The sequence below is a fragment of the Streptomyces sp. NPDC002574 genome (assembly GCF_042889545.1).
Lineage (GTDB): Bacteria > Actinomycetota > Actinomycetes > Streptomycetales > Streptomycetaceae > Actinacidiphila.
Genome location: NZ_JBIARB010000012.1, coordinates 1 through 56,814 on the forward strand (window position 1 = coordinate 1; position 56,814 = coordinate 56,814).

Annotated in this window: 52 protein-coding genes, 1 pseudogene and 1 riboswitch; of the genes and pseudogenes, 23 read left to right on the forward strand and 30 right to left on the reverse strand. The window is 70.6% G+C overall.

Annotation, left to right across the window (positions count from 1 at the left end; translation table 11 throughout):
* From ACFYXS_RS27705 to dnaA, 3 genes and pseudogenes are all read right to left on the reverse strand, one after another.
* A pseudogene (locus ACFYXS_RS27705) lies at positions 1–543 on the reverse strand (NAD(P)-binding domain-containing protein); the annotation flags it as partial.
* Between the two features lie 79 nt (positions 544–622).
* Positions 623–1,753, reverse strand: coding sequence for a DNA polymerase III subunit beta (gene dnaN / locus ACFYXS_RS27710; protein ID WP_389252938.1), 1,131 nt, complete (start codon positions 1,751–1,753; stop codon positions 623–625).
* Positions 1,754–2,603: 850 nt separating this feature from the next.
* Positions 2,604–4,397 (reverse strand): chromosomal replication initiator protein DnaA, encoded by a 1,794-nt coding sequence (dnaA, locus tag ACFYXS_RS27715; RefSeq protein ID WP_389252940.1) that lies wholly within the window; start codon positions 4,395–4,397, stop codon positions 2,604–2,606.
* 388 nt (positions 4,398–4,785) lie between these two features.
* On the opposite strand from dnaA, the gene rpmH reads away from it, so the two are divergent.
* The 9 genes from rpmH (at position 4,786) to ACFYXS_RS27760 (ending at position 11,429) form a co-directional block, all read left to right on the forward strand.
* Positions 4,786–4,923: a 50S ribosomal protein L34 gene (rpmH, locus tag ACFYXS_RS27720; RefSeq protein WP_003975051.1), complete on the forward strand. Its 138-nt coding sequence runs from the start codon at positions 4,786–4,788 to the stop codon at positions 4,921–4,923.
* Positions 4,924–4,950: 27 nt separating this feature from the next.
* Positions 4,951–5,325, forward strand: a complete 375-nt coding sequence (gene rnpA / locus ACFYXS_RS27725) for a ribonuclease P protein component (RefSeq protein ID WP_389252943.1) — start codon at positions 4,951–4,953, stop codon at positions 5,323–5,325.
* Positions 5,322–5,642 (forward strand): membrane protein insertion efficiency factor YidD, encoded by a 321-nt coding sequence (yidD, locus tag ACFYXS_RS27730; protein WP_389252945.1) that lies wholly within the window; start codon positions 5,322–5,324, stop codon positions 5,640–5,642. Before rnpA ends, yidD begins: the two co-directional genes overlap by 4 nt.
* Positions 5,643–5,644: 2 nt before the next feature.
* On the forward strand, positions 5,645–6,718 hold the full coding sequence (gene yidC / locus ACFYXS_RS27735) for a membrane protein insertase YidC (RefSeq protein WP_389252947.1): 1,074 nt from the start codon (positions 5,645–5,647) through the stop codon (positions 6,716–6,718).
* A gap of 15 nt (positions 6,719–6,733) precedes the next feature.
* On the forward strand, positions 6,734–7,228 hold the full coding sequence (locus ACFYXS_RS27740) for a protein jag (RefSeq protein WP_389252949.1): 495 nt from the start codon (positions 6,734–6,736) through the stop codon (positions 7,226–7,228).
* A 130-nt stretch (positions 7,229–7,358) separates the two neighbouring features.
* Positions 7,359–8,075: a 16S rRNA (guanine(527)-N(7))-methyltransferase RsmG gene (gene rsmG / locus ACFYXS_RS27745; protein WP_389252951.1), complete on the forward strand. Its 717-nt coding sequence runs from the start codon at positions 7,359–7,361 to the stop codon at positions 8,073–8,075.
* A 264-nt stretch (positions 8,076–8,339) separates the two neighbouring features.
* Positions 8,340–9,389, forward strand: a complete 1,050-nt coding sequence (locus ACFYXS_RS27750) for a ParA family protein (protein WP_389252953.1) — start codon at positions 8,340–8,342, stop codon at positions 9,387–9,389.
* Entirely contained in the window at positions 9,386–10,501 is a 1,116-nt protein-coding gene (locus ACFYXS_RS27755) for a ParB/RepB/Spo0J family partition protein (protein WP_389252955.1), read from the forward strand. The genes ACFYXS_RS27750 and ACFYXS_RS27755 overlap by 4 nt, the downstream gene beginning before the upstream one ends.
* Positions 10,502–10,811: 310 nt before the next feature.
* Entirely contained in the window at positions 10,812–11,429 is a 618-nt protein-coding gene (locus ACFYXS_RS27760) for a GNAT family N-acetyltransferase (protein WP_360904497.1), read from the forward strand.
* A 73-nt stretch (positions 11,430–11,502) separates the two neighbouring features.
* Here the strand turns inward: ACFYXS_RS27760 and trxA are convergent, their stop codons facing one another.
* From trxA to ACFYXS_RS27795, 7 genes are all read right to left on the reverse strand, one after another.
* Positions 11,503–11,832, reverse strand: a complete 330-nt coding sequence (trxA, locus tag ACFYXS_RS27765; protein ID WP_319663357.1) for a thioredoxin — start codon at positions 11,830–11,832, stop codon at positions 11,503–11,505.
* A gap of 48 nt (positions 11,833–11,880) precedes the next feature.
* Positions 11,881–12,864 carry a thioredoxin-disulfide reductase gene (trxB, locus tag ACFYXS_RS27770; protein ID WP_389252959.1) on the reverse strand — a complete coding sequence of 328 codons (984 nt, stop codon included), beginning with the start codon at positions 12,862–12,864 and terminating at the stop codon, positions 11,881–11,883.
* A gap of 104 nt (positions 12,865–12,968) precedes the next feature.
* Positions 12,969–13,874 carry an anti-sigma factor family protein gene (locus ACFYXS_RS27775; protein ID WP_389252961.1) on the reverse strand — a complete coding sequence of 302 codons (906 nt, stop codon included), beginning with the start codon at positions 13,872–13,874 and terminating at the stop codon, positions 12,969–12,971.
* The gene (sigM, locus tag ACFYXS_RS27780; RefSeq protein ID WP_389252963.1) at positions 13,871–14,563 is read right to left on the reverse strand and encodes an RNA polymerase sigma factor SigM; all 693 of its coding nucleotides are present in this window, start codon (positions 14,561–14,563) and stop codon (positions 13,871–13,873) included. Before sigM ends, ACFYXS_RS27775 begins: the two co-directional genes overlap by 4 nt.
* 19 nt (positions 14,564–14,582) lie before the next feature.
* Positions 14,583–16,289, reverse strand: coding sequence for a serine/threonine protein kinase (locus tag ACFYXS_RS27785; protein WP_389252965.1), 1,707 nt, complete (start codon positions 16,287–16,289; stop codon positions 14,583–14,585).
* A gap of 121 nt (positions 16,290–16,410) precedes the next feature.
* Positions 16,411–18,465, reverse strand: coding sequence for a murein biosynthesis integral membrane protein MurJ (murJ, locus tag ACFYXS_RS27790; RefSeq protein WP_389252967.1), 2,055 nt, complete (start codon positions 18,463–18,465; stop codon positions 16,411–16,413).
* A 34-nt stretch (positions 18,466–18,499) separates the two neighbouring features.
* Positions 18,500–20,920, reverse strand: a complete 2,421-nt coding sequence (locus ACFYXS_RS27795; protein ID WP_389252969.1) for a DUF6049 family protein — start codon at positions 20,918–20,920, stop codon at positions 18,500–18,502.
* A gap of 161 nt (positions 20,921–21,081) precedes the next feature.
* Here ACFYXS_RS27795 and ACFYXS_RS27800 point away from each other — a divergent pair, with 161 nt between their 5' ends.
* Entirely contained in the window at positions 21,082–22,500 is a 1,419-nt protein-coding gene (locus tag ACFYXS_RS27800) for a CCA tRNA nucleotidyltransferase (protein ID WP_389252971.1), read from the forward strand.
* A gap of 120 nt (positions 22,501–22,620) precedes the next feature.
* Here the strand turns inward: ACFYXS_RS27800 and ACFYXS_RS27805 are convergent, their stop codons facing one another.
* From ACFYXS_RS27805 to ACFYXS_RS27815, 3 genes are all read right to left on the reverse strand, one after another.
* The gene (locus ACFYXS_RS27805) at positions 22,621–23,910 is read right to left on the reverse strand and encodes an MFS transporter (protein WP_389252974.1); all 1,290 of its coding nucleotides are present in this window, start codon (positions 23,908–23,910) and stop codon (positions 22,621–22,623) included.
* Positions 23,911–24,010: 100 nt separating this feature from the next.
* Positions 24,011–25,093 (reverse strand): inositol-3-phosphate synthase, encoded by a 1,083-nt coding sequence (locus tag ACFYXS_RS27810; RefSeq protein WP_389252976.1) that lies wholly within the window; start codon positions 25,091–25,093, stop codon positions 24,011–24,013.
* Positions 25,094–25,116: 23 nt separating this feature from the next.
* Positions 25,117–25,770 (reverse strand): helix-turn-helix transcriptional regulator, encoded by a 654-nt coding sequence (locus tag ACFYXS_RS27815; RefSeq protein ID WP_319663368.1) that lies wholly within the window; start codon positions 25,768–25,770, stop codon positions 25,117–25,119.
* A 347-nt stretch (positions 25,771–26,117) separates the two neighbouring features.
* Between ACFYXS_RS27815 and ACFYXS_RS27820 the strand changes: the two genes are divergently transcribed.
* Entirely contained in the window at positions 26,118–28,919 is a 2,802-nt protein-coding gene (locus tag ACFYXS_RS27820; protein ID WP_389252978.1) for a transglycosylase domain-containing protein, read from the forward strand.
* Positions 28,920–29,061: 142 nt separating this feature from the next.
* Positions 29,062–30,627 (forward strand): glycosyltransferase family 87 protein, encoded by a 1,566-nt coding sequence (locus ACFYXS_RS27825; RefSeq protein ID WP_389252980.1) that lies wholly within the window; start codon positions 29,062–29,064, stop codon positions 30,625–30,627.
* 69 nt (positions 30,628–30,696) lie between these two features.
* Here the strand turns inward: ACFYXS_RS27825 and ACFYXS_RS27830 are convergent, their stop codons facing one another.
* From ACFYXS_RS27830 to ACFYXS_RS27840, 3 genes are all read right to left on the reverse strand, one after another.
* The gene (locus tag ACFYXS_RS27830) at positions 30,697–31,728 is read right to left on the reverse strand and encodes an alanine racemase (protein WP_389252982.1); all 1,032 of its coding nucleotides are present in this window, start codon (positions 31,726–31,728) and stop codon (positions 30,697–30,699) included.
* Positions 31,729–31,774: 46 nt separating this feature from the next.
* Entirely contained in the window at positions 31,775–32,896 is a 1,122-nt protein-coding gene (locus ACFYXS_RS27835; RefSeq protein WP_389252984.1) for a lipid II:glycine glycyltransferase FemX, read from the reverse strand.
* A 173-nt stretch (positions 32,897–33,069) separates the two neighbouring features.
* Complete coding sequence (locus tag ACFYXS_RS27840; protein WP_389252986.1) at positions 33,070–33,408, reverse strand: hypothetical protein; 339 nt, start codon at positions 33,406–33,408, stop codon at positions 33,070–33,072.
* A gap of 290 nt (positions 33,409–33,698) precedes the next feature.
* Here ACFYXS_RS27840 and rpsF point away from each other — a divergent pair, with 290 nt between their 5' ends.
* From rpsF to rplI, 4 genes are all read left to right on the forward strand, one after another.
* Complete coding sequence (rpsF, locus tag ACFYXS_RS27845; RefSeq protein WP_319663375.1) at positions 33,699–33,989, forward strand: 30S ribosomal protein S6; 291 nt, start codon at positions 33,699–33,701, stop codon at positions 33,987–33,989.
* A 63-nt stretch (positions 33,990–34,052) separates the two neighbouring features.
* Complete coding sequence (locus tag ACFYXS_RS27850) at positions 34,053–34,649, forward strand: single-stranded DNA-binding protein (protein ID WP_389252988.1); 597 nt, start codon at positions 34,053–34,055, stop codon at positions 34,647–34,649.
* A gap of 41 nt (positions 34,650–34,690) precedes the next feature.
* On the forward strand, positions 34,691–34,927 hold the full coding sequence (gene rpsR, locus ACFYXS_RS27855) for a 30S ribosomal protein S18 (RefSeq protein ID WP_026250812.1): 237 nt from the start codon (positions 34,691–34,693) through the stop codon (positions 34,925–34,927).
* Positions 34,928–34,944: 17 nt separating this feature from the next.
* Positions 34,945–35,394, forward strand: coding sequence for a 50S ribosomal protein L9 (gene rplI, locus ACFYXS_RS27860; protein WP_389252990.1), 450 nt, complete (start codon positions 34,945–34,947; stop codon positions 35,392–35,394).
* Between the two features lie 84 nt (positions 35,395–35,478).
* Here the strand turns inward: rplI and ACFYXS_RS27865 are convergent, their stop codons facing one another.
* Positions 35,479–36,822, reverse strand: coding sequence for an MATE family efflux transporter (locus ACFYXS_RS27865; protein ID WP_389252992.1), 1,344 nt, complete (start codon positions 36,820–36,822; stop codon positions 35,479–35,481).
* Between the two features lie 452 nt (positions 36,823–37,274).
* Between ACFYXS_RS27865 and dnaB the strand changes: the two genes are divergently transcribed.
* A complete protein-coding gene (gene dnaB / locus ACFYXS_RS27870; RefSeq protein ID WP_389252994.1) occupies positions 37,275–38,744 on the forward strand; it encodes a replicative DNA helicase in 1,470 nt (489 codons plus the stop codon).
* A gap of 30 nt (positions 38,745–38,774) precedes the next feature.
* Here dnaB and ACFYXS_RS27875 read toward each other — a convergent pair whose 3' ends face one another.
* Entirely contained in the window at positions 38,775–39,656 is an 882-nt protein-coding gene (locus ACFYXS_RS27875; RefSeq protein ID WP_389252996.1) for a GNAT family N-acetyltransferase, read from the reverse strand.
* A gap of 83 nt (positions 39,657–39,739) precedes the next feature.
* Here ACFYXS_RS27875 and ACFYXS_RS27880 point away from each other — a divergent pair, with 83 nt between their 5' ends.
* From ACFYXS_RS27880 to ACFYXS_RS27890, 3 genes are all read left to right on the forward strand, one after another.
* A complete protein-coding gene (locus tag ACFYXS_RS27880) occupies positions 39,740–40,135 on the forward strand; it encodes a hypothetical protein (protein WP_389252998.1) in 396 nt (131 codons plus the stop codon).
* Positions 40,136–40,206: 71 nt separating this feature from the next.
* Positions 40,207–40,839 (forward strand): HAD family hydrolase, encoded by a 633-nt coding sequence (locus tag ACFYXS_RS27885; RefSeq protein ID WP_389253000.1) that lies wholly within the window; start codon positions 40,207–40,209, stop codon positions 40,837–40,839.
* 247 nt (positions 40,840–41,086) lie between these two features.
* Positions 41,087–42,562: a globin domain-containing protein gene (locus ACFYXS_RS27890; protein ID WP_389253404.1), complete on the forward strand. Its 1,476-nt coding sequence runs from the start codon at positions 41,087–41,089 to the stop codon at positions 42,560–42,562.
* A gap of 84 nt (positions 42,563–42,646) precedes the next feature.
* Here ACFYXS_RS27890 and ACFYXS_RS27895 read toward each other — a convergent pair whose 3' ends face one another.
* The 6 genes from ACFYXS_RS27895 to ACFYXS_RS27920 form a co-directional block, all read right to left on the reverse strand.
* The gene (locus ACFYXS_RS27895) at positions 42,647–43,174 is read right to left on the reverse strand and encodes an NUDIX domain-containing protein (protein ID WP_389253002.1); all 528 of its coding nucleotides are present in this window, start codon (positions 43,172–43,174) and stop codon (positions 42,647–42,649) included.
* 103 nt (positions 43,175–43,277) lie between these two features.
* Positions 43,278–44,174, reverse strand: coding sequence for a LysR family transcriptional regulator (locus ACFYXS_RS27900; protein ID WP_389253004.1), 897 nt, complete (start codon positions 44,172–44,174; stop codon positions 43,278–43,280).
* A 225-nt stretch (positions 44,175–44,399) separates the two neighbouring features.
* Entirely contained in the window at positions 44,400–45,533 is a 1,134-nt protein-coding gene (locus tag ACFYXS_RS27905; protein ID WP_389253006.1) for a cystathionine gamma-lyase, read from the reverse strand.
* Between the two features lie 81 nt (positions 45,534–45,614).
* The gene (locus ACFYXS_RS27910) at positions 45,615–46,508 is read right to left on the reverse strand and encodes a fructosamine kinase family protein (protein ID WP_389253008.1); all 894 of its coding nucleotides are present in this window, start codon (positions 46,506–46,508) and stop codon (positions 45,615–45,617) included.
* The gene (locus ACFYXS_RS27915) at positions 46,505–47,041 is read right to left on the reverse strand and encodes a low molecular weight protein-tyrosine-phosphatase (RefSeq protein WP_389253011.1); all 537 of its coding nucleotides are present in this window, start codon (positions 47,039–47,041) and stop codon (positions 46,505–46,507) included. Before ACFYXS_RS27915 ends, ACFYXS_RS27910 begins: the two co-directional genes overlap by 4 nt.
* Positions 47,042–47,066: 25 nt before the next feature.
* Entirely contained in the window at positions 47,067–47,444 is a 378-nt protein-coding gene (locus tag ACFYXS_RS27920) for a phage holin family protein (protein WP_389253014.1), read from the reverse strand.
* Between the two features lie 57 nt (positions 47,445–47,501).
* Here ACFYXS_RS27920 and ACFYXS_RS27925 point away from each other — a divergent pair, with 57 nt between their 5' ends.
* Positions 47,502–47,819, forward strand: coding sequence for a cupin domain-containing protein (locus ACFYXS_RS27925; protein WP_389253016.1), 318 nt, complete (start codon positions 47,502–47,504; stop codon positions 47,817–47,819).
* Between the two features lie 120 nt (positions 47,820–47,939).
* Positions 47,940–48,158, forward strand: a complete 219-nt coding sequence (locus ACFYXS_RS27930; RefSeq protein WP_319663393.1) for a DUF5326 family protein — start codon at positions 47,940–47,942, stop codon at positions 48,156–48,158.
* 45 nt (positions 48,159–48,203) lie between these two features.
* Here the strand turns inward: ACFYXS_RS27930 and ACFYXS_RS27935 are convergent, their stop codons facing one another.
* The 3 genes from ACFYXS_RS27935 to ACFYXS_RS27945 all read right to left on the reverse strand — a co-directional run bounded on the left by ACFYXS_RS27935 (position 48,204) and on the right by ACFYXS_RS27945 (position 51,338).
* Positions 48,204–49,667, reverse strand: coding sequence for an SPFH domain-containing protein (locus ACFYXS_RS27935; protein ID WP_389253019.1), 1,464 nt, complete (start codon positions 49,665–49,667; stop codon positions 48,204–48,206).
* Positions 49,668–49,788: 121 nt separating this feature from the next.
* Entirely contained in the window at positions 49,789–49,989 is a 201-nt protein-coding gene (locus ACFYXS_RS27940) for a hypothetical protein (RefSeq protein WP_389253021.1), read from the reverse strand.
* Positions 49,990–50,015: 26 nt separating this feature from the next.
* On the reverse strand, positions 50,016–51,338 hold the full coding sequence (locus tag ACFYXS_RS27945) for a YibE/F family protein (protein ID WP_389253023.1): 1,323 nt from the start codon (positions 51,336–51,338) through the stop codon (positions 50,016–50,018).
* A gap of 62 nt (positions 51,339–51,400) precedes the next feature.
* Positions 51,401–51,528, forward strand: a riboswitch (TPP riboswitch).
* On the opposite strand from ACFYXS_RS27945, the gene thiC reads away from it, so the two are divergent.
* Positions 51,520–53,265 carry a phosphomethylpyrimidine synthase ThiC gene (thiC, locus tag ACFYXS_RS27950; RefSeq protein WP_389253025.1) on the forward strand — a complete coding sequence of 582 codons (1,746 nt, stop codon included), beginning with the start codon at positions 51,520–51,522 and terminating at the stop codon, positions 53,263–53,265. Its footprint overlaps the riboswitch before it by 9 nt.
* A 99-nt stretch (positions 53,266–53,364) precedes the next feature.
* Here the strand turns inward: thiC and ACFYXS_RS27955 are convergent, their stop codons facing one another.
* The 3 genes from ACFYXS_RS27955 to ACFYXS_RS27965 all read right to left on the reverse strand — a co-directional run bounded on the left by ACFYXS_RS27955 (position 53,365) and on the right by ACFYXS_RS27965 (position 56,711).
* Positions 53,365–54,225, reverse strand: coding sequence for a hypothetical protein (locus tag ACFYXS_RS27955; protein WP_389253027.1), 861 nt, complete (start codon positions 54,223–54,225; stop codon positions 53,365–53,367).
* Between the two features lie 158 nt (positions 54,226–54,383).
* Positions 54,384–55,388 carry a metallophosphoesterase gene (locus tag ACFYXS_RS27960; RefSeq protein WP_389253029.1) on the reverse strand — a complete coding sequence of 335 codons (1,005 nt, stop codon included), beginning with the start codon at positions 55,386–55,388 and terminating at the stop codon, positions 54,384–54,386.
* 222 nt (positions 55,389–55,610) lie between these two features.
* Positions 55,611–56,711, reverse strand: coding sequence for a LacI family DNA-binding transcriptional regulator (locus ACFYXS_RS27965; RefSeq protein WP_389253031.1), 1,101 nt, complete (start codon positions 56,709–56,711; stop codon positions 55,611–55,613).
* Positions 56,712–56,814: the final 103 nt, after the last annotated feature.

Below are 56,814 nucleotides of genomic sequence, written 5' to 3' on the forward strand. Positions count from 1 at the left end.
GGCGTAGGCCTGCATCATCGCGTACTCGATGCCGTTGTGGACCATCTTCGCGAAGTGGCCCGCACCGACCTTGCCCGCGTGCACCGACCCGAAGTTGCCCACCGGCTTGAGGGCGTTGAAGACCGGCTGGACCTTCTCGACGTCCTCGGCCCGGCCGCCGTACATCAGCGCGTAGCCGTTCTGCAGGCCCCAGACGCCGCCGGAGACACCGCAGTCGACGAAACCGATGCCCTTGGCCGCGAGCTCCTCGGCGTGCTTCTCGTCGTCCGTCCAGCGGGAGTTGCCGCCGTCGACCACCACGTCACCCGGCGACAGCAGCTCACCCAGCTCGTCGATGGTGGACTGCGTCGCGGCGCCGGCCGGCACCATCACCCACACCACCCGGGGCGCCTCCAGCTTGTCCACAAGTTCCTGCAGGCTGTGGACGTCGGCGAGGTCCGGGTTGCGGTCGTAGCCGATAACGGTGTGTCCGGCCTGGCGGATGCGGGTGCGCATGTTCCCGCCCATCTTGCCGAGACCGATGAGACCGAGCTCCATCGTTGATCCTTCGTTCGAAGCCTGCCTGACCTAGGTCGAGCCTACGTCGGCCCCTGGGGGCCGACGTGACCGGACAGGCCTCGCATCAGCCGGACAGCCGGACCGGCATGATGAGGTACTTGTACGCATCGTCCGCCTCGGCGTCGACCGCCGGACGGCCGCTCAGCAGCGCGGGCTTGGTGGACGTCGTGAACGACAACTGCGCCACGGGGGAGTCGATCGCGCTCAGACCGTCCAGCAGGAAGGTCGGGTTGAAGGCGATCGAGATGTCGTCGCCGTCCAGCTTGGCGTCCACCCGCTCCACAGCCTGTGCATCGTCGCTGGACCCGGCCTCCAGGGTCAGCACGCCCTGCTCGAAGCTCAGCCGCACCGGCGTGTTGCGCTCGGCCACGAGGGCGACGCGCTTGACGGCCTCGACGAACGGGGCGGTCTCGATGACGGCGACGGAGTTGAACTCGGTCGGGAAGAGCGTGCGGTACTTCGGCAGGTCGCCCTCGAGCAGCCGGGTCGTCGTACGGCGGCCCGCGCCCTCGAAACCGATCAGGCCCTCGCCCGCGCCGGAGCCGGCCAGGGCGATGGAGACGGAGTCCCCGTTGGTGAGCGACTTGGCGGTGTCCAGCAGCGTCTTGGCGGGCACCAGGGCGACCGCGGAGATGTCCGGGGTCTCCGGCTTCCACAGGAACTCGCGGACCGCGAAGCGGTAGCGGTCGGTGGCGGCCAGGGTGACCGTGTCGCCCTCGATCTCGATGCGCACACCGGTGAGCACCGGGAGGGTGTCGTCACGGCCGGCGGCGATGGCGACCTGCGCGGCGGCCGCGGCGAAGACCTCGCCGGGGACGGTGCCGGAAGCGACGGGCATCGCGGGCAGCGCCGGGTACTCGTCCACAGGCAGGGTGTGGAGTGTGAATCGCGAGCTGCCGCAGACGACGGTCACGCGCACACCGTCGGTGGAGATCTCCACAGGCCTGTTGGGAAGTGCCCGCGAGATGTCGGCGAGCAGCCGGCCGGAGACCAGGACGGTGCCGTCCTCCTCGACGTCGGCCTCGACGGAGACCCGGGCCGAGACCTCGTAGTCGAAGCCGGACAGGCTCAGCTGGCCTTCCTCGGCCTTCAGCAGCAGCCCTGCAAGGACCGGCACCGGGGGACGGGCCGGGAGACTGCGGGCCGCCCAGGCCACTGCCTCCGCGAGTACATCGCGCTCCACCCGGATCTTCACCGGAACCGCCTCCTGCTGTTGCTGGCTGTCTGTGGCCGAACTGTCTCTTGGCCCTGCTGGCCCTCTTGCCGGGGAACAGTCTGACAGCCGCCACCGACATGCGGTGCGCGTTGGGGTCAAGCCGGAGCGGGAGGGGTCGGGCCGTCGACGGCTCGTTTGTGCACAGGCCCCACTTCGAAGCAGGTCTCCCGGTATCTCACCCTGGTCGTAGTAATAGGGGGTGTGGATACCGTGGATAAGTGGTTCCTGCCCAGGTCAGGCAGCGTTTTTTATCCACCGCGCCTGTGGGCGGGGCCCGTGGACAAACAGGCCCCTCTGTGGACAGCCCGACGTTGTGCACACGCGATGCACAGGACAGGGCCGGTTCTCCCCAGCACTGTCCCCAGGAATACCCAGGTTCTCCCCAGCCCAACCCACCACGTTGGTGTGACGCGGTTCACTCCGACCGGTGAGAGGTCGTGTCGGGTTGCCGAACAGTGGACAGAACTGTGGAGAAGCCGCCCTTGGGTGGGGACAACCGCCCCGATCCTGTGGGCGGCCGGTGGACAACTTCGTGGACGTCCCTGTGGGCGGTCGGCACGTCCACAGTCTGTGGATCCGGGTTGCCCACAAATCCACACGCCTCCCAGCAGGTGCGATGAGTCTCCCACAGCACCGCCTGTGGACGAGTTCTGGACAACTTGGGCATCCCCAGGCTGTGGACGGGGAAAACCGGGCCGTTGCTGTGGAGAGACGTTCCTGTGCACGGCGGGCGGCCGGCGCGTTCGAACAAAGCGAAGCGCCCCGGGAGTTGGACCCGGGGCGCTGGGGACGCGTGGAGGCCGCCGAAGCGGTCGAGAGGAGGCCGCGATCAGCTCTTGATGCGGTTGGTGAGTTCGGTGACCTGGTTGTAGATGGACCGCCGCTCCGCCATGAGGGAGCGGATCTTCCGGTCGGCGTGCATCACCGTCGTGTGGTCGCGGCCGCCGAACAGCGCGCCGATCTTCGGCAGCGACAGGTCGGTGAGCTCACGGCACAGGTACATCGCGATCTGGCGCGCGGTGACCAGCACCCGACTGCGGGAGGAGCCGGAGAGGTCCTCCACGTCCAGTCCGAAGTAGGAGGCCGTCTCGGCCATGATCGCCTGGCCGCTGATCTCCGGCACGGAGTCCTCGCCGCCCGGGATCAGGTCCTTCAGCACGATCTCGGTCAGCTGGAGGTCGACCGGCTGCCGGTTCAGGCTCGCGAAGGCGGTCACCCGGATCAGCGCGCCCTCCAGCTCGCGGATGTTGCGCGAGATCCGGGAGGCGATGAACTCCAGTACCTCCGGCGGGGCGTTGAGCTGCTCCTGTACGGCCTTCTTGCGCAGGATCGCGATCCGGGTCTCCAGCTCCGGCGGCTGGACGTCGGTGATCAGACCCCACTCGAAGCGGTTGCGCAGCCGGTCCTCCAGGGTGACCAGCTGCTTGGGCGGCCGGTCGGAGGACAGCACGATCTGCTTGTTCGCGTTGTGCAGGGTGTTGAAGGTGTGGAAGAACTCCTCCTGCGTCGACTCCTTGCTCGCCAGGAACTGGATGTCGTCGACGAGCAGGATGTCCATGTCTCGGTACCGCTTGCGGAACGCGTCCGCCTTGCCGTCGCGGATGGAGTTGATGAACTCGTTGGTGAACTCCTCCGAGCTCACGTACCGCACCCGGGTGCCCGGGTAGAGGCTCCGCGCGTAGTGCCCGATGGCGTGCAGCAGGTGCGTCTTGCCGAGGCCGGACTCCCCGTAGATGAACAGCGGGTTGTACGCCTTGGCCGGCGCCTCGGCGACCGCCACCGCCGCGGCGTGCGCGAAGCGGTTGGACGAGCCGATGACGAAGGTGTCGAAGAGGTACTTGGGGTTCAGCCGGGCGGTCGGCTCGGCCGGGCCGCCGGAACTGCCGGAGCCCGTGCCCGTACCGCCTCCGTGCCCCGACGGGCTGTGGCTGTTGTGGCCGCCGTGCCCGTTGTGGCTGTTATGACTGTTGTGGCCGCCCCCGTGTCCGACGGGACCGCCGCCGTTGTGGCCGCCCGGCGTTCGGGGGGCCGGCATCGGGGGCAGTTGGGTCGTGGGGGGCTCGCGGCGGGGCGGGACCTGGTGCGCCGGCGGCATGTCGTAGCGCGACGGGGGCGACGGGTAGGGCTCGCGCTCCTGGAAGTCGCCGAGCCGCTGCTGCTGCCAGTGGTCCTCGGGGTCGCGGGGCGGCCAGCCGCCGGGGGAGCCGGCCTGGTGCTCGGGGTACGCGCGGCGCATCCGCGGGCCTTCCCCGTAGCCGTGCTGGGGCTCGTCGTAGGGGGAGGGCTCGGGCTCGTACGCGCTCTGCTGCGATTCGTGGAACGGCGGGGGCGGCTCGGGGGCCGACTCCTGCTCGCTGCCCGAGGCGACGGCGATGGCGATACCCACGGGATGACCGAACTCACGGCTGAGCACCTCGGTGATCAGCGGGAGGAGCCGTCCTTCCAGCACGCTCTTGGCGAACTCGTTCGGGGCCGAGAGCACGGCGGTGCCCGCGACCAGGGCGAGCGGCTGGGTGCGCTGCAGCCAGTCCGCGTCCTTCGGCTTCAGGTCGTCGCCGTCGACGAGAAGTTTCTGCAGGACCCTTGGCCAGACTGAGGCAAGATCGGCAGTTACGTCAGCCACAGGGCACGCTCTCTCGGTCGCTGGTCGGTGCCGATGGGTCCCACGAAGGTGTGGTTCTTGGGACGGACGGGAATGTTTTGGGGTTCTGCCACGGTAGTCAGCCGGGCCTGCCTGGTTCAAGTCGTTGTCCACAGGGTGTGCAAAACCACGTCCGGATGGCGGCTCCGGCCGGGCTCCGGACCCGCTGGTTTGACCTGATGCCTCAGCCGCGCGTACCGTAACCAGGTCGAGTTGTCGATGGCTGCTGCCGCCTGCCTACCGATGGGCGAGGATCACCGAGGTGATCGTTAAGCGGTGCACACCTGGGATGTTCCGCGAGTTTCTCGTGGGCGCACGGTGACAGCCAGGCGACGCCCCGCCAACACCCGATTCATCCTGGAGCCCCCGAGTGAGCAAGCGCACCTTCCAGCCGAACAACCGTCGTCGCGCCAAGACCCACGGCTTCCGGCTGCGCATGCGTACGCGTGCCGGCCGCGCCATCCTCGCGACCCGCCGTAGCAAGGGCCGCGCCCGTCTGTCCGCCTGATCGCACCGAAGCGCGAGGTGTGATGTCGTGCTGCCCACCGAGAATCGGCTGAGGCGGCGGCAGGACTTCGCGAGCGCGGTACGTCGAGGACGCCGGGCCGGACGACCCCTCCTGGTCGTTCACCTGCGCACCGACAGTGAGACAAGGGACCCGCACGCGGCGGGGGGAAGTGCCCCCCCGGCGCGTGCGGGTTTCGTTGTCAGCAAGGCCGTCGGAGGCGCTGTCACCCGGAACCTGGTCAAGCGTCGCCTTCGTCACCTTGTTCGCGAACGTCTGTCCGTGCTGCCCCCCGGTAGCCTGGTAGTCGTACGAGCGCTGCCCGGTGCGGGTGACGCAGACCATTCACAGCTGGCCCGAGACCTGGATGCCGCCCTCGGGAGGCTCCTGGGGGTGGCGCGATGAAGTACCCGCTACTGGCGTTGATCAAGATTTACCAGTGGACCATCAGCCCGTTGCTCGGTCCGGTCTGCAAGTACTACCCCTCGTGTTCTCACTACGGGTATACGGCGATCGATCGGCACGGCGCGATCAAGGGCACCGCCCTGACCGCGTGGCGGATCCTGCGTTGCAACCCGTGGTCGCTCGGTGGCGTGGACCATGTCCCGCCGCGCAAGCGGCCGCCGTGGCACGCTCGCCTGCGTGAGGCCCTCCGGGGCGACACAGCCGGCGGGTCCGTTACTCCCGAGCCCGTCGAGACCCCTAACGCCCAAGGAGCCTGACCGTGGGGATCTTGAACCCCCTCTACGACGCAGTTTCGTGGATCATCGTCCAGTTCCACTCGCTGTACAGCCTTGTCTTCGACAAGGACAGCGGCCTGGCCTGGGGTCTGTCGATCGTCTCGCTGGTGGTCCTGATCCGGATCTGCCTGATTCCGCTCTTCGTGAAGCAGATCAAGGCGACCCGGAACATGCAGGCGCTCCAGCCGAAGATGAAGGCGATCCAGGAGCGCTACAAGAACGACAAGCAGCGCCAGTCCGAAGAAATGATGAAGCTGTACAAGGAGACGGGTACCAACCCGCTCTCCTCGTGCCTTCCCATCCTGGCGCAGTCGCCCTTCTTCTTCTCGCTCTACCACGTCCTCAGCAACATCGCCAAGGGCAACCAGGTGGGCGTGCTGAACGCCGACCAGGTCGCCAGCGCGCAGAAGGCGCACATTTTCGGTGCCCCGCTCGCCGCGACGTTCAGGGACGGCGCCGACAAGGTCGCCTCGCTCGGTGCCTCGGTCACCGACGTGCGGATCGTCACGATCATCATGATCGTCCTGATGTCGGCCTCGCAGTTCTACACGCAGCGCCAGCTGATGACCAAGAACGTCGACATGACGGTGAAGACCCCGTTCATGCAGCAGCAGAAGATGCTGATGTACGTCTTCCCGATCATGTTCGCCGTCTTCGGTATCAACTTCCCGGTCGGTGTCCTCATCTACTGGCTGACCACCAACGTGTGGACCATGGGCCAGCAGATGTTCGTGATCCGCCGCAACCCGACGCCGGGCAGCCTCGCCTACCAGCAGCGCCAGGAGCGCCTGAAGGCCAAGGGCCTGCTCAAGGAGGAGTCCGCTCCCGTCAAGGAGCCGCAGGACGCCACCCCGGTCAAGCGCGCGCAGCCCAAGCGGCAGTCCAAGTCCCAGCGCCAGACGGGCGGCACCGGTCAGCCGGCCGCGACCAGCGCCGGCAGCAAGCCCAAGCCGGCCGCGGTGAGCAGCAAGCCCAAGCCGGCCGGTGGTGGCGCCGCGGGTAACAAGCCCAAGCCCAGCAGCGGCGCGGACAAGCCGAACCTGTCGAAGAAGAAGTAGTAGAGGAGTCCCGCCGTGACGGACGGCAACACCACCGACGCGCTGACCCGCCTCGAGCAGGAGGGTGAGATCGCGGCTGACTACCTCGAGGGCCTGCTGGACATCGCCGACCTCGACGGTGACATCGACATGGACGTCGAGGGCGACCGCGCGTCGGTCTCCATCGTCGGCGAGTCGTCGAGCCGTGACCTCAACAAGCTGGTGGGTCGTGAGGGCGAGGTCCTGGAGGCGCTCCAGGAACTCACCCGGCTCGCGGTGCACCGGGAGACCGGTGACCGCAGCCGGTTGATGCTGGACATCGCCGGCTTCCGGGCGCACAAGCGCACCGAGCTGACGGACCTGGGCGTCAAGGCCGTCGAGGAGGTCAAGGAGAGCGGCCGGCCGGTGAAGCTGAAGGCCATGACCCCCTTCGAGCGGAAGGTCGTGCACGACGCTGTCGCGGCCGCGGGGCTCCGCAGCGAGTCCGAGGGCGAGGAGCCCGAGCGCCGAGTGGTCGTCCTTCCGGCCTGACCGCCTTCCGGCTCCCCGCTGTGTGTACGTGGCCCCGTCTGCTCGCAGGCGGGGCCGAATCTTGTCACCCTGATGACGGTTCTCATGGTTCTCACGGTTCTGAGGGCCGAACTACGGAAGGACGGTTCTCGTGACGGAAGCAGCGGCGGAGCTTCCCCCGGCGCCGGAAGCGGCGCGGGAGGTCTTCGGAGAGCGCTTCGCGGACGCGGTGCGCTACGCGGAGCTGCTGGCCGAGGCGGGCGTGGGGCGTGGGCTCATCGGACCCCGGGAGGTGCCGCGCCTGTGGGAGCGGCATCTGCTGAACTGCGCGGTGCTCTCCGAGGTGATCCCGCACGGTGCCTCGGTCTGTGACGTCGGCTCCGGAGCGGGGCTGCCCGGTATCCCTCTGGCGCTGACCCGGCCGGACCTCACGATCACCCTCCTGGAACCGCTGCTGCGCCGGACCACCTTCCTGGAGGAGGCCGTCCGCCTGCTCGGCCTCGACAACGTCGGGGTGGTGCGCGGCCGCGCCGAGGAGATGATCGGCAAGCTGCCTCCGGTGGATGTCGTGACCGCCCGCGCCGTGGCGCCGCTGGAGCGGCTGGCCGGCTGGGGGATGCCATTGCTCCGTCCGCACGGAGAGATGGCCGTGCTGAAGGGCGACACCGCCGAGGAGGAGCTGAAGGCCGCCCGGGCGGCGCTGAGCCGGCTCGGTGCCGCGGAGACCTCCGTGGTGCAGGTCGGTGAAGGCGTGGTGGACCCGCAGTCCACGGTGGTCCGGGTGCTCGCGGGGGAGAGCCCCGGCGGTGTCCGTGCCGCGACCCGGCGAGCCAAGGCCGCACGGGCGAACCGCCGGCGTCAGCGCTGAATGTGACGTTCGCGACATTCATCGGGTGTGCTCCATACAACCGGTCAAACCCGGACAACCCGGAGTGTCGGATAGGAAACGGATGCCCGCCTGCGCATCGTGTTTCACGTGAAACGGCGCTCTCTGCTTCCAGGAATCCTCGGTCGGGCCCGCGCGGCGGCCGAAACGCTGACCCAACGGGCCTCGGAATCGCTCGCTCCGGCGATCCGACCGGAGGATTCATCCACAGGAGAACGGGCCTCACTGGTTCGCGACCCCGAAAGCATGGCAGGCTCTGTTCATTGCGAGCTTGTAGTCGAGGAGAGTGAATCCTTGCGGTCCGACGCCAACATCGCGGGACCGATGGCCGATCCGGTCCCCGGTCCCCGTACCGAGCTGTTCGGGGAGGATGTTTCACGTGAAACACCGCCCCCGATGGATGACACCCCCATCGGCCGAGCCGCCCAACTGGCCGTCGAGGCTCTGGGGCGGGCCGGTGAAGGACTCCCCCGCCCAGCCGAGACCAGAGTGATCGTCGTCGCCAACCAGAAGGGCGGCGTCGGCAAGACCACCACGACGGTCAACATGGCGGCTTCCCTGGCCCTCCACGGGGCCCGGGTGCTCGTCGTGGACCTCGACCCCCAGGGCAACGCCTCCACGGCGCTGGGGATCGACCACCACGCCGAGGTGCCGTCCATCTACGACGTGCTGGTCGAGAGCAAGCCGCTCTCCGACGTCGTGCAGCCGGTCCCGGACGTGGAAGGGCTGTTCTGCGCCCCCGCCACGATCGACCTCGCCGGCGCGGAGATCGAACTCGTGTCACTGGTGGCACGGGAGAGCCGGCTGCAGCGGGCCATCGAGTCCTATGAGCAGCCGCTCGATTACATCCTCATCGACTGTCCGCCCTCGCTCGGTCTGCTGACCGTCAACGCCCTCGTGGCGGGTGCCGAGGTGCTCATCCCGATCCAGTGCGAGTACTACGCCCTGGAGGGTCTGGGTCAGCTGCTGAGGAACGTGGAGCTGGTGCGCGGACACCTCAATCCCAAGCTGCACGTCTCCACCATCCTCCTCACCATGTACGACGGCCGTACTCGGCTCGCCTCACAGGTCGCGGAGGAGGTCCGCACCCACTTCGGCAAGGAAGTGCTGAGCACGAGCATCCCGCGCTCGGTCCGCATCTCGGAGGCTCCCAGCTACGGTCAGACCGTGCTGACCTACGACCCCGGCTCCAGTGGCGCGTTGTCCTACCTGGAGGCGGCGCGGGAGATGGCGATGCGTGGTCTCGGAAGCGGCAGTGAGTTCAATGAACAGAGCAGGTCGGAGGGGATCCAGTGAGTGAGCGTCGCAGAGGGCTCGGCCGTGGTCTTGGCGCGCTGATTCCTGCCGCACCGAGTGGTGCGGATCAGGCAGCCGCGACCGCGGTGGCGACGGCGGCGGCTGCGGCCGCCCCCGCCGTGGCGGTCCTGGCGCCGGAGCGGGGGATCGCGGCGGCGAAGGTGACCGCCCTCGCGGAGCACAACGGGACCGTGGAGATCCCTGTTTCACGTGAAACGCAGGAGGGGTTCGGCGACCAGGGGCCGGTCCCGGTGGCAGGGGCCTACTTCGCGGAGGTGCCGCTCGATGCGATCACCCCGAACCCCCGGCAGCCGCGTGAGGTCTTCGACGAGGACGCCCTGGCCGAACTTGTCGCCTCCATCAAGGAGGTCGGCCTCCTCCAGCCGGTCGTGATCCGCCAGGTCGCTCCGGAGCGCTACGAGCTCATCATGGGTGAGCGGCGCTGGCGCGCCAGCCGTGAGGCAGGGCTGGAGCGCATCCCGGCGATCGTCCGGGCGACCGAGGACGAGAAGCTCCTCCTCGACGCGCTGCTGGAGAACCTGCACCGCGCACAGCTGAACCCGCTGGAAGAGGCTGCTGCCTACGACCAGCTGCTGAAGGACTTCGCCTGCACGCACGAGCAGCTGGCCGACCGGATCGGCCGCTCCCGCTCCCAGGTCTCCAACACCCTCCGGCTGTTGAAGCTCTCGGCGCCCGTACAGCGCCGTGTGGCGGCCGGTGTGCTCTCCGCCGGGCACGCCCGCTCACTGCTCGCCCTGGAGGACGTGGAGGACCAGGACAAGCTCGCCAGCCGGATCGTGGCCGAGGGGCTGTCGGTGCGCGCGGTCGAGGAGATCGTGCACCTGATGAACTCCGAGACGGCGCCCGTCCGGAAGTCCGCGACTCCGCGGGCCGGAAGGCGGGTCTCCCCCGCCCTCACGGATCTGGCGCTGCGTCTGTCGGACCGGTTCGACACCCGGGTGAAGGTGGACCTCGGCCAGAAGCGCGGAAAGATCGTCGTCGAGTTCGCCTCGATAGAAGATCTGGAGCGCATTCTCGGCTCGATGGCTCCGGGCGAGAGCAACACCCTTCAGCGGTCGCTCACCGAGGAGACCGACGAAGACGAGGAGTGAGCCCGGCTCACCGCCCGGCCGGCGGCGCCGGCCCACCACGCGAAAGCGGGTCGCATCCCCTCAGGGGAATGTGGCCCGCTTTTTGCTGGGCCGTTGGTGTTGTCCGGTGTCGGACATGTCCTCCCGCGGATACGATGCCTACGAGATGGAGCACTACCCCCTGAGGTGGGAGGCCCATGCGATCGGTGCGGCGCGCTGGAGTGGAGCACGATTGGCAGACGGCCGCTCTCCTGGCCGCGGGGCTGGGACTGGGGGCGGTCGGTGGCTTCGTCGGCAGTTGGGTCCACGACAGAAACGAGGGTCTGACCTCATGGGGCGTCGGCTCGTTCCGCTCACGCTGGACAACCTCCCGGATCTCCCCAACCGCTGTCGCTCGTGCGTCTTCTGGGAACTCGACCCGGTGAGCGGTGAGGCCGCCGTCCAGGCCGGGAAACCCGAGCTGGAGAAGGAGTCCTGGATATCGGCCGCCCTCCTGGAATGGGGATCGTGCGGCCGGGTCGTCTACGTGGACGAGGTCCCCGCCGGCTTCGTGCTCTACGCACCGCCCGCGTACGTGCCGCGTTCCACGGCCTTCCCCACGAGTCCCGTCTCCGCCGACGCGGTGCAGCTGATGACGGCGCGGATCATGCCGGGCTTCCAGGGGCAGGGTCTGGGCCGGGTGCTGGTGCAGACCGTCGCCAAGGACCTGGTGCGCCGCGGCTTCCGTGCGATCGAGGCCTTCGGCGACGCGCGTTGGGAGGAGCCGGCGTGCGTGCTGCCGGCGGAGCATCTGCTGGCGGTCGGCTTCAAGACGGTGCGTCCCCACCCCCGTTTCCCGCGGCTGAGGCTGGAGCTGCGGACGACGATCTCCTGGCGGGAGGACGTCGAGTTGGCGATCGACCGCCTGCTCGGAGCCGTGCAGAAGGAACCCGCGCTGCGGCCGCTGTGACAACGCAGAGGGCCCGCCCCCGGTGAGGGGGCGGGCCCTTTCGCTGCCCGTCGTCAGGCCCGTGCGTCGGCCGTCAGCCGATGAAGTCGGAGAGGTCGCGCTCGATGGCGGCCTTCGGCTTCGCACCGACGATGGTCTTCACGACCTCGCCGCCCTTGTAGACGTTGAGGGTCGGGATCGACATGACGCCGTACTTGGCGGCGGTGACCGGGTTCTCGTCGATGTTCAGCTTGACGATGGTGATCTGCTCGGCGTGCTCGGCCGCGATCGCCTCCAGGGACGGGGCGATCTGACGGCACGGACCGCACCACTCGGCCCAGAAGTCGACGAGGACGGGCTTGTCGCTGGCGAGGACCTCCTCGTCGAAGGTCGCATCGGTGACGATCTTGGTGTTGCCGGCCACGGCTGTCTCCTCGGGGTGTTGTGCGGGTGCTTCTGTTGTGGGGGTGGGTCAGACGGCGGCGGTGGTCTGCTCGGGCTCGCGGGTGTGCTCGGCCTCGGCGTCGCTCAGGGCCGCGAGGAATCGCTCCGCGTCCAGCGCTGCGGAACAGCCCGTGCCGGCCGCCGTGATGGCCTGACGGTAGGTGTGGTCCACGACGTCACCCGCGGCGAAGACGCCGGGGATCCGCGTGCGGGTGCTGGGGGACTCGACCTTGAGGTAACCCTCGCCGTCCAGGTCGAGGATGCCCTTGAAGAGGTCCGTGCGCGGGTCGTGGCCGATCGCGATGAACAGACCGGTCACCGGGAGCTCGGAGGTCTCACCGGTCTTGGTGTTGCGCAGGGTCAGACCGGCGAGCTTGCCCTCGCCGTGGATCGTGTCGACCTCGCTGTCCCAGATGAACTTGATCTTGGGGTCGGCGAAGGCACGCTCCTGCATGGCCTTGGAGGCGCGCAGGGTGTCGCGGCGGTGCACCACCGTCACGGTCTTGGCGAACCGGGAGAGGAAGGTCGCCTCCTCCAGCGCGGTGTCACCGCCGCCGATGACGGCGATCTCGTTGTCCTTGAAGAAGAAGCCGTCACAGGTGGCGCACCAGGAGACGCCACGGCCGGACAGCACGTCCTCGTTGGGGAGCCCGAGCTTGCGGTGCTGTGAGCCGGTCGTGATGATCACGGCCTTCGCACGGTGCACGGTGCCCTCGGAGTCGGTGACGGTCTTGATGTCACCCTCGAGGTTCACCTCGACGATGTCGTCCGGGATCAGCTCGGCCCCGAAGCGCTCGGCCTGGGCGCGCATGTTGTCCATCAGATCCGGGCCCATGATGCCGTCGCGGAAACCGGGGAAGTTCTCCACCTCGGTCGTCGTCATCAGTGCACCGCCGGCGGTGACCGCTCCCTCGAAGACCAGGGGCTTCAGCGAGGCGCGTGCGGTGTACAGCGCGGCTGTATAGCCCGCCGGCCCGGAACCGATGATGATCACGTTTCGGACGTCGCTCACGGGTTCATTCCTCGTCTCTGTCTGCCAGCTGCGCCGGTGACCCGGCGGGACTGTTGTATCCGCCTAACGGATACTACGGGCCCGGCATTCCCAGCGCTCCGGCCCTAACGAGGGTATGTCTCCTCACGCAGCAGAGTGCCCGTTGGGGACGGCGTGGCGGCCGCGCAGGATGCATCCACGAGGAAGGCGTCGACCAGTGAACGATCGCCGGGATGCGGGAGGACGACGAGGTAGGAGTCCGATCCGTCGTATACGCCACGACGGGCGGCCAGTGGCGTGCCGTCGTCCGGACGGTCGATCGCCCGCAGGACGCATGAGGGCGGTACGCCGTTGACGTCCATGAGCGGCGACTGGGAGTCGGGTTTCTGCTGGACGTGGTTGTGCGCGGTGCCGGCCAGCAGCTCCTGGACCTGCGTGCGCAGGAGGTCTGCTGCTTCGCTCCGCTCGTCCGACTGGCCGGCCGAGGCCGCCGAGTCCTTGGTGCCGACAGCGGCGTCCGTGGCGTTCTTGGACTGCCCGGACGAGGACTCCACCAGAGCGGCGCCGAGCCCGCCGAGGCCGAGGACCGCCATCGCGGAGACGGTCAGGACCAGTCCCTTGTGCCAGCGGCGACGGGCTCGCACCGGAGGCCGGCCCGGACCGGTGGCAGCGGTGCCCCGGCCGTCGGGTCCACGGCCACCGGCGGACGATGTTTCACGTGAAACAGGCGTCGCCACCGTCACGGGCGATGTTTCACGTGAAACAACGGGGGCGGTGGAGTCCAGCAGGACTTCCGCGGCGAGTGCCGCATCGATCCGGCCGGCGATGTCGGCGGGCATTCGGGGCGGGCCGGGGAGCGTCCCGAGCAGCTCGCGAATCTCCTCCAGGGAGGCCCGTACGTCGGCGCAGAGCGGGCAGTCGTCGAGATGACCACGGATGGAGGCGGACCGCTGGGGCGGCAGGATGCCCTCGGTGAAGTCCGAGATCTCGGCGACCTCGGGATGCTCGTTCGTTCCCGTCGGTGACGTCATCGATGTCCACCTCCGCCCTTCGTGATCCCGTGACCCGGCCCGGTCTCCGTCTCTGGGACGGATGCGTTCTCCGTCCGGTTCCTTCCCCCGCCCCGATCGGCGCTACCCCCGGCCCCTTCACGCAGATGAGTGAGCAGGGGCAACAGCCGTGCCCTGCCCCGGGCGCATCTGCTCTTGACGGTTCCCGCCGGGACGTCGAGGACGGCCGCGGCCTCCGCCACGGGGTAGCCCTGCATGTCGACCAGGACGAGGGCGGCGCGCTGCTCGGGCGGCAGCGTCGCCAGGGCTCGGAGCAGCTCCCGATGGAGCTCCCCCCGCTCCGCCGGGGCGGCGGCTGACTCGTGCGGTTCGAGGAGATCCTCGAACCGCTTCTCGTCGATGACCGACGAGGTCCGGCGGGAGGCCGCCTTGCGGGCCCGGTCCAGGCAGGCGTTCACGGTGATGCGGTGCAGCCACGTCGTGACGGCGGACTGGCCGCGGAAGGTGTGGGCGGACCGGAAGGCGGAGACGAGGGCGTCCTGGACGGCGTCCGCGGCCTCCTCGCGGTCCCCCAGGGTCCGCAGGGCCACCGCCCACAGCCGGTCGCGGTGCCGGCGGACCAGTTCCGCGAAGGCGTCCGGGTCCCCCGCTACATGACGGGCGAGGAGGTCGCTGTCCGCGACCTCCCCGCCCGTGTTCTGCTTTGGCACTCTCCCCCCAGTTCTTTCGCTAGCCGCTGACCTTGATCTCGGAGATCCGGCCGCGGTAGTTGCCCTGATCGGTGCGGGGGAGCTGGGTCAGCCAGACCAGGAGGTAGCGGGTTCTGACCGCCGTGCCCGGCGTGAAGCTCGCCTGGCCCCCGGAGGCGGAGGCCACCTTGGTGAAGTCGTCGAGACCGGTCGGCATGGAGTCGGCCCCCGAGCTCGCGGCCATCAGGTCGGCGCTGGTGTCGTCCCCTATGAAGTCGACCTTCACCTTGCCGACCCGCTGAACGCTGCCCAGATCGACGATGACGCCGACACCGGACTTCAGGCCGCCGAGGTTGGCCTGGGTGTACCAACTGGTCTCCCAGAAGGTGGACGGCTTGCCGTCGTAGGCGTTGGGAACGTCCCGCGGGTTCTCCGACCCGTCGGTGCCCAGCGGGTCGAAGTCCTTGGCCCCAGTGATGGCGATGGGCTTGCCGGATGTCAGCTGTGCGGTGCCGCTGGGGTCGTCGCCGCCGCCCGTGGGCGGGGCGGTGCTCGTGCCCCCGTCCTTGGACTGGTTCTCGCGGTCCATGAGCGTTTCCGCGACCTGCCAGCTGCCGAGACCGATGGCGGCGATCAGGAGGGCCGACACGGACCACTTGAGGGCCCTGCCGGTACGGCCGGTGAGGGCCGGGGGCGGAGTGGCCGGCAGGACCGTGGTGACGTGCGCCGAGGGATGGGAGGCGGACTGGCGGTAGGCGCCCTGCTGGTACGTCGTCCGCGAGTACGGGGCCGTGGACGGCTCCGGAGGCCGGATCTTGGGGGTCGCGGCGACCGCCTTCGCCAACTCCTCCGGGGTGGCGCACGGACCCGGCTCACGGGACGCCGTGGCGCCGTCGTTGACCAGGGCGCGCATGGCGAGCTCGGAGAGCCCGCGGTGGATTCCCGCCCGCACCTTGTCCGGCGCGACGAGACCGACGTCCTTGGGCAGGCCGCTGAGTCCGTACGCGTCCTCCGCGTAGGGCCAGCGCTGGGTCAGGCACGCATACAGCAGCGCGCCGATCGCCTCGGTGTCCTCGCGCTGCGGACGCTCGGAGCTGATGCCGCGCAGCGCCGCCGCGACGGCCAGACCGCGGATGCGGTACTGGCCGGCCTCGGTACGCAGCACGGCGTCCGGGTTGAGCCGCAGGTGAGCCAGGCCCTCGCGGTGCGCCGCGGCCATGGCCTGGGCGACCTGGCTGACCATCTGGTAGGCCTCGTGCGGCTCCAGCGCGTCGGCCGCGATGAGTTCCGTCAGCTCGCGGGCATCGGGCAGCCACTCATGGATGACGTAGACGAGGTCGTTCTCCTCGACGGCGTCGAGGACCTGGACGAAGCGGGGGTCTCCGAGCAGCGCCGCCGAGCGGGCCGCGGCCAGCACCGAGCGTGCGCGGCCGTGGTCCGCGGGCAGGATGTGGATGCCCACGGCGCGGCGGAGCTTCTCGTCGAAGGCCTTCCAGCTGCTGAAGCCGTCGACACGGGTGAGGCAGTCCTCCAGGCGGTAGCGCCTGGCGAGTTTGTGGCCGCTGTGGAGCTCCGGCGGCGCGTTCCTGGTCGGTGCTGTCTCCTCGGGGAGGGTCTCCTGCGGTGCGTCCTGCTCTTCGCTCAGGTCGGTCGCCTCGTCGGCAGTGGCATCGTCCGCGTGAGCGGTGAGCGGCTTGTCGCCGCTCTCGTTGGCCACTCCGACGGCAGCCGGGCTCCGTTCCGCCACCGTCGTTCCTGCCTCCCCATCCGTTGCAAGATCTGACAACACAGCCAAGGACAATTGTGCCAACAGTCCACCGCTATGCACGACACGCGGGGGCGGGTGATGGTTGCCCCCGCGGCTTGAATCAGCGGCCCAGCCGGCCGCGGACCATGCCGACCATGGCCGTCATCTCCTCGATGCGCATGCGCTTGGCGGCGATGAAGAAGACTCCGCCGAGCACGACGCCGCCGAGGACCAGCGACAGCAGTGAGACGGCGGCGCCGTGGCCCAGCGAGTGCGAGACACCGTAGACGACCGCCCCTGCGGCAGCCGCGGCGGGGATGCTCGCGCCGAACAGTCGGGCGTAGGTGCGCACCACGCGCTTGCCGTCGATGTCGCCGCCGAGCCGGTGGCGCAGCCGCTTCACCGCGACACCCACGCCGATCGTGTAGGCCAGGCCGTAGCCGGCGGCCATGCCGACGACCGCCCAGCGGGCGGGCAGCAGGAAGTAGCAGAGCGCCGCCGCCACCGCGTTGCACGCGGCCACGATCACCGTGTTGTAGAAGGGGGTGCGGGTGTCCTCGTACGCGTAGAAGCCGCGCAGCACGATGTACTGCACGGAGAACGGGATCAGCCCGAGGCCGAAGGCCATCAGGATGAAGCCGATGTTCAGCGCGCCGCTGCCGGAGCCGCTGTACAGCAGGGTGGTCATCGGGACGCCCAGCGCCAGGAAGGCGAAGGCGCACGGCACGATGGCCACGCCCGAGGTGCGCAGGCCGTAGGAGAGGTCGTCGCGGACCGCCGCGGCGTCGCCGTCGGCGGCGGCGCGGGAGATGCGCGGCAGCACGGCGGTCATGACGGAGACCGTGATGATCGCCTGCGGCATCTGCCACAGCAGGAGCGCGTAGTTGAAGCCGGTGATGCCGGTGCCCTCCTGGCCCGCCTTCTCCGCCGTCGCACCGGCCGCCGTCGCGAACTGGGTCAGCACGATCATGCCGATCTGGTTGGCGAGGACGAAGAAGAAGGTCCACTTGGCCAGCCGGGCGGCGTGCCCGAGGCCGTGGCCGCGCCAGTCGAAGCGGGGGCGGATGCGGAAGCCGGCGTCACGCAGGTACGGAAGCATCGACAGCGCCTGCACGGCCAGGCCGAGCAGGGTGCCGATGCCGAGCAGCCGGGCGCCGTCCGGGGTGATGGTCGCCGAGCTGACCCCGGTCCGGGTGAACGAGCCGAAGGCCCAGATGAAGGCCCCGAAGGTGGCGATGGTGACGATGTTGTTGAGGACCGGGGTCCACATCATCGCGCCGAAGCGGCCGCGGGCGTTGAGGATCTGGCCGAGCACGACGTGCACACCCATGAAGAACATCGTGGGGATGCAGTAGCGGGCGAAGGTGACCGCGACCTCGAACCTGACCGGGTCGGAGGCGATGTCGTGGGACATCGCCTGGATGAAGACCGGGGCCGCGACCACGCAGATCGCGGTGACGACCGCGAGGCCCGTCACGACCAGGGTGAGCAGGCGGTTGGCGTAGGCCTCGCCGCCGTCCTCGTCGTTCTTCATGGCGCGGACCAGCTGCGGGATGAAGACGGCGTTGAGCGCGCCGCCGCCGACCAGGATGTAGATCATCGTGGGCAGCGTGTTGGCGACCTGGTAGCCGTCGTTCAGGGTGCCGACGCCGATCGCCGCGGCCATCACCAGGGTCCGCAGGAAGCCGGTGAGGCGGGAGACCAGGGTGCCGGCCGCCATGACGGCGCTGGACTTCAGCAGGCTGCTGCCGCGGCTGCCCGCGGCGGCCTGGACGGGCTCCACCACCGGCTCCGGCTCGGGAGCCGGCGGCTCCGGGTCGTCGCGGAAGAGGTGCGCGTAGGCGTCCGGCTGGGGCGCCTGGGCACCGTTCTCGTCAGGGGCGTACGAGACCAGCTCGTCCACGCCCACGTACCGCGTGGCGGCGTCGTCGGCGTAGGGCATCCGGTAGGGCTGGTGGCCGTAGGGCGGCTGACCGTAGCCCTGGGCCGGGTGCGCGGTGCGGTCGTACAGCGCCTCGTCCACCGGGTCCTGCGCGGTGGGGTCCTGGCGCTGGTACGGATCGCGGGCATAGGTGTCCTGCAGATACGGGTCGGGCACGGCGGGGGGCTGCCCGGGCTGGGCGGGGAACCGCTCCGCCGCTTCCCGTTCGCGTTCACCGTCGTACGGCGCGTTCATCACTGCCCCACCTCATCGGCCCCTGACTCGCTGACTATCGGTCCACCTTCTCACCCGTCCCGGACGGGTCCTTACTTTGCGCGGCGGTGTCCGGCGCCGGGTCACCCGGCTGCCCGGGCCCGGCGCCGTCCTGGGCACCACCGGTGCCCTTCGCGGTGCCGTCGGCGGTGTCCTCCTCCGCGTCTTCCCCGTCCTCGGCCGCTTCCGCGCCCTGGGGGTCAGGGTCTTCCCCGTCGTTCCCGTCGCCCTCGTCGTCGCCGTCCTCACCGGCGGCACGGCGCTTGCGCTGGTGATACATCCGTACGCCGGCGAGGACAAGCAGGAGCAGACCGGCGGCGATCACCAGCATGACGGTGGAGGTGATCGAGGTGACGTCCACCGTGAACGTGATCGGCTTGCCGTAGGCGACGTGGTCTTTGGTGTAGAGCTGCGCGGTGATGGTGTTGAGGCCGTTGCGCGCCGCCGTAGCCGCGAACTTCAGGGACCGGGTGTGGCCGCCCTCCACCGTGACCGGCTGCGGGTCACCCGGGTCCATGCTGTTGCCCTGGCTGGAGCTCAGCTCCAGCTGCAGGCCCTCGATGGTCTGGCCGAGCTCGTTCTTCACGGTCACCGGGATGGTGCCGCTGCGGCCGGAGAGGGTGAGGGTACCGGTCTTGGGGAGGATCTGGACGAGCCCCATGAGATCGGAGAGGTACGCGCCGATCGCCGACCGGAAGGAGGCGGCGCCCCCGGAGTTGCCGCGCCACTCGGTGGACATCGACCGCAGCAGCGCCGTCGTGAAGGGGGTCGTCACCCGGTCCTTGCGGCTGAGGATGACCAGGAAGCCGTTGAGCCTGGCCTGGGTGGCCTGGATCTGGCGGAACGCCTCGGTGCTCAGCTCCCGCTTGCGCAGGCTCGCCGGGTAGGCGCTGCCGCGCGGCACCGTGCGGTTGGCCAGCGGATCCGGGGTGGCCTTGGCGGCGTCGGAGAAGTCGGCCGTCTCGGCCCACGCGCTGGACTCGACGGAGGTGATGGCCTGCGCCATCGCCTGGGCCTGCGAGGCGCTGGGCATGCGCTGCGGGGCGACGACGATGCTCCGCTGCCGCTCTGGCGCCTGCATCGTGACCATCAGCGTCTGGGCGACGAACTTCTGGATCGCCAGGGTGGCGTTCTCGGCGCGCATCATGTCGCCGTCGAAGCCCTCGGAGAGCCCCGCGTCGGCCACCACGGCGGTGGTGCCTCCCCCGATGGGTCGGGCGGAGGTGGGCGTGTACTTGGGCTTGCCTGGCTCGCCCAGGCTGTCGCTGCGGGCGATGATCTTGTCCGCGCCCGCCGAGGTGGCGACGTCCACGATGGAGGGGTCGACGGCGCCCTGCACCGGCCAGGCCACGTCCGTGGCCGGCGTGATGTGCAGGACGGTCTCGAAGGTGGTGGTCGCCAGTTCGGTGGCCGTGTTGAGGTGGGCCAGGGTTCCGGCGACGTTCTTGCCGTGGTGCGCGATCGAGGCGATGTCCGGGTCGGAGAACGGCAGGGCCACCACGTCGTCGCCCGTCAGGGCGGTCTTGAGGTCGGTCAGCCAGCGCTTGGCGTCGTCGGTCCCGGTGCCGGAGGTGGTGTGATCGAGATCACCGCCCGGACCGGCCACCTGGTAGCGGCGGGTCATCGCGTCGACGGTGGCGATCAGGTCCGGGTCGACCACCCAGGTGACCGGGAGGTTCCGACCGAGCGTCACCAGCTGCTGGAGCCGCCCGCCGGGGGCCAGGTCCTGGGCCAGGTTGTCGTCCAGGAAGATCGGGCTCTGCTGGTCGTCGCCCTCGCTGCGCACGGCCAGGTGGGGACGGTCGATCAGCGGCCACAGAAAGGTGTACCGGGTGCTCTTGGCGGTCGCGGTCCTGTACCAGGGCAGGAAGGTCCGCTCCACGCCCAGGATCTGCCGGTAGCCGGTGGCACGGGTCTGCCCGGCGAGGGAGATCCCCAGCTGGTAGACGCCGTCGGAGCCCAGCTGCAGGTCCTTCACGGGGATCGTGAGGGTGAAGGGCCGGCTCACACCGGCCGGCAGGTCCTCCAGAGCGGCCGTGTGGCCGGAGATCTCGTAGCCGTCGATGCCGGGACTGTAGGTGCCGCGCCCGGCGGCGGTCCCGATGGCGCTGCGGCTGGTGAGCGGGCCGCCTGGGGCCACCTCCACACCCATCTCGGCGTCGGTGACCGTCTGCTTCCCCTTGTTGGTGACCGTTCCGGTCACCGTGAGGGTGTCGCCCTTGCTGGGGACGGTGGGGGAGAGTGTGTCCACCGACACGTCGACGTCCTGGCCCGAGGAGGCCGCGTACGCCGCGGGGGCCGTCTGGGCCTGGAGCAGACCCGCGAACATCGCGGCGCCGGCGAGCAGCGCCGCCGCTCGACGCAGCCTCGTACGGGCCGGAGCTGTCCCAGGGTGCTGTGCCGCCTCGCCCACGCGCTGGCCGTCCCTCGTCGTCATCGGATGTGCGTCCTGGAATGGTAACGATGCTCGATGAGTCGAAGTGCTGCGGTCGGGCCACAAGATCGGCACAATGACGGCCGCGGACCGGTCCGTGGCGATCATGGGACGACACTAAACCGGTCGGCCGTGGGGCGCACGGGCACGTACCCTGTTCTGTTGTGCCGAATGCCAACAACGCCCCCCAGACCCTGAAGCCGGCGCCCGCCATCGCGCCGGTGGCCGAGGACCTCGGCCGTCGCTTCCAGGACGCCGGATTCCGGCTTGCCCTCGTCGGCGGTTCGGTCCGCGACACCCTGCTCGGCAGGCTCGGCAACGATCTGGACTTCACCACGGACGCCCGGCCCGACCATGTGCTCAGGATCATCCGCGGCTGGGCCGAGGCGGTCTGGGAGGTCGGCATCGCCTTCGGCACGGTCGGCTGCCGCAAGGACGGTTTCCAGATCGAGATCACGACCTACCGCTCCGAGGCGTACGACCGCACGTCCCGGAAACCGGAGGTCTCCTACGGCGACACCATTGAGGAAGACCTCGTACGCCGGGATTTCACCGTCAACGCGATGGCGGTCGCCCTGCCCGACCCCGAGTTCGTCGACCCGCACGACGGTCTGAGCGATCTGGCCCAGCGGGTACTGCGCACACCGGGCACCCCGGAGGAGTCGTTCTCCGACGACCCGCTGCGCATGCTGCGGGCGGCCCGCTTCGCGGCGCAACTGGACTTCGAGGTGGCGCCCGAGGTGGTCACCGCGATGACGGAGATGGCCGACCGCATCGAGATCGTCTCCGCGGAACGGGTCAGGGACGAGCTGAGCAAGCTGATCGTCTCCGAGCACCCGCGCAAGGGCCTGAGCCTGCTGGTCGAGACCGGCCTGGCCGCCCGTGTGCTGCCGGAGCTGCCGGCCCTGAAGCTGGAGCGGGACGAGCACCACCGGCACAAGGACGTCTACGAGCACACGCTGACGGTGCTCGACCAGGCGATGGCCCTGGAGACCGAGGGCCCGGACCTCGTGCTGCGTCTGGCCGCGCTGCTGCACGACATCGGCAAGCCCCGGACCCGGCGGTTCGAGTCCGACGGTCGGGTCTCCTTCCACCACCACGAGATGGTGGGCGCGAAGATGACCAAGACCCGGCTGACGAAGCTCAAGTACCCGAACGAGACGATCAAGGACGTCGCCCGGCTGGTCGAGTTGCACCTGCGGTTCCACGGCTACGGCACCGGTGAGTGGACCGACTCCGCGGTGCGCCGCTACGTCCGGGACGCGGGGTCACAGCTCGAGCGGCTGCACAAGCTGACGCGATCCGACTGCACCACACGCAACAAGCGCAAGGCCGCTGCCCTGTCACGCACGTACGACGGGCTGGAGGAGCGCATCGAGCGGCTGCGGGAGCAGGAGGAACTGGACTCGATCCGCCCCGACCTGGACGGCAACCAGATCATGGGGATCTTGGGCATCGCCCCGGGCCCCGAGGTCGGTAAGGCCTACGCCCACTTGCTGGAGCTGCGGATGGAGCACGGTCCGCTCGGCGAGGAGGCCGCGGTGGAGGCTCTCAAGGAGTGGTGGGCCGCACAGGGCAACTGAGCCACGCGGGCCGGAACGGTCATGGCGTGCGGAGGGGGTCGTGTTTCACGTGAAACACGACCCCCTCCCGGCATGACCGGGTCGGGTGTTTCACGTGAAACACGGCAATGGCGCCGTGTTTCACGTGAAACGAAGCGGAGTACGCGCGGTGCCCACCGCCACCCCGGCATAGATCAGGGCCAGGGCGATCACCAGGGCGGCGGACCGGCCGTCGGGGGGCAGGATCAGGGCGCAGACGGCCGCCGCACCGACAAAGGCCACATTGAAGAGGACGTCGTAGAGGGAGAAGACCCGGCCGCGGTAGGCGTCGTCGATCGAGGACTGGACCACCGTGTCGGTGGCGATCTTGGCTCCCTGGGTGGCGACTCCGAGGACGAAGGCGGCCACGAGCACCGGGACCGGACGGAAGGGCAGCCCCAGGCCCGGCAGCAGGACGGCCGCCGAGGCCGCACAGACGGTGATCCAGCCGAAGGTGCCGAAGCGGTTCGCCGACCACGGAGTGATCACCGCCGCGACGAAGAACCCCGCCCCGGACGCGGCGACCGCGAGGCCCAGCAGCGCCAGTCCGTCCCCGCCCGACCCGTCGCCGGCCCCCCCGTCGGCCCAGGCGTACCGGCACAGCATGAGCACCGTCACCGTCAGTCCGCCGTAGCAGAAGCGCATCGCCGTCATCGCGGCCATCGCCCGCGCCGCCCGCGGACGCTCCCGCAGATGCCGCAGTCCGTGCAGAAGCCCGCTGAGTGTGCTCCGCAGTGCCTCGCCGACCCGGGGCTGGACCCGGGCGGGATCGGGGCCGAGCAAGTCCTTCCCCAGCAGCAGGGAGGTCAGCCCCGCAGACAGATAGACCACCGCGGCCAGGAGCACGACCAGGGCGTCGGACGCCCGGCCCTCGGCGACCCCGAGGTGGATGAGGAACGCCAGCCCGCCGCCCGCGGTCGCCGCGAGCGTGCCCGCGGTCGGGGAGAGCGAGTTCGCCACCACGAGGCGGTCGCCGTCCACCACGCGTGGCAGTGCGGCCGACAGGCCGGCCAGGACGAAGCGGTTGATGCCGGTGACCGAGAGGGCCGACAGATAGAACAGCCAGTCCGGGACCCGTAGCAGCATCAGGGCGGCGGTGCCGGCCGAGAGCAGTGCCCGCAGGAGGTTGCAGTAGAGCAGCACCTGCCGCCGGCGCCAGCGGTCGAGCAGGACGCCCGTGAACGGCCCCAGGAGCGAGTACGGCAGGAGCAGCACCGCCATGGCGGAGGCGATGGCCGCCGGTGAGGTCTGTTTCTCCGGGGAGAAGACCACGTAGGCCGCCAAGGCCACCTGGAACACCCCGTCGGAGAGCTGCGACAGCAGCCGTACTGCCAGCAGCCGCCGGAAGTCACGGAAGCGCAGCAGCAGACGGAGATCGCGTACGACGGCCATGCGCACAGCCTCACACGACGCACAGGCCCCCGGGTGTCATACCCGGGGGCCTGATGGGTCGCGTCGTGCGACGGCTGGTGAACGGTGGCTGAACCGCCGATCAGCGGTCGACCTCGCCGCGGATGAACTTCTCCACGTTCTCGCGGGCCTCGTCGTCGAAGTACTGCACCGGCGGGGACTTCATGAAGTAGGAGGAGGCCGAGAGGATCGGGCCGCCGATCCCGCGGTCCTTGGCGATCTTCGCCGCGCGCAGCGCGTCGATGATGACACCGGCGGAGTTCGGGGAGTCCCAGACCTCGAGCTTGTACTCCAGGTTCAGCGGGACGTCGCCGAACGCACGGCCCTCCAGGCGGACGTACGCCCACTTGCGGTCGTCCAGCCAGGCCACGTAGTCCGAGGGGCCGATGTGGACGTTCTTCTCGCCCAGGTCACGGTCCGGGATCTGCGAGGTGACGGCCTGCGTCTTGGAGATCTTCTTGGACTCCAGGCGCTCGCGCTCGAGCATGTTCTTGAAGTCCATGTTGCCGCCGACGTTCAGCTGCATGGTGCGCTCGACGATGACACCGCGGTCCTCGAAGAGCTTGGTCAGCACGCGGTGCGTGATGGTGGCGCCGACCTGGGACTTGATGTCGTCACCGACGATCGGCACGCCGGCCGCGGTGAACTTGTCCGCCCACTCCTTGGTGCCCGCGATGAACACCGGCAGGGCGTTGACGAACGCGACCTTGGCGTCGATGGCGCACTGCGCGTAGAACTTGGCGGCGGCCTCGGAACCGACCGGCAGGTAGCAGACGAGCACGTCGACCTGGCGGTCCTTGAGGATCTGGACGACGTCCACCGGCTCCTCGCCGGACTCCTCGATGGTCTGGCGGTAGTACTTGCCCAGACCGTCCAGGGTGTGGCCGCGCTGGACGGTCACGCCCGACTGCGGCACGTCGCAGATCTTGATGGTGTTGTTCTCACTGGCACCGATGGCGTCGGCCAGGTCGAGGCCGACCTTCTTGGCGTCCACGTCGAAGGCCGCCACGAACTCGACGTCACGCACGTGGTACTCGCCGAACTGCACGTGCATGAGGCCGGGCACGCGGCCGGCCGGGTCGGCGTCCTTGTAGTACTCGACACCCTGCACCAGCGACGCGGCGCAGTTGCCCACGCCAACGATGGCTACGCGAACCGAACCCATTCCGGTTGCTCCCTGTGTGATCGTCACGCGGATCCCCGGTCGCTGCCGGGTCCCTCGTCGTTTTCCTGTTGGTTGTCCTGCTCGGCGTCGGAGGACGGAGCGGACAGGGGCGGCCTGCCGCGCCCCGCCCGCTCGGTCTCGATCAGCTCGTTCAGCCAGCGGACCTCGCGCTCCACCGACTCCATGCCGTGCCGCTGCAACTCGAGCGTGTAGTCGTCGAGCCGCTCACGGGTGCGCGCGAGGGACGCGCGCATCTTCTCCAGCCGTTCCTCGAGGCGGCTGCGCCGCCCTTCGAGGACACGCATCCGTACGTCCCTGGACGTCTGGCCGAAGAAGGCGAACCGAGCAGCGAAGTGCTCGTCCTCCCATGCGTCCGGTCCGGAGTGGGCGAGCAGTTCCTCGAAGTGCTCCTTGCCGGCCGCCGTCAACCGGTACACGATCTTCGCCCGCCGGCCGGCCAGCGGCGCGGTGAGCGGATCGGACTCGGGGCCGGTCTCCTCGACCAGATAGCCCTGAGCGACCAGTGTCTTGAGGCAGGGGTAGAGGCTCCCGTAGCTGAACGCGCGGAACACACCGAGCGAGGTGTTGAGCCGTTTCCGCAGCTCATAACCGTGCATCGGGGATTCGCGCAGCAAGCCCAGGACGGCGAACTCGAGGATGCCCGAGCGTTTGCTCATGTCCTCTTCACGCCTCCGTCCTTGCCGTCGTCGCCTCTTATCTCGCCGCGATGTATCGGCTCGATACATCGTGACGATAGAACGCTCGACCGGACCCCGCAAGGTGCCGCACGGTGACCGACGTCACATCGGGAAATCTGCACAGCGTCAACCGCCCCTTATGTGACGAAGATCGGGCTAGCACGTCTTTTGACCCTGCGTACTCTGTTCGCCATGCAGAGCACCGGGAACCGTGAGGCGCGAGTGAGCGTCCTTGTCCGTGGTGCAGTGCGGCCAACGCACGCCGGGGGGACCGGAAAACCACTGCCGCTTTCAGGCGATCCCGCCTGTCCTAGGAGTAGCTGTTCATGAGCGAGCACCGTCGCAAGCCGCCGCAGACGCCGCCCGGCGGCGGCCGCGCAGCCGCCCGGCGCGGCGCGCAGCAGCAACCCCCGCCGCCAGGAGGCCGGCGGGAAGCGCCGCCATCGCAGTCGTACGGCACACGCGGAGCCGGTCCGGCCCAGGGGGCGGGCGGCGGTCCGCGCCAGCAGCCTCGCCGGGACGGCGCCGTCCCGGGTCAGGGTCAGGGTCAGGGCGGACGTCCGCCCGGCGCCGGACAGGGCGCACGTCAGAGCGCCGGCCACGGCGCGGTCCCGGGCCCGGGTGCGGGTCAGGGCGGACGCCGGGGCGGGGGCGAGCCCCCGTACCAGGGCCGTGCCGCCGCGCGCCGCGCGGCCCAGTCCACACAGAAGGGCGGCCGCCGCCGCACCGCGGGAGCGGGCGCGGGCGCGGGTGCGGGTGCCGGGGGCGGACGCGGCGGCGGCCAGCCGCCGAAGAAGCGCATCGTCGACTACCCCCGCTGGGGCAGGGACGGCTGGCAGCGCTGGGTGCCGTCCTGGAAGCTCGTGTCGGGCCTGTGCGTCTTCCTCTTCGGCAGCATGGTGGCGGCCGCGGGCATCGGCTACGCGATGGTCGGCATCCCCAACGAGAACGATGCCGCCAAGTCGCAGAACAACGTCTTCTACTGGGCCAACGGCGACCGCATGGTGGCGACCGGCACCGGCGCCAACCGGCAGAACGTCACGCTCGCCGAGATCCCGAAGTCCATGCAGTACGCGGTCATCTCGGCGGAGAACAAGACCTTCGAGAAGGACTCCGGCGTCGACCCCATGGGCATCGGCCGGGCCCTGTTCAACATGGCCAAGGGCGGTGACGCGCAGGGTGGTTCGACGATCACCCAGCAGTACGTCAAGAACACCTACCTGAGCCAGGACCAGACGGTCAGCCGGAAGTTCAAGGAGCTCTTCATCTCCATAAAGGTGGGGACGAAGCTCAAGAAGGACCAGATCCTCCAGGGCTACCTGAACACCTCGTACTACGGACGCGGTGCCTACGGCATCCAGGCGGCCGCCCAGACCTACTACGGCAGGGACGCCGAGAAGCTGACGGACAGCCAGTGCGCCTTCCTCGCCGCGCTGCTCAAGGGCCCCACGTACTACGACCCGGCCGGCAACGTGAGCATCGACAAGATCGCGACGCCCGAGGCGAACCGGAAGAACTCCGAGGACCGCTGGCGCTGGATCCTCGGTGAGATGTACAAGGACGGCCACCTCACCAAGGACCAGTACGACAAGGCCGTGGCCAAGTACCCCATGCCGCAGGGCCTGAAGGCCACCAAGGGCATGACCGGCCAGACCAGCTACCTGGTGGACACCGCCAAGAACTACGTGCTCAGCCACTCCAAGATCAGCCGGGCGGAGCTCGACCAGGGCGGCTACCAGATCTACACGACCTTCCAGAAGCCGAAGGTGGACGCGCTGGCCAAGGCCGTCAAGAAGGTCGAGGACGCCAACCTCAAGCCGAACAAGCGCGAGAAGGACAAGTACGTCCAGTTCGGCGCCGCGTCGGTGAAGCCGAACGACGGCGCGATCGTCGCGATCTACGGCGGCGCCGGCTTCGAGAACAACCACTTCACCAACAACGCCAACACCTCGGGTGTGCCCGTCGGTTCGACGTGGAAGCCGTTCGTGCTCGCCGCGGCCATGGAGTACGGCACCTACCGCAGCAACGGCGAGGGCATCTCGCCGCTGAGCAAGTACAACGGCAACGACCACCTGAAGGTCAAGAACAACGACGGCACCGACGTCCTGAAGAAGGACAACACGCCCTTCTACCAGGAGAACGAGAGCAACTACCCCTGGGGCTACATCTCGCTGCGCAAGGCGATGGAGCAGTCGATCAACACCCCCTTCGTGCAGCTCGGCATGGACGTCGGCATGGACAAGGTGGCCTCGGTCGCCGAGAAGGCCGGCATCCTCAAGGAGTCGCTGGCCGGCCGGAACGCGTCGTTCGCCCTCGGTACCTCGACCCCGAGCGCCGTCCGCATGGCCGACGCCTACGCGACCTTCGCCGCCTCGGGCAAGCACGTGGAGCCCTACTCGGTGACCGCGGTCAAGCAGGGCGGCGTGGAGGTGCCGGGCTTCGACAAGCCCAAGCCCACCGAGGCCATGCCGTCGGAGGTGGCGGACAACGTCACCGACACGCTGGAGAACGTGATCAAGAACGGTACGGGTCAGAAGGCCCTGGCGCTGGGCCGTACGGCGGCCGGCAAGACCGGTACCACCGACAGCAACAAGTCGGCCTGGTTCGTCGGGTACACCCAGCAGCTGTCGACCTCGATCGCGATGTTCCGTGAGAACCCGAAGACCCACAGCCTGCTCTCGATGAACGGCACGGCGGGCGTCGAGTCCATCCACGGTGGTGACATCCCGACCCAGGTCTGGACCGAGTACATGAAGTCGGCGCTCGAGGGGACCCAGGACACCGGCTTCCCGGACGCGGTCAAGATCGGCGACGTCCACGACGAGCTGGGCGCCCCCGCGTCGCCGAGCCCGTCCGTCTCGGCCTCGCCGACCCAGAGCGAGAGCTCGACACCGACCCCGACGTTCACCAAGCCCACCCCGACGCTCACGCCCACGCCGACGGACACCTGCAAGGCGTGGCTGGGCTGCCAGGACCCCGGCGGCGGCAACAACGGCGGGGGCGGCAACAACGGAGGCGGGAACAACGGAGGCGGCACGGGTGGCGGCCAGCCCTCGGACTCCTCGAGTCCGTCCGTCTCCTCCAGCACCACCCGAGGCACCGGTCTCTTCCAGGGGGCCAACGGCTGAGGCCGTCCCGGCCCCGCCCGGGGACCACAACCGCACCGATCCGCGGCCGCGGAGGGCGTCACGCCCTCCGCGGCCGCGGCCGTTCGCGGCGGCGTCGGGAACGGGACAGCCCGCGCTCAGCCGCGTAGGGCAGGATGTCCGCATGACGAGCGTGCGCGAGGACCACCACCGGGAGGCCGGGGCGGCCGACGAGGCCCGGGAGGCCGAGGAGGTCGTGCCCCCGACGGGGGAGGACCCGGTCGCCAGGGCCGGGAGCGAGGTCATCGGAGGGCCGCTGGGGCGTTTCGCCGCCGTGGGGCGCGGCGGGTGGTGGAACCCGCTGCGGGTCATCGTGCTGGTGGCGATCGGGATGTTCGCGCTCGGCATGGTGCAGAAGCTGCCCTGCTACGACAGCGGCTGGTTCTTCGGGGCGAACGCCCAGTACAGCCACGCCTGCTACTCCGACATCCCGCACCTGTACTACGGCCGCGGCTTCGCCGACGACCTGGTGCCGTACTTCGACCGCATCCCCGACGCGGTCTCCGGCGGCATGGGCTACCTGGAGTACCCGGTCCTGACCGGCGTCTTCATGGAGGTCGCCTCCTGGCTGACCCCGCACGGCGGCACGATCCAGCACCGCGAGCAGATCTACTGGCTGGTCAACGCCGGGATGCTGATGGTGTGCGCCGCGGTCATCGCGGTCTGCGTGGCCCGCACCAACCGCCGCCGCCCCTGGGACGCGCTGCTGGTGGCGCTGGCGCCCGCGTTCGCGCTGAACGCGACGATCAACTGGGACCTGTTCGCGGTGGCCCTCGCCGCGGTCGGGATGATGCTGTGGTCCCGCAGCCGGCCGCTGGCGGCGGGCATCCTGATCGGCCTGGCGACGGCCGCGAAGCTGTACCCGGTGTTCCTGCTGTGGCCGCTGTTCTTCCTCGCACTGCGGGCCGGGAAGCTCAGGACGTGGGGCGTCGCCGTGGGCGGTGCGGCGGGCGCCTGGGTCGTGGTGAACCTGCCGGTGGCACTGCTCGCCTGGGACGGCTGGTGGCGGTTCTACGGTTTCAGCGGGGAGCGTGGCGTCGACTACGGCTCGTTCTGGCTGATCATCACCCAGCGGGCGAACATCGCGCTCGACAAGACCGTGGTCAACATCTCCGCCCTGGTGCTGTTCGGACTGCTGGCGGCCGGCATCGCCCTCCTGGCGCTGTGGGCCCCCAGGCGGCCGCGCTTCGCCCAGCTGGCCTTCCTGGTCGTCGCGGCCTTCATCCTGACCAACAAGGTCTACTCACCGCAGTACGTGCTGTGGCTGGTGCCGCTCGCCGCGCTCGCCAGGCCGCGCTGGCGCGACTTCCTGATCTGGCAGGCCGCCGAGGTCATGTACTTCCTCGGCATCTGGTTCTACCTGGCGTACACCACGGGCGGCGGCAACAAGGGGCTGCCGATGGAGGGCTACCACCTCGCCATCGCCGTGCACCTGCTGGGAACGCTCTACCTGTGCGCGGTCGTCGTGCGCGACGCGCTCCTCCCCGAGCGCGACCCCGTCCGCCGGGACGGTTCGGACGACCCGTCCGGCGGTGTACTGGACGAGGCGGAGGACAAGGTCACCCTGGGCCGCTCACGCCACCACGCGCGCCACGCCGCCCCGTTCGCGGGCCCGGAGGGCGTGTACGGGCCCGGGACGCCGGTCCAGCAGCCCGTGCGGTGGGGCGTGGACCCGAACCCGCCGGCCTGACCTCCACGGCGCTCCTGAGGCCCCCGCAGCCCTGTGGCTCGGGGGCCTCACCGCGCGCGGAGCGCGGCGTCAGCGGTCGACGACGCGGTCGAACTGGGTCGTGGTGTGCCGCAGATGGGCCACCAGCTCGTCCCCGACGGCCGGCGGGGCCACGTCGCCCGGCAGGAAGAGGATCGAGACCTGCATGTGCGGGGGCTCGGCGAACCAGCGCTGTTTGCCCGCCCACACGAACGGCGACAGGTTGCGGTTGATGGTGGCCAGGCCCGCCCGGGCGACGCCCTTGGCACGCGGCATGACGCCGTGCATGGCCTTGGGTGCCTCCAGGCCCACCCCGTGGGAGGTGCCGCCCGCCACGACCACCAGGTGGCCGTCCTCGCCCGCCTTCTGCTGGCGGTAGCCGAAGCGCTCGCCCTTGGCGACGCGGGTGACGTCCAGGACGGCGCCCCGGTACTCGGTCGCCTCGTGGTCGCCGAGCCAGAGCCGGGTGCCGATCCGGGCCCGGAAGCGGGTCTGCGGGAACTGGGTGCGCAGCCGCTCCAGCTCGCCCGCCTTGAGGTGGCTGACGAACAGCGTGTGCAGCGGCAGCCGGGCCGCGCGCAGGCGCTCCATCCAGTTGAAGACCTCCTCCACCGCGTCCGAGCCGTCGGTGCGGTCCAGCGGCAGGTGGATGGCGAAGCCCTCCAGGCGGACGTCGTCGATGGCGGAGTGCAGCTTGACGAGGTCGTCCTCGCTCACTCCGTGGCGCTTCATGCTGCTCATGACCTCGATGACGACCCGCGCGCCGACCAGGCCGCGCACGCCCTCCACCGACGAGACGGACCTTATGGCCCGGTCCGGCAGCGGCACCGGCTCCTCGCCCAGCCGGTACGGGGTGAGGACGAGCAGGTCGCCGCCGAACAAGTCCTTGATCCTCGCGGCCTCGTACGTCGTGCCGACGGCCAGGATGTCCGCGCCCAGGCGGATGGCCTCCTCCGTCAGGCGCTCGTGGCCGAAGCCGTATCCGTTGCCCTTGCAGACCGGGATCAGCCCCGGGAACTGCTCCGCCACGGACTGCTGGTGCGCGCGCCAGCGCACGGTGTCGACGTACAGGGAGAGCGCCATGGCGGGTGGGGTGGCCTTTCGTGGTGTCGGCGGTCGGGCGGGCGGGTCAGCGACGCGACATGTAGATGTCGAGCGCCTTGTGCAGCAGCTTGTTGAGCGGGAAGTCCCACTCGCCCAAGTATTCGGCAGCCTGCCCACCGGTGCCCACCTTGAACTGGATGAGCCCGAAGAGGTGGTCGCTCTCGTCCAGGGAGTCGCTGATGCCGCGCAGGTCGTACACGCTCGCGCCGAGCGCGTAGGCGTCCCGCAGCATGCGCCACTGCATGGCGTTGCTGGGACGCACCTCGCGCTTGTGGTTGGCGGAGGCGCCGTAGGAGTACCAGACGTGCCGGCCGACGACGAGCATCGTCGCGGCGGCGACCACCTCGCCCTCGTGCTTGGCGAAGTACAGGCGCATGCGGTTGGGGTCCTCGGTGTTGAGCACCTGCCACATGCGCTGGAAATACGACAGCGGGCGGGGCCGGAAGTGGTCGCGCTCGGCGGTGACCTCGTACAGCTGCTGCCACACGGGCAGGTCGTCGTAACCGCCCTGGACGACCTCGACGCCGGCCTTCTCGGCCTTCTTGATGTTGCGCCGCCACAGCTGGTTGAAGCCCTTCTGGACGTCGTCCAGGCTGCGGTCCTCCAGCGGGACCTGGAAGACGTAGCGCGGCTGCACGTCGCCGAAACCGGCGCCGCCGTCCTCGCCCTGCTGCCAGCCCATGCGGCGCAGGCGGTCGGCCACCTCGAAGGCGCGGGGCTCGATGAAGGTCGCCTCGACGTCGCGCAGGCGCTTGACGTCCGGGTCGGCGATGCCCGCCTTGATGGCGTTCGCGTCCCAGCGGCGGATCACCACGGGCGGGCCCATCTTCACGGAGAAGGCGCCCTGCTGCTTCAGATGCGCGAGCATCGGGCGCAGCCAGTCCTCCAGGTTGGGCGCGTACCAGTTGATCACCGGGCCCTCGGGCAGGTACGCCAGGTACCGCTTCACCTTGGGCAGCTGCCGGTACAGGACCAGGCCCGCGCCGACCAGTTCACCGGTCCTGTCGTCGAACCAGCCCAGGTTCTCCGAGCGCCATTCGGTCTTGACGTCCGCCCAGGCGGGGACCTGGCAGTGGCTCGCCGAGGGCAGGCTCTGGATGTACGCCAGGTGCTGTTCCCGACTGATGGTCCTCAGGGTCAAGCTCATGCGGGGCGCTCCCCATCGCTGCTGCGGCTAAGGCGTCTCTGTCTTGCACTACTACTGCACTACTACTGCGCCGAAGCCTACTGCGAACGGCGAACGCCCCCGCGAGGGCTGTGGACAACCGGAAGCCGCTGCTCGGGCCCGGAAGGCCCCGGGCCGGTGCCGGCCGCCGCCTGTTACCCCCCCAGCACTCCGCCGAAGAGACCGCCGTGGGCCATGCCGATGTAGAAGCCGATGCCGGCCAGGCCCATTCCGATGATGAAGACGAAGCGCTCCGCGGTGGTGACCGAGCGGTACTGCCCGTAGGCGCCGACGAGCAGGCCGATCAGGCCGGCCCAGGAGCTGCACAGGTGCAGCCCGCTCCAGAAGGCGGCGATGGAGGCGAGCAGGCCCAGCACGAGCGTCGCGACTGCGAGGCCGTTCTCCACCGGGTGGGGCTGGCCGTCGCTGTTGAAGGTGAATCGGAAGCGGTGGTGGTGACGAGCGTCGGTGGTGGGTCGTACTGCCTGTGCCATGGGGCACCTCCGTGATGGAGAAGTGGCGCATCGTAGCGCCGGACACACCCGATGTGTACAGATTGCGGTCTTCCACGGGCGGATTTCAACCGGAAGCACAGGGCCGGGTAGTGTGTACCGTCTGCACCGGTGTCTGTGCAGGCCCACACAACGGTCCGCAAGGCCTCCGGGGAGCGATCCCCGGAACGCCCGGGGCGTTGTCGGTGGCCCGCGATACCGTTGCGACGCGATGCAAACCCTCCTGCCATGGAAACGCCATGGCCGCTGAGTCCGAAGGAGGTGGGTTCCACATGCGTCACTACGAGGTGATGGTGATCCTCGACCCCGATCTCGAGGAGCGTGCTGTCTCCCCGCTGATCGAGAACTTCCTTGGTGTCGTCCGTACGGGCGGCGGCAAGGTCGAGAAGATCGACACCTGGGGCCGTCGTCGTCTCTCTTACGAGATCAAGAAGAAGCCCGAGGGCATCTACTCGGTCATCGACCTCAACGCCACACCCGAGGTCGTCAAGGAGCTCGACCGTCAGATGAACCTGAACGAGTCGGTCCTCCGGACCAAGGTCCTCCGCCCCGAAACCCACTGAGCCTGACGGCTCACGGCATTTCGGGATACCGAGCAGCCAAGAAAAGCCGAGAGGTCACCCACCATGGCAGGCGAGACCGTCATCACGGTCGTCGGCAATCTCGTCGACGACCCCGAGCTGCGCTTCACCCCCTCCGGTGCGGCGGTCGCGAAGTTCCGTGTCGCGTCCACCCCCCGTACCTTCGACCGGCAGACCAACGAGTGGAAGGACGGCGAGAGCCTCTTCCTCACGTGCTCGGTCTGGCGGCAGGCGGCGGAGAACGTGGCGGAGTCCCTTCAGAAGGGCATGCGCGTGATCGTGCAGGGCCGGCTGAAGCAGCGGACCTACGACGACCGTGAGGGCGTCAAGCGGACGGTCTACGAGCTGGACGTCGACGAGGTCGGCGCCAGCCTGCGCAGCGCGACCGCCAAGATCACCCGGGCGAGCGGCGGTGGTGCCGGCGGCGCCCGCGGCGGTCAGGGCGGTTACGGCGGCGGTGGCGCCGGCGGCCAGGGTGGTGGCGGCAACTGGGGCGGCAGCTCCGGTGGCGGCCAGGGCGGTGCGCCCGCCGACGACCCCTGGGCGACCAGTGCTCCGGCCGGTGGCGGCCAGGGTGGTGGCGGCAACTGGGGCGGCAGCTCCGGTGGTGGCGGCGGCTACTCGGACGAGCCGCCCTTCTAAGGGCGGCGCACCACACTTCTTGATCACACTGGAGAGAGACAATGGCGAAGCCGCCTGCTCGCAAGCCGAAGAAGAAGGTTTGCGTGTTCTGCAAGGACAAGATCACGTACGTCGACTACAAGGACACGAACCTGCTGCGGAAGTTCATTTCCGACCGCGGCAAGATCCGTGCCCGCCGGGTCACCGGCAACTGCACCCAGCACCAGCGCGACGTCGCCACGGCCGTGAAGAACAGCCGTGAGATGGCGCTGCTGCCCTACACCTCGACCGCTCGCTAAGGAAGGGTGACTGAGCAATGGCGAAGATCATCCTCACCAATGAGGTCAGCGGCCTCGGCGCCGCAGGCGACGTCGTAGAGGTCAAGAGCGGCTACGCCCGCAACTACCTGATTCCCCGCGGTTTCGCGATCGCGTGGACCAAGGGTGGCGAGAAGGACGTCGAGCAGATCCGCCGCGCGCGCCGGATCCGTGAGATCGCGACCATCGAGCAGGCCAACGCCGTCAAGGCGCAGCTCGCCGGTGTCAAGGTCAAGCTGGCGACCCGCGCCGGTGAAGCCGGCCGTCTGTTCGGCTCGGTGACCCCGGCCGACATCGCCGTGGCCATCAAGGCCGCGGGCGGTCCGGACGTGGACAAGCGCCGGGTCGAGATCGGTTCGCCGATCAAGACGCTGGGCTCGCACAAGGTGTCGGTGCGTCTGCACCCCGAGGTCGAGGCCGGTCTCGACGTCGAGGTCGTCGCGGGCTGACCCCCACCGCGTGAGCGAAGGGCCCGGAACCACTGGTTCCGGGCCCTTCGTCCGTGCCGGTGCCTTTCCCGTCCGGGGCGGCCGTCAGGCGCGGACCGCGCCGGTGACGGCCCACTTGCCGGAACGGGCGCGCAGCTGCAGCGTGGCCAGCCGGGTGAGCATCATCAGGTCCATCGCCCACCACAGGGCCGTCAGGCCGCCCCCGAGCGCGGGTACGGCCAGCGCGACCGGGGCGAAGACCACCAAGGTGACGATCGTGGAGCCGGCGAGGTAGGCGCCGTCCCCCGCGCCGATCAGCACACCGTCCAGCACGAAGACCGCCCCGCAGACCGGCTGCGCCAGCGCCGCGACGAGCAGTACCGGCACGAGGGCGGAGTGCACCGCCGGGTCGGAGGTGAACAGCGGCGCGATCAGCGGCCGGCCGACCGCCGTCACCAGCCCGATCAGGACGCCGGCGACGACGCCCCACTGGACCATGCGACGGCAGGCGGCCCTGGCTGCCTCGGCGTCACCGGCGCCCAGTCGGCGGCCGATGATCGCCTGCCCCGCGATGGCGAGGGCGTCGAGGGCGTAGGCGGCGAGTGTCCACAGGGCGAAGGTGATCTGGTGGGCGGCGATCGACACGTCCCCGAGCCGGGCCGCGACGGCCGTGGCGACCATGAGGACGGCGCGCAGGCTCAGCGTGCGGATCAGCAGCGGCGTTCCGGCCTGGGCGCAGGCCCGTACGCCCGCCAGGTCGGGCCTGAGGGAGGCGCCGTGCCGCCGGGCGCCGCGGACCACGACCGTGAGGTAGACGGCCGCCATGGCGTTCTGGGCGATCACCGTGCCCCAGGCGGAGCCGGCGATGCCGAATCCGGCGCCGTAGACCAGCAGCACATTGAGCGCGGCGTTCGCGGCGAAGCCGCCGACGGCCACGTGAAGCGGGGTCCTGGTGTTCTGCAAGCCCCGCAGGACGCCGGTCGCCGCGAGGACGACGAGCATCGCGGGGATGCCGAGCGCGCTGATCCGCAGATAGGTGACGGCGTACGGTGCCGCGGTGCCCGACGCGCCGAACAGACCGGTGAGGGCGGGCGCGGCGGGGACGGTCACGGCCACGGCGGCGACGCTGATCAGGAGGGCGAGCCAGATGCCGTCCATGCCCTGGCGTATCGCGGCGGGCAGGTCGCCTGCGCCGACCCGGCGGGCCACGGCGGCGGTGGTGGCGTAGGCGAGGAAGACGAAGACGCCGACGACGGTGGTGAGGAGCGCGCCGGCCACGCCGAGGCCGGCGAGCTGTGCGGTGCCGAGGTGGCCGACGATCGCGCTGTCGGCCAGGAGGAAGAGCGGTTCGGCGACCAGGGCGCCGAAAGCGGGCAGGGCGAGGCCGAAGATCTCGCGGTCGTGGCGGCGGGCGGACTGCTGACGGGAGAACTCGGCGGTCTGAGGCACGCGGCCAGCGTAATCATCCACATGTAATAGCTGCAAGGTAGCTTCATCCATTACCTGTCGCTGCGCAGGGTGATCTGCTCCGCGTCGTTTGTCGCGATCTTGAGCCGAAGGGGGAAGTTTTTCTTGTCCACAGCGGGTGGATGAAGAAAGCGCAGGTCAGCGCCGTGATCATTGGGTGATTGTGTGCTTGTCCACGTCGCTGTCCCCCGGCCTGTACACAGCTTGGGCGGGCTTCTCCACAGGCGAAGCGGTTTCTTCAACAGGTCGTCCCCAGCCCCTGTGGATAACCGTCTTGGCTCCGGGCCCCGGGGACCCCTACCGTGGGGCGTCGCCCGACGCGCCACAGGCGTGCGCGGGCGTCTCGAATCGTCGGAACTGTCAGAGCGATGGCGTAGGAAAGTACAGCCACGCAGCCGTAGCGGTGCGCGTCCACGGGAGGAGGTGGCAGGGGGGTGAGCCAGCCCGAACCCGCGGAGGACCACTGGGGAGGCGAGCCGCCCTTCCCGCCGGACGGTCCCGGCGACCGGCTGCCCGTCGCCCGGTTCCGGCGCAAGGACGACCGCGACCGCGAACGCGACGAGGACCGCGGTGGCGGCGGCTTCGAGCGCGTCCCCCCGCAGGACCTGGACGCCGAGATGTCGGTGCTGGGCGGCATGCTGCTGTCCAAGGACGCGATCGCCGACGTCGTCGAGGTGCTCAAGGGCGCCGACTTCTACCGTCCCGCGCACGAGACGGTCTACGCGGCGATCCTCGACCTGTACGCCAAGGGCGAGCCCGCCGACCCGATCACGGTGGCCGCCGAGCTGACCAAGCGCGGCGAGCTCAGCCGCGTCGGCGGCTCCCCCTATCTGCACAGCCTCGTCAACGCGGTGCCCACCGCGGCGAACGCCGAGTACTACGCCGAGATCGTGCACGAACGCGCGGTCCTGCGGCGGCTGGTCGAGGCCGGCACCCGCATCACGCAGATGGGATACGCCGCCGACGGCGACGTCGACGAGATCGTCAACTCCGCCCAGGCCGAGATCTACGCCGTCACCGAGCAGCGCACCAGCGAGGACTACCTGCCGCTCTCCGAGATCATGGAGGGCGCCCTCGACGAGATCGAGGCCATCGGCTCCCGCAGCGGCCAGATGTCCGGCGTGCCCACCGGCTTCGCCGACCTGGACTCGCTCACCAACGGCCTGCACCCCGGCCAGATGATCGTCATCGCCGCCCGTCCCGCGATGGGCAAGTCCACGCTCGCGCTGGACTTCGCCCGCGCCTGCTCGGTCGGCAGCGGCATGCCCAGCGTCTTCTTCTCCCTCGAAATGGGACGCAACGAGATCGCGATGCGCCTGCTGTCCGCCGAGGCCCGCGTGGCGCTGCACCACATGCGCTCCGGCAACATGACCGACGACGACTGGACCCGGCTGGCCCGCCGGATGCCCGACGTCTCCGCGGCCCCCCTCTACATCGACGACTCCCCGAACCTGTCGATGATGGAGATCCGCGCCAAGTGCCGCCGCCTGAAGCAGCGCAACGACCTGCGCCTGGTCGTCATCGACTACCTCCAGCTGATGCAGGCGGGCGGCTCGCGCCGCCCCGAGAGCCGCCAGCAGGAGGTCTCCGACATGTCCCGTAACCTCAAGCTCCTCGCCAAGGAGCTCGAGGTGCCGGTCATCGCGCTCTCCCAGCTGAACCGTGGCCCCGAACAGCGCACGGACAAGCGGCCGATGGTCAGTGACCTGCGCGAGTCCGGCTCCATCGAGCAGGACGCCGACATGGTGATCCTGCTGCACCGCGAGGACGCCTACGAGAAGGAGTCCCCCCGCGCCGGCGAGGCCGACCTGATCGTGGCCAAGCACCGCAACGGCCCCACGGCGACGATCACCGTGGCCTTCCAGGGGCACTACTCCCGCTTCGTGGACATGGCCCAGACCTGAGGCCCGCCCCGGCGCGTCACCACGGGGGAGTCAGCCCAGGGCCAGCATGAACGGGGTGTGGCGCCGGGCGTCGTCGCCGGGGAGGTCGCGGTCGCCGAGCACCATCAGGGCGTTGGGGAAGGCGGGCAGGACGCCGTGTGCGGCCGCCCAGGCGGGGAGGGTGTGCAGCAGGGGGTCCCCGGTGCGCAGGTCGAGGCGGACGGGGCCTTCGGTGTCGTGCGCGATGGCCGTGACGAGCCGCCGGGCGCCGGCCGTGGTGTCCGCGACGACCGGGCCGACGACGAGGGTGCCGTCGTTGCGCCAGGCGGAGGCGTAGCCCGTGAGCCTGCCGTCCTCCTCGGTCACCAGGGTGCGTTCGGCGAACCGGGGGAGATCCCGCAGCAGCGGCGAGCGGTCGGCGCCGAACACCTCGGCGTCCAGGGCGAGCAGGGCCGGCAGGTCGGCCTCCCCGGCGGGGCGGGGAGCGGCCCGGCCCGGCTCGTCGGTGGCCGGCGGGCGGAAAGTGCCGCGGTGGGTGACGACGGTGCCGACCTCGCGGAAGCCGAGCTTCTCGTACAGGGGCCGGCCGCGGTCCGTGGCGTGCAGGGTGACGGTGTCGTCGCCCGCCTCGCCGAGGACGTGCGTCATGATGCGCCGGCCGAGGCCGCGGCCCTCGTACCGGGCGGCGACGAGCACCATGCTGACGGCGGCGAGGCCGCCCGCGTAGCGGGTGAGGACGGTGGTGGCGGCCAGGCCCCGCCCGTCGGGGGCGTCGACGCCCCAGCCGGTGCCGTGGCCGAACAGGAAGCGCCACTTGTGCTCCTCGGCGCCCCAGTCGCGGCTGACGGCGAGCTCCGAGCAGGCGGCGAGGTCGCCGGGGCCGAGGCGGCGGACGGGCAGCGTGGCAGGCAGCGGCGGCAAGGGGGATGTCATGCGGGAAGCGTGCCCGGACGCGGGTGGGCGGCGGCCATAGTTTTTCCCTATGGGCATCGGGCGGGGCCGGCTGTCCTCCGCCTGTGACGCCGGCCTTGCCCGGGCTGCGACCGTTCACGGTCGGCTTCCATGGGGAGGCGGCGGCCGGCCGGGCCCGGGACCTGCTGCGGGCCGTGGAGGCCCGGGTCGCGGGTGAGGTGCGGCTGCGCCGTCACGACTTCGACGACCCGTCGTGCGGGCTGCTCTCCGGACAGTACGAACCGGCCATCGTGGGGACGCCGTTGGACGTGTCCGGGCCGGAGACGGTGACGATCACGACCGACCGGCGCCGCGTGCCGCTGCCGGCGACCGATCCGCTCGCCCAGCGCGCCGAGGGCGGGCCGGGCGGGCTGGGCGGCCGGGTGTGCGCCCTGGCCAGTACGTCCACCGACGGGCACTGCGCGCGCTCCCACGTGGTGATCGTGCCGCTCGCCGGGTGACGTGCGCTGCACGTCGCGCCGGCCGAGCAGTCGCGTACCGTCGCGGAGGGACGGGCAAGGGGAGAGGGAACGTGGGACGACTGCACATCTTCGACATGGACGGGACGCTGATGCACGGCTCCTCGGCGAGTGTGGAACTCGCCCGGGAGCTGGGCCTGGTGGCGGAGTTCCGTGAGCTGGAGACGGCGCTGGCGGGCGGCCTCCTCGACCCGCCCGGCTATGCCGAGCGGGCCTGGGGAATGTACGGGCTGCTGACCGACGCCCACCTCACGGCGGCCTTCGAGGGCGCCCCGTGGCTCACCGGGATACGCGAGGTGTGGGCGGACATCGCCTCCCGCGGCGAGCACTGCGCCGTGATCTCGCTCTCGCCGGACTTCTTCGTCCGGCGGCTGCTGGCCTGGGGCGTGCACGAGGTGCGGGCGTCCGCCTTCCCCGAGGTGCCGTTCGCGCCGGACGCGTTGCTGGACCCGTCGGGGATCCTGCTCCCCGAGTCCAAGGTGACGGCGGCGGACGAGCTGTGCGCCCGGTACGGGGTGACCCGGCGGGAGTGCGTGGCGTACGGGGACTCGATGTCGGACACCGCGCTCTTCGCCGCGGTGCCGGTCTCGGTGGCCGTCAACGGCGACCACCACGTGAGCGGCCTGGCGACCCACGCCTACGCGGGACGTGACTTGCGCGAAGCATATGCACTCGTCACGGGGTGACGCCGTGAATTCCGTCGGAGCCGCGCCACGGCAATGCGGAATGCATTGCTCTCGGTAACGTCGGCAGCGTACCCGGCGTTCCACGGCGGCAGGCCCCGTAGGCAAGCGAGCCTAACGGGATTCGTATCCGCGTTTCCCGTTCTTCCGGCTATTTGTCCATTCGGCGTGACGCGGCTGGCAGGCTCTCCGCGCAGAACGTGTGCCGACGACGGACACCGACCGGGAGAAGCTCGAGGCGAAGCTGATCATGGACGCTCTGACCACGAACGTGACCGGGCCCGGCAAGGGGGCCGACGCCGACGCCGAGGGATGGTTCAGCCCCCGCCGGCCCCCGGACGGACCGCGGCCGCAGTACGACGGCGCGGCGGGCGGCACGGGCGCGGGGGGCCCCGCGAACGGGACGCCCAGCAGACCGGTGCGGCCGATTCGGCCGGTGAGGACCGGCGCCCACCGGATATCCGCGCGGCCGGACGCCGGTGGCGGCGGCACCGCGGTGCCTCGGCCGGTCCCGGACCCGCCGCCCCCGCCGCCCTCCCCGCCCTCACCGGTCCCCGACCCACCGCCGCGGTCCGAGACGCGCACCGCGGAACGCGGGCCGAGCCCGGACGCGGTGCTGATCCGCAGGACCATGGAAACCATCGGTCCCGTCGCTGACAAAACGACGTCGTATTTCTATGCGCTTTTGTTCATACGGCACCCGGAATTGCGCGAACTCTTCCCGGCGGCGATGGACAGCCAGCGCGACCGATTGCTGAAAGCGCTTCTCACGGCCGCCGAACACATCGACGACACCGAGACGCTGACCGAATACCTCGCCCATCTGGGCCGCGGGCACCGCAAGTACGGCACCCGCCCCGAGCACTACCCGGCCGTCGGCGAATGCCTGATCGGCGCCCTGACCCGCTACGCCGCCGACATCTGGGACGACGAGGTCGAGGCCGCCTGGGTACGTGCCTACACCGGGATCTCACAGATCATGATCGACGCCGCGGCCGCCGACGAGAAGCACGCTCCGCCCTGGTGGCACGCCGAGATCGTCTCGCACGACCTGCGCACCCCGGACATAGCCGTGGTCACCGTGCGGCCCGACCAGCCCTACCCCTTCCTCGCCGGGCAGTACACGACGCTGGAGACCCCCTGGTGGCCGCGCGTGTGGCGGCACTACTCCTTCGCGTCCGCCCCCCGCGCAGACGGCCTGCTCGCCTTCCACGTCAAGGCCGTCCCGGCCGGCTGGGTCAGCGGCGCGCTGGTGCACCGTGCCCGGCCGGGCGACATCGTCCGGCTCGGCCCCCCGTCCGGTTCGATGGTCGTGGACCACAGCGCCGACAACGGCCTGCTCTGCCTCGGCGGCGGCACCGGTATCGCCCCGATCAAGGCACTGGTGGAGGACGTCGCCGAGCACGGCAGGCGGCGCGCCATGGAGGTCTTCTACGGCGCCCGCAGCGACCACGACCTGTACGACCTCGACACCCTGCTGCGGCTGGACCGCACGCACCCCTGGCTGTCCGTCCGCCCGGTGGTCTCCGAGGGCGGGCCCGGCAGTCTGCACGGTCAACTGCCCGAGATCGTCCACCAGTACGGCCCCTGGCCGGAGTTCGACGCCTATCTGAGCGGCCCGCCCGGAATGATCCGCAGGGGCGTGGACACCCTGCTGCGCAGCGGCATCCCCTCGCAGCGCATCCGGCACGACCTGATCGAGGAACTGGTGGCGGCCGGAGACTGACGACGTACCCCGTGCACCCCACGCACCCCGCCCTCGCCCTCCCCTCACGAGGAAAAACGTTGCCGCACCACCGCCCCGCCCGGATCAGCCCAGATCGGAGGAGAGCAGCCCCAGCACGCCCTCGATGTTGCCGTCCAGGTAGTGCCGCAGGGTGAGCGGGACGACCTCCACCGAGGCGAGCCCGACCCGGCTGAAGGGCACGTGCACGATCTCGTACGTCCCCGAGGGCTCGTCCACCTCGGGGCCGTGCCGCCGGGCCGGGTCCATCGACGCCAGCCGGCAGACGAAGAAGTGCTGCACCTTCACGCCGTGCGAGCCGTCGCCGGAGATGTGCTCGACGGTGTCGACGAAGGCGGGGACGACGTCGGTGACCTTGGCGCCGAGCTCCTCGTCGAGCTCACGGTGGAGGGCCTCCACCACCGTGGCGTCCTCGGCCTCCACACCGCCGCCGGGCGTGACCCAGTACGGGTTGAGACCCGGCTTGGTGCGCTTGATGAGCACGAGGGAGTCGCCGTCCAGCAGGATGGCGCGGGCGGTGCGCTTGACCACGGGCCGGGTGGCGGGGGCGGTCGGCGGAGCGGGTGGGGCAGGTGTTCCGGTGTCCGGGGGCATGCCTGAGATCTGCCGCGGCGCGGGAGGGCGCAAACGCCTCCGGGACGGCGAATCGGAACGCGCAGTTCCCTCGCACGTCACCCGCCGGACGTCCGGCGCGCGCTCACCAGTCGGTGGCCGCCCGTACCAGCCGTTCGTGCACCCGCGCGATGTGCGGCAGGGCGAGCGTCCCGGCGCGCACGGAGACGAAGTAGGTGCGCAGCGGGGGCACCGGCGGCTCCAGCAGCGCCGCGGCGGCCCCCTCGGTCAGCGCCTCGCAGCACAGGTAGCGCGGCAGCACGGCCATGCCGACGCCGGCCACCACGCACTCCAGCACCGCCCGCAGGTCCGGCACCACGATCGCGGGAACGATCGCCGGGCTGCTGTCGAAGACCGCCGACCAGTAGTGGTCGAGCAGCGGCATGCCCTCGTCGTAGGAGATCACCGGGACGTCGTCCAGGGCCCGTACGCCGTGGGTGTGCACGGCCTGCGGGCCGCCGATGCGCTCCTGCCAGGCGGGGGCGGCGACCAGGATCTGCTCCTCGTCCCACAGCGGGGTGGCGGTCAGCAGCCGGTCGCGCGGGCGGATGGTGCCCAGGGACACGTCGTGGTGCCCGGCGGCGAGACCGGCCAGCGCCTCGTCCTCGCCGGCGAGCGCTATGCGCAGTTGCAGGCCCTCGGCGACCAGCGGCGCCAGCGCGGGCAGGGCGCGCAGCGAGGTGAAGGTGGGGGGCCCGGCGAGGTGGAGGGTGCGGTGGCCGGAGTCCTCGGCGAGGTCCCCCTCGGTGATCTCCAGGAGGGCGTCGAGATGCGGGGCGACCCGGTGGGCCAGGTCGTCGCCGACCGGCGTGGGGCTGACCCCGCGCGGCAGCCGGAGGAACAGCGGGCGGCCGACCTGCCGTTCGAGGCTGCGGATCTGGCTGGTCACCGCGGGCTGGGACAGGCCCAGCAACTGGGCGGCCCTGGTGAAGGATCCGGCTCGGTGCACCGTGACGAACGTGCGCAGCAGAGCCAGATCCATGGAACCGCTCCCTTGAAGCGTTTGTCGTGCCCGCAACTATAAATATATCGATAGGTCTGCATCGCAACTGTGATTGGACACTGACGCAGAGTCAACTAGCCTTGTTCGAGCGGATCTCCGCGCGTAAAGCCAGGGTGGTCCGAGCCACGAGGGGGGAGGCTCGGGCCACCCATTCTGCGTAGCGACGTCTACGCAGATATATCTGTTCTGTGTGAACAGCGGACGCTACTTGGCGGCGTCGAGCGCGTGCAGCACGTCCCGCACGATGTCGGCCGCGTCCTCCACACCCACCGAGAAGCGGACGAAGCCCTCGGGCACCGCGTCCCCGCCCCAGCGAGCACGGCGCTCGGCCGTGCTCGTCACGCTGCCGAAGCTGGTCGCCTCGGTCGTCAGCAGCAGCGCGGACAGGAAGCGCTCGGCGTGCGCCTTGTCCGGGAGGGTGAAGGAGACGACGCTGCCGAAGCGGGTCATCTGCGCGGCGGCGACGGCGTGCGCGGGGTCCTCGGGGTGGCCGGGGTGGCGCACATCGGTGACCTCGGGGCGCTCCAGCAACGCCGCGGTCAAGGCCAGGGCGTTGGCGGCCTGCCGGTCCACGCGCAGCGCGAGGGTGGACAGCGAGCGGTGCGCCAGCCAGGCCTCCATCGGGCCCGGGATGGCGCCGACCGTCTTGCGCCACAGCCTCACCTGGGCGGCGAGTTCGGGGCGGCGGGTGGTCACGTAGCCCAGCAGCAGGTCGCCGTGGCCGGACAGCGCCTTGGTGCCGCTGGCCACCGAGAAGTCCGCGCCGAGGTCGAGCGGGCGCTGACCGAGCGGCGTGGCCAGGGTGTTGTCCACGGCGACCAGTGCCCCGGCGGCGTGCGCAGCGTCGGCCAGCCGCCGGATGTCGCACACGTCCAGGCCCGGGTTGGACGGGGTCTCGATCCACAGCAGCCTCGCGCCCTGGAGCACCTCCGCCTGCGCCTCGCCCGCGGTCGGGGCGAGCCGTACGTCCACCCCGTACTCCTCCAGGCGCCCGCGCAGGGAGCGGGTGGCCTGGTAGCAGTCCGAGGGGAGCACCACGGTGTCCCCGGTGCGCACCTGGGAGAGCAGCACGGAGGAGATCGCGCCCATGCCGGAGGAGAAGACCAGGGTCTCGGCGTCGGTGTCCGGGGACTCCAGGGCGGAGATGGCCTCCTCCAGCCGGGTCCACGTGGGGTTCTCGTCGCGGCCGTAGGTGTACGGGCCGGAGACGTCGCCGGGCAGGTGGAAGTGCGCGGCGAAGACCGGGCCGGGCAGCGCCGGCTCGTGCGGCCGTGCTTCCGGGCGCCCGGCGTGCACGCTGCGCGTGCTGTCCCCGGGCGCGTTCTCGTACTCGGTCATCGCGCTCTCCTCGCTCTCCCCGCCACGTCGGACGTCACGGCGGACCATGTCGGTGTACGGCCCATCCAACCCGATCGGGCCTCAGGCCCGCGACAGGGCATCCCGGGCGGCGCGGCCCGCGGCGGCCCCGTAGTGGCCGCCGAAGAGCGCCGCGTGCACCAGCAGCGGGTGCAATTGGTGCAGCGCCACCCGCTCCCGCCGCCCCGGCACCGGGCGCACCTCCTCGTACGCCGCCAGGATCCGCGGCAACTGCGGGCAGCCGAACAGCTCCAGCATCGCCAGGTCCGCCTCCGGGTGGCCGCCCTGCGCGGCCGGGTCGACCAGCCGGGCGCGGCCGTCGGCGGCGAACAGGACGTTGCCGGACCACAGGTCGCCGTGGACCAGCGCGGGCGGCCTCGGGGCTCCCGCGATCCGCGGCAGCAGCTCGCAGACCCGCTCCACCGACCGCACGTCGGCCGGGGCCATCGCGTCACCGGCGGCCTGCCGCAGGTAGGGCAGCAGCCGGTGCTCGGCATGGAAGGCCGGCCAGTCCTCCGGGGCGGCCGGCGGCGGTCCGGCGGGGGACGGCAGCGGGAGCCGGCCGATGAAGCCGGGGCCGGCGGTGCCCCAGGCCGCGGCCGGCACGTCGTGCAGTGCGGCGAGCTCACGGCCCAGCCGTTCGGCCTGGGAGGGCGTGGCGGGCCCGGGCTCGACCCACTCCAGGACCAGGGTGTTCCGGTCGGCCGCCAGCACCTGCGGCACCGCGACCGTGCCGGTGGCGGCGAGCAGCCGCAGTCCCGCGGCCTCCGCGGCGAAGAAACCGTCCGGGGCGTCGTCGAGCGTCTTGGCGAAGACCGCGTCACGGCCGCCGGGCCCGACCAGCCGGGCCGCCGCGCAGATGGAACCGCCGCCCACCGGGACCGGATCGCCCGCGTCCCGGCCCAGCAGGGCCGACACGCGGGCGGCGAGGCCGGCGAGGCCGCCGGGCCGGTTCACGGCGCCGGGGCGGGCTCGCCGAGGGCGTCGCGCACGGTGTCCAGCAGACCGTCGGCGGCGGCCTCGCACATCTCCAGGCAGAGCGCGAAGCCGTCCATGTCCCCGTAGTAGGGGTCCGGTACGTTGAGTGCGGCGGCGTCCGCCGAGCCCGCGACCGCCGGGTCCCAGCTGCGCAGCAGTCGTACCTTGGCGGCGTCCCGCGGGGTCGGCGCGAGGCGCCGCAGGGCCCTCAGGTGCCCGGCGTCCAGGGCGACGACCAGGTCGAGATCGGCGAACCACTCCGGCTGGAACTGCCGGGCGACGTGCTCGTGCCCGTACCCCGCGGCACGGAGCACGGAGACCGTGCGGTGGTCGGCGCCGTCCCCCTCGTGCCAGGAGCCGGTACCCGCGCTGTCGACCACGACCAGGCCGTCGAGCCCGGCCTCCTCGACGCGGGCGCGGAAGACGTGCTCGGCCATGGGCGACCGGCAGATGTTGCCGGTGCAGACGAAGCACACCCGGAACGGTGTGCGGGACGACGACGCAGCGCTCATGGCCTCCATGATGCAGCTCCCGCGCTCAGTCCTCGTCGGGCAGGAGCATGTTCAGCGCCCAGGACACGATGCTGATGATCAGACCGCCGAGCACGGCAGCCCAGAAGCCCTCGACGTGGAAGTCCAGGCTCAGCTTGCCGGACAGCCAGGAGGTCAGCAGCAGCATCAGGGCGTTCACCACCAGGGTGAACAATCCCAGGGTGAGGATCAGCAGGGGGAACGAGAGCAGCTTCACCAACGGCTTCACCAGCCAGTTGACCAGGCCGAAGACCAGGGCGACCAGGATCAGGGTGAGAGCCTTGTGCGCCGTGTCGTCACCGGTGAGCGTGATGCTGCCCACGAGCCAGATGGCCACGAGCAGGGCCCCGGCGTTCGCGAGCGTCTTGACGACGAAGTTCATCATGGCTGAGATCGTCGCAGAAGTGATCGCGCAGGCACAGGGGTGCAAGGGAGCGGGCAAGTGAAGGTGTTCCGGCTGGACGACCTGGAGGCCGAACGCGCCGCCAACAACGGCGCGTATCTGAGCTTCCTGCGGGAGCGGAACATGTCCGCCGGGCTGTACGCGCTGGCGGCCGGCGACCTCGACCCGCAGAAGCCGCACGCCCAGGACGAGATCTACCTGGTGGTGAGCGGCCGCGCGCTGATCACCGTGGGGGAGGAGACGACGCAGGTCGCGCGGGGCAGCGTGGTCTTTGTACCCGCCCGGGTGCCGCACCGTTTCCACCACGTCAGCGAGGATCTGCGGGTCCTGGTGGTCTTCTCGCCGCCGGAGGGATGAGGGGCGCCCCCCCCGGGTCCCGTAGGGGGACGGTCAGGGACGGATGGGGTCCACCGGGCCTCCGCGCGGGCCCCCCGCGGCCCTAGCCTTGGGGACAAGGACGATACGGAGGAGGAAACGGTGAAGCTCTTCGAGGGCGTTCCCTGGTGGGTCAAGTGGATCGCGGTGCCGGTGATCGCGATCGTGGTCTTCGGCGGCATGATCGCCAGCGCGGTCGGCTTCCTGTTCTGGCTGCTGTTCAAGGTGCTGATCTTCGTGGCGCTCGTCGGCGGCCTGGTGTTCGTCGTGAAGAAGGTCACCTCGTCGTCCTCGTCTTCGGACTCCCACGACAGGTGGTGACCCCGCGGGGCCCGGCGAAGACCGGACCCCGCGGGAGCGCGCCGCTCAGTCCTTGAGCGGGACGCGCTCGGGGCGTTGCGGCGCCGAGCCATTGGACGACGGCTCGGCCCCACCGTTCATCTGGGCGAGCAGCTGACGGGCCAGCCCCAGGCCCGTGCCGCCCATGGTGAGCGCCTTGGCGAACATCTCGGACATGCCGTCGGCGCCGTTGAGCAGCACCATGTGGTCGACGTTGCCGAAGGCGGACGCGCCGGCCCGGACGATCTCCGGCCAGTTCTCGGCCAGTTGCTGGGCGACGACCGCCTCCTGGTTCTCCGCCAGCGCGGCGGCCCGCGCCTTGATCGCCTCGGCCTCCGCCAGACCCTTCGCCTTCGCGGACTCGGCCTCCGCCAGACCGCGGGCCTGCGTGGCCGCGGCCTCGGCCTCACCCGTGGCCCGGGTGGCCGCGGCGCTCGCCATACCGCTGAGCTTGGTCTGCTCCGCCTGCGCGGCGGCGGCCGACTTCACCCGGTTCGCCTCGGCGATCGCGGCCAGTTCGGTCTCCTTGGCCTTCGCCTCGGCCGCCGAGATCCGCGCGTCGCGCTCGGCCTCGGCCAGCGTCCGCTTCTCGTACGCGGAGGCGTCCGCCGGCTTGCGGACGTCCGCCTGGAGCTGCTGCTCGCGGCGCTGTGCCTCCAGTTCGGCGACCCGGGTCTCCTGCACCACGACCTCCTGCCGGGCCGCGGCGTCGGCGAGCGGGCCCGCCTGCTGCGCGGACGCGGTGGCCTTGTCCCGTTCGGCCATGTAACCGGCCTGGAGGATCTGGCTGTCCCGGGTGGCCTCCGCCATCCGGGCCGCGGCCTGCTGCTCGGCCTCGGTGGCCATCCGGTCCGCCTCCGCCTGCGCGATACGGGCGTCGCGGTGGACGGCGGCCGCGTGCGGGGCGGAGAGGTTCTTGATGTACCCGGTCGGGTCGACGATCTCGTGGATCTGCAGCGAGTCGATGATCAGGCCGAGCTTCTCCATCTCCGAGCCCGACGCCGCCCGGGTCTCGGCCGTCAGCCGCTCCCGGTCACGGATCATCTGCTCCACCGTCAACCCGCCCACGATGGACCGCAGATGACCGGCGAAGACGTTGTGCACACGCTCGGCCATGAACTTCTGCTGGTCCAGGAAACGCCGCGCGGCGTTGGCGATCGACACGAAGTCGTCGCCGACCTTGAAGATCACCACGCCGTGCACCTTGAGCGGGATGCCCTGCTGCGTGACGCAGTCCACGTTCAGTTCGGCCTCGTTGAGGTCGAGCGACAGCTTCCGCACCACCTGGACACCGGGCATCACCAGCGTTCCGCGACCGGTGACGACGCGGAATCCCATGCCCTCCCCGACACCGTCCGCACGGTGCTTGGAACCCGAGATGACCAGTGCCTCGTTCGGCTCGGCAACCCGCCACATGAGCCGGAACAGCACGATCAACACAATGAGAGCGACGAGCACCGCGCCCGCCGCGACGCCGATCACCATCGGCATACGCCCCCTTACGATTGGCCCCGATCGGGGCCGCGTACGGGAGTGTGCGCCTGCGCAAGACGCACCGGAAGATCCTGGCGCATCCTTGTCGCGTTCTTGATACGAACGCGCCCGACTCCCCTCAGCCGTACGCCGGTACGACGTACACGGTCCGCGGCGGCAGGTACTCGACGACCACCACGACCGTGCCCTTCGCGATGCGCTCCCCCGCGGTCGCCGGGTATGCGAGGAAGGCTTCCGCACCCCCGCGGACCTGCACGATCACCTCGCCGACCAGCTCCGGGCCGACCGTGCCGGTCACCCTCCCCTGAAGCCCGATCACCCTGCCCACCCCCGTACTCGCGGAACTCAGCGCGCCCGCCGCCGGCGGCGCCCGCCGCCCGTGGGGACAGTGTCCCTCCCCGAGCGGTCCGCCGACACCACCAGCGCGGCCAGCGCGGTCGTCAGCGGCACCGCCACCACCAGCCCGATGCTGCCGACCAGGGTCCGGACGATCTCCTCGGCGACCAGCTCGCTGCCGGCCACCGCCAGCACGCCGCGCTGCGCGATGGAGAAGAGCAGCAGCAGCGGGAGCGCGGCGCCCGCGTACGCCAGCACCAGGGTGTTGACCACCGAGGCGATGTGGTCCCGCCCGATGCGCATCGCCGCCCGGTACAACTTCCGCCGGCCGGCGCTCGGATCGGCCTCCCGCAGCTCCCACACGGCCGAGGTCTGGGTGACCGTCACGTCGTCCAGGACACCGAGCGAGCCGATGACGATGCCCGCCAGCAGCAGGCCGTGGATCTCGATGCCCGGGTAGAGGTCGTGGATCAGCCCGGTCTCGTCCGAGGTGTTGCCGCTGAGCACCGCCCAGTCGATGAACACCGAGCCCAGCAGCGCGATCAGCAGCAGCGAGCAGAGCGTGCCGAGGACGGCCACCGAGGTACGGGCGTTGAGGCCGTGGCACATGTAGAGCGCGATCAGCATGATGGCGCTGCCGCCGACGACCGCGACCAGCAGCGGATCACTGCCGTGCAGGATCGCCGGGAGGATGAACAGCGTCAGCACGGCGAAACTGATGATCAGCGCCACCAGCGCCAGGATCCCGCGCAGCCGCCCGACCAGGACCACCGCCGCCGCGAAGAGACCGGCGAGCAGCCACAGCGGCAGCGACCGGTCCACGTCGGCGACCGAGTACTGCAACTCCTTGGGCGCGGCGGGCGCGTAGGACAGGAGGACCTTCTGCCCCTCCGTGTAGTGCCGGGTCTGGCTCGGCTGCACGATCTCGGTGAAGGTACGGCCGGTGTCCTTGCCGGAGGTGACCCGGATGGTCGCCCGCTCGCAGATCGACGGGGCCGCCGACGGGGCGGGAGACGGCCCGCCGGACGGCGTCGCGCCGGGCCCGCCGGGGTTGTTCGGCTCGGCGTTGACGTCCGCGCACTTGACGTTCTCGACCCGCACCACCCGGCCCGACTGCGTCTGCTGGTCGAATCCGACGCCCGTCCGCTTGTGGGCCGGCACCCCGTTCGGCCAGAGCACCACGAGGCCGACCACCACCGCGGCGACGAACGGGATCAGGACCGCGGCGATGACCTTCCGCAGGTGCCGGGAGACCGGCGGCACGGGACCGTGGCCATGGCTGTGCCCGTGGCTGTGCCCGTGGGGCTGGGGTTGCGCATGAGGGGAGTCCACGCGCCGATCATCCCAAGGCCCCCTGGTGTGCGTCGGAGAAGACCCGCTAGCGTGGTCGCACCTTTGCACACCGCGGGAGCTCGGAGCACCGGGCTGAGAGGGCGCTGACCGGCCGAGGGCCACCAGCTGCGTCGACCGCTGAACCTGTTACCGGGTAATGCCGGCGTAGGGAGTGGGTCTCATGACCATGCGCGATGCGAACGCGCGCGACATCGGCTGGCACAAGGGCTATGTGACCGGGTCACGCCCGGACATCGAGGTCCCCGTCCGCCGGGTGCACCTCACCAACGGCCGGGACGTGACGCTGTACGACACGTCCGGACCGTACACCGACCCCACCGTCACCACCGACGTGCGCCGCGGCCTGGAGCCGCTGCGCGAGAACTGGATCGTCGCCCGCGGCGACACCGACGAGTACCCCGGCCGTCCCGTCCGCCCCGAGGACGACGGCATCAAGCACACCTCGCCCCGCGGCGGGCTGCGCAACCTGGACGCCGTTTTCCCCGGCCGTCCGCGCCTGCCCCGGCGCGGACGGGACGGGCGGGCGGTCACCCAGCTCGTGTACGCCCGACGCGGCGAGATCACCCCGGAGATGGAGTTCGTCGCGATCCGCGAGGACGTCGCCCCCGAGGTCGTCCGCGAGGAGATCGCGGCGGGCCGGGCGGTGCTGCCGGCGAACGTCAACCACCCGGAGACCGAGCCGATGATCATCGGCAAGCGGTTCCTGGTGAAGGTCAACGCCAACATCGGCAACTCCGCCGTCGCCTCCTCCATCGAGGAGGAGGTGGAGAAGATGACCTGGGCCACCCGCTGGGGCGCCGACACGGTGATGGACCTGTCCACCGGCCGCAACATCCACACCACCCGCGAGTGGGTGCTGCGCAACTCCCCCGTCCCCATCGGCACCGTGCCCCTCTACCAGGCCCTGGAGAAGGTCGACGGCAGGGCCGAGGAGCTGACCTGGGAGATCTACAAGGACACGGTCGTCGAGCAGGCCGAGCAGGGCGTCGACTACATGACCGTCCACGCGGGCGTCCTGCTGCGGTACGTGCCCCTGACCGCCCGCCGCAGGACCGGCATCGTCTCCCGCGGCGGCTCGATCATGGCGGCCTGGTGCCTGACGCACCACAAGGAGAGCTTCCTCTACGAGAACTTCGAGGAGCTCTGCGAGATCCTCGCCGCCTACGACGTCACGTACTCCCTCGGCGACGGTCTGCGTCCCGGCTCCATCGCCGACGCCAACGACGAGGCCCAGTTCGCGGAGCTGCGCACGCTCGGCGAACTCAACACCGTCGCGAAGCGGCACGGCGTGCAGACCATGATCGAGGGGCCGGGGCATGTCCCGATGCACAAGATCCGCGAGAACGTGGAACTCCAGCAGGAGATCTGCGAGGAGGCGCCGTTCTACACCCTCGGGCCGCTGACCACGGACATCGCGCCCGCCTACGACCACATCACCTCCGGCATCGGCGCCGCGATGATCGCCTGGTGGGGGACGGCGATGCTCTGCTACGTCACCCCCAAGGAGCACCTGGGCCTGCCCGACCGCGACGACGTCAAGACCGGCGTGATCACCTACAAGATCGCCGCCCACGCCGCCGACCTCGCCAAGGGCCATCCCGGCGCGCAGGACTGGGACGACGCCCTGTCCGACGCCCGCTTCGAGTTCCGCTGGGAGGACCAGTTCAACCTGGCCCTCGACCCGGACACGGCACGGGCCTTCCACGACGAGACGCTGCCGGCGGAGCCGGCGAAGACCGCGCACTTCTGCTCCATGTGCGGCCCGAAGTTCTGCTCGATGAAGATCTCCCAGGACATCAGGCGGCAGCACGGCGGCACGGCCGAGGAGATCGAGGCCGGCATGGCGGAGAAGTCGAGGGAGTTCGCCGCCTCGGGCAACCGGGTCTACCTGCCGCTGGCGGACTGAGCCCGCCCCGCACGGAAGCGAACGACACGGCCCCCGGTCCCGCGGCGACGCGGGGACGGGGGCCGTCCGCGGCCGGTGGACCGGGCCGTCGTGCGGCGGTCAGTTGGGGGCGTGGTCGGGGCCCCCGTAGTCCGGGCTGGAGAAGTCGGGGCTGGAGAAGTCGGGACTGGTGAACCGGTGCCCGGGTTCCGGGGAGGACTCGGGGCCGGGGCTGGTGAAGTCGGGGCGGGAGTAACCCAGGCGCGGCATGCGGTGGTTGCCGTCGCCGCCCTGGCGGTCCGGTGGGGGCGGCGGGGCGGAGCCGGCGGCCTTGGCCAGGGCCGCGTCCAGAAAGGGCTGGAGGCCGCGTTCCAGCAGGGCCCGGCGCCAGATCTCGCGCGCCGCGGCGATCTCGGGCGGTTCGTCGGGTGGGTGGTCGCCCTCGGCGGTGGGGTCGTTGCGCAGGGCCGTGAGGAGCAGGCCGATCATGCCGACGACGACGCCGCAGGCGGCGACCGCCGCGAAGAGCCAGCCGGCCTGACGCAACGGACCGGCGATGTCCGGCTCGGGGTGGCCGAGCGCCAGGGCGTAGCCCAGGACGAGGAAGATCACGGCGGCGGTGCCGGCGAGGACGGGTGTGAGGACGGCGACGATCGCGAACAGCCCGGCACCCGAGCCGTCGGCGACGCCCGGTGCGGCGGCGGCGTACCCGATGCCGGAGACGGCGGCGACCCGCTGCTCGCGGCGTTGCTCGGACAGCGCCTCACGGGCCTTGACGTAACTCTCGTACTCCGGGGCCGCGCAGGCGGAGATCGGCGCGGCGGCGCTGAGCGCCATGGTGCGCAACTGCTCGGTGTTGAGCGGGTTCCGGGCGTCCGCGAGGGCGGCCCGGGTGCCCTCCGAGTGCAGGGCCCTGTCGAGGACGCGCTCGAACTCCGGGCGGTCCTCGGCCAGCAGATGTGGAGCGCTGTTCATGTGCATCCCCCGATGCTCCGTCTCCGGTGCCGCCCCGAAGTCCGCGCTGGAGTTCCGGACCGGCTGGGCGGAAGCGGAGGAGAAGCTGCCTACGGATACCCCGATGGTAGAGCGCGGAGGTGACGGGGTGACAGAGTGTTTCCGGAAAATGGGGGTTTCGGGGGCTACAACGGCAGGCGTGCGACCAGGAGTTTGCCGTCCATGGTGACCCCGCCGTCCATGGCCACCGCGAGGTTGTCGGCGTAGACGTGCGGTCCCTCGATCACGGTGGTCCGGTCGGGGGAGTCCGGGGTGTTCTCCCCGCCGACCTCGCCGAGCAGGTACGGGATGGGGCTGTGGCCGTGCACGACGCGCCGGCCGCCGTAGGTGTCCAGCAGTTCCCGGGCCGCCTGCGCCCCGGCCTCGCCGCGGAAGGCGAAGCGCCGGGTGAACTTGCGGAACAGCTCCCAGCACTCGTCGGCGTCGCCGCGCTGCAGGATGCCGGTGACCGTGTCGTTCATGGCGTCGATGGTCTCGCCGTACTCCAGGTACGCCGTGGTGTCGGAGTGCAGCAGGAGGTGGCCGTCGGCGAGGGCGGCCGCGTCCAGCCGGGACATCCAGGCGATGTGGTGGTCCTCGAGCCGCTCCATGTCGCTGGTCTGGCCGCCGTTGAGGCGCCAGGCGGCCAGGAAGGTGGCGGTGCCGGCGGCGGAGTTCACCGGTGTGTCGCCGAAGCGGTGGGCGCCGTAGAGCAGCAGCTCGTGGTTGCCCATGAGGGCGCGGGTGTAGCCGCCGGCCGCGGCGGCCTCGGCGGACAACTGCATGACCAGGTCGATGACGCCGACGCCGTCCGGGCCGCGGTCGGTGAAGTCGCCGAGGAACCACAGGCGGGCGTTGCCGGCCGCCCAGTGCCCCTCGGCGTCGATCAGCCCGATCGCGTACAGGGCGTCGCAGAGCTCGCCGAGGTAGCCGTGGACGTCGCCGACCACGTAGAGCGGGCCGAGCGGCGGTTCGTCGGCGGCGCTGATGACCGGGAGGTCGCGCTGGGTGGGCGTGTACTCCTCGGGGAGCGGCGCCTCGTCGACGAGCGTGGGCTCGTAGCCGGACTGCGGGCCGGGAGGCGCCGGTGGCGCGCTCTGGGCCGCGGCCTCCGCACCCTGTGGATGCCCGCCGAACCCCGTGCCGAGCATGGGTCCCTGACCTGCCCCCTGAGTCATCGAACCCTCCACCGTCGCGCCGCCATCCGCCCATCATAGGAATGACGATGTCGCGGCGTGACACACCTGGTGATAGCGATTTCATCTGGTCCGGACAAAATCCCCCGGGGCGGGCCCATCGCGCCCCGGAGGATACGGCTCCGCATCGTTGGGTCCGGGTGCGCGCCGCCGTGCCCCGGGTCCCCGCCGGGCGGCTCATCCCCCGGAGGGCCCCCGCGGCGGGTTCACCGTGGTGCGGGGGGAGCGGGGCTGGGAGGAGGTGCGGACGATGAGGTCCGTCGGCATGACCTGCTGCACCGGCCGGCCGCCGTCCACGCCCTCGATGGCGTCGATGAGCAGTTGGACGACGGCGGTGCCGATGCGTCCCGGTTTGAGGGAGAGCGTGGTGATGGGCGGCTCGGTGGCCGCGTAGACCATGCTCTCGCTGCAGCACACCAGCAGCAGGTCCTCCGGGACGCGCAGCCCGTAGCGGCGGGCGGCGGCCAGCAGGTCGGTGCCGTTGGGGTCGAAGAGGCCGTAGACCGCGTCGGGCCGGTCGGGGCGGGCGAGCAGCCGGTCGGCGGCGACCGCCCCGGCGCAGGGGTCGTGGGCCGGGTAGGACTCGACCACCGGTTCCTGCCCGATGCGCTCGCACCAGCTGAGGTAGGCGCTGGTCGACAGCCGGGTGTAGGTGTCCGTGCTGGTGCCGGTGAGCAGGCCGATCCGGCGGGCGCCGGACTCGGCGAGGTGCTCCAGGATGCCGAGAACGGCGGCCTCGTGGTCGTTGTCGACCCAGGCCTGGACGGGCAGGCTGCCGGCCGGGCGGCCGTCGCTGACCACGGGGATGCCCTGCCGGACCAGTTCGGTGACCATCGGGTCGTGGTCGGAGGGGTCGATCACGACGGTGCCGTCGAGCGCGACGTTGCTCCACACGTCGTGGCGGGACGAGGCGGGCAGGATGACCAGGGCGTAGCCGCGGGCGAGCGCGGCGGAGGTGGCGGCCCTGGCCATCTCGGCGAAGTAGGCGAACTCGGTGAAGGTGAAAGGTTCTTCCCCGTAGGTGGTCACGGTCAGCCCGATGAGCCCCGACCGGCCGGTGCGCAGCGTGCGGGCGGCGGCCGAGGGCCGGTAGCCCAGCCGGTCGGCGACCTCACGGACGTGGCGGCGGGTGGCGTCGGGCAGCCGGCCCTTGCCGTTGAGCGCGTCGGAGACAGTGGTGATCGAGACACCGGCCGCGGCGGCCACGTCCCTGATGCCCGCCCGCTCCAGCCGGCGTCCGACGGGCCGGTTCGCCTGGTGGTTCCCTGCTGCTGTCATGGCGTGGTGATAGTAGGGCTCGGGTGGTCCGTTCGCGGGGGGCCCGCGTGGCGCATTGACAGAGACGTTTCTGCGTCCGGCGATCCGGGACGATACCTTGAAT

Coding starts and splice junctions, on each gene's coding strand:
- yidD (WP_389252945.1), top strand. CDS start 5,322: ATGAAGTACCCGCTACTGGCGTTGATCAAGATTTACCAGTGGACCATC.
- ACFYXS_RS27750 (WP_389252953.1), top strand. CDS start 8,340: ATGGCAGGCTCTGTTCATTGCGAGCTTGTAGTCGAGGAGAGTGAATCC.
- ACFYXS_RS27760 (WP_360904497.1), top strand. CDS start 10,812: ATGGGGCGTCGGCTCGTTCCGCTCACGCTGGACAACCTCCCGGATCTC.
- ACFYXS_RS27775 (WP_389252961.1), bottom strand. CDS start 13,874: ATGACGTCACCGACGGGAACGAACGAGCATCCCGAGGTCGCCGAGATC.
- murJ (WP_389252967.1), bottom strand. CDS start 18,465: ATGAACGCGCCGTACGACGGTGAACGCGAACGGGAAGCGGCGGAGCGG.
- ACFYXS_RS27795 (WP_389252969.1), bottom strand. CDS start 20,920: ATGACGACGAGGGACGGCCAGCGCGTGGGCGAGGCGGCACAGCACCCT.
- ACFYXS_RS27805 (WP_389252974.1), bottom strand. CDS start 23,910: ATGGCCGTCGTACGCGATCTCCGTCTGCTGCTGCGCTTCCGTGACTTC.
- ACFYXS_RS27810 (WP_389252976.1), bottom strand. CDS start 25,093: ATGGGTTCGGTTCGCGTAGCCATCGTTGGCGTGGGCAACTGCGCCGCG.
- ACFYXS_RS27815 (WP_319663368.1), bottom strand. CDS start 25,770: ATGAGCAAACGCTCGGGCATCCTCGAGTTCGCCGTCCTGGGCTTGCTG.
- ACFYXS_RS27820 (WP_389252978.1), top strand. CDS start 26,118: ATGAGCGAGCACCGTCGCAAGCCGCCGCAGACGCCGCCCGGCGGCGGC.
- ACFYXS_RS27825 (WP_389252980.1), top strand. CDS start 29,062: ATGACGAGCGTGCGCGAGGACCACCACCGGGAGGCCGGGGCGGCCGAC.
- ACFYXS_RS27830 (WP_389252982.1), bottom strand. CDS start 31,728: ATGGCGCTCTCCCTGTACGTCGACACCGTGCGCTGGCGCGCGCACCAG.
- ACFYXS_RS27835 (WP_389252984.1), bottom strand. CDS start 32,896: ATGAGCTTGACCCTGAGGACCATCAGTCGGGAACAGCACCTGGCGTAC.
- ACFYXS_RS27840 (WP_389252986.1), bottom strand. CDS start 33,408: ATGGCACAGGCAGTACGACCCACCACCGACGCTCGTCACCACCACCGC.
- rpsF (WP_319663375.1), top strand. CDS start 33,699: ATGCGTCACTACGAGGTGATGGTGATCCTCGACCCCGATCTCGAGGAG.
- ACFYXS_RS27850 (WP_389252988.1), top strand. CDS start 34,053: ATGGCAGGCGAGACCGTCATCACGGTCGTCGGCAATCTCGTCGACGAC.
- rpsR (WP_026250812.1), top strand. CDS start 34,691: ATGGCGAAGCCGCCTGCTCGCAAGCCGAAGAAGAAGGTTTGCGTGTTC.
- rplI (WP_389252990.1), top strand. CDS start 34,945: ATGGCGAAGATCATCCTCACCAATGAGGTCAGCGGCCTCGGCGCCGCA.
- ACFYXS_RS27875 (WP_389252996.1), bottom strand. CDS start 39,656: ATGACATCCCCCTTGCCGCCGCTGCCTGCCACGCTGCCCGTCCGCCGC.
- ACFYXS_RS27890 (WP_389253404.1), top strand. CDS start 41,087: ATGGACGCTCTGACCACGAACGTGACCGGGCCCGGCAAGGGGGCCGAC.
- ACFYXS_RS27895 (WP_389253002.1), bottom strand. CDS start 43,174: ATGCCCCCGGACACCGGAACACCTGCCCCACCCGCTCCGCCGACCGCC.
- ACFYXS_RS27900 (WP_389253004.1), bottom strand. CDS start 44,174: ATGGATCTGGCTCTGCTGCGCACGTTCGTCACGGTGCACCGAGCCGGA.
- ACFYXS_RS27905 (WP_389253006.1), bottom strand. CDS start 45,533: ATGACCGAGTACGAGAACGCGCCCGGGGACAGCACGCGCAGCGTGCAC.
- ACFYXS_RS27915 (WP_389253011.1), bottom strand. CDS start 47,041: ATGAGCGCTGCGTCGTCGTCCCGCACACCGTTCCGGGTGTGCTTCGTC.
- ACFYXS_RS27920 (WP_389253014.1), bottom strand. CDS start 47,444: ATGATGAACTTCGTCGTCAAGACGCTCGCGAACGCCGGGGCCCTGCTC.
- ACFYXS_RS27935 (WP_389253019.1), bottom strand. CDS start 49,667: ATGCCGATGGTGATCGGCGTCGCGGCGGGCGCGGTGCTCGTCGCTCTC.
- thiC (WP_389253025.1), top strand. CDS start 51,520: ATGACCATGCGCGATGCGAACGCGCGCGACATCGGCTGGCACAAGGGC.
- ACFYXS_RS27955 (WP_389253027.1), bottom strand. CDS start 54,225: ATGCACATGAACAGCGCTCCACATCTGCTGGCCGAGGACCGCCCGGAG.
- ACFYXS_RS27960 (WP_389253029.1), bottom strand. CDS start 55,388: ATGCTCGGCACGGGGTTCGGCGGGCATCCACAGGGTGCGGAGGCCGCG.
- ACFYXS_RS27965 (WP_389253031.1), bottom strand. CDS start 56,711: ATGACAGCAGCAGGGAACCACCAGGCGAACCGGCCCGTCGGACGCCGG.